Genomic DNA, 46,422 nt, shown 5'->3' on the forward strand with positions numbered 1-46,422 from the left:
ATTCCAATCCTTCTTTTACTCAACACCACTTCCTTACCTTTTTTACATATCAGCTGTTGCATTAGATTCTAGAATTTAGGTTATAAAAGGTATGAAAATTTTCTTAACTGAATTAGGGATAATAATTTCATGTAAATTACTATATCTCAAATCATTTTGATCACTACTTGAAACACAAATTTCCCTTACATTAGGAAATTTTTCTAAGCAATTTTTATTAAATCTTTCATATTCACGGGTACCATTTTTGTAGCTGAAGTCAATAGTAATTTTTGAAACATATTTTAGAAGCTGTAATTGACTAAGAAATATGGTAATATTTTTTAAATCATTACTTGATTTAATTCTTAATTTCCCATTAAACTTTTTCACCCAGCCTCTATTAAACCTATTAACAGATTTGAATTTGATCATATCTTCTAGGTTTAAATAAGATGATATTTCATTTAATGTTTCAGCAGGTAGGTCGGTAAATGTTTTATCTTGCATATAATCTAATTAATAATAATTTTGACCTATATGTAATCAAAAATTAATATATTATCAATAGGTTTTTAACCTTTAACAACAAGCAAAAAGCCAAGATACTGATTTATATAGAAATTTATTCTGGGAAGTTTAGCCCTTTAGGCGAACTTGTGAAAATCTCAAAACCATTACTGGTTACGGCAATTGTATGCTCAAACTGTGCAGAGAGTGATTTATCTCTGGTTCTTACAGTCCAGCCGTCCTTAGCATCCAGTAATGTCTCGTATTTACCAGCGTTAATCATTGGCTCTACTGTAAAAAACATACCTTCTTCCAGCACCAATCCCTGTCCAGGCTTACCATAATGCAGAATATTAGGGTCACCGTGGAAAATTTGCCCAATACCATGCCCGCAATAATCCCTAACTACCGAGAAATTGTGACTTTCGGCATAAGACTGTATAGCATGCCCAATATCACCAAGTGTAGCACCAGGTTTTACTTGTTCAATGCCCCTCATCATAGCATCATAGGTAACCTGAGTAAGCCTTTTAGGAAGCACTTTAGGTTTGCCCGCAAAGTACATGCGGCTAGTATCACCATACCAGCCATCTACTATTACGGTAACGTCGATGTTAAGAATGTCACCATCCTTTAGTTCTTTATCATCAGGAATACCATGGCAAACCACATGATTTACAGATGTACAAATAGATTTGGGGTATCCCCTGTAACCAAGAGGCGCAGGAATCGCGCCATTTTCAATTATCATTTTATGGCACAAATCGTTAAGATAATTTGTAGTCACGCCAACGTCCACATACTCGCCAATCATGTCTAAAACTTCGGCTGCCAACCTTCCAGCTTTTCTCATATTTTCAAAGTCTTGTGGCTTATGTATCGTGATACTCATAATTTCTCTTGTTTTTTCTAAAAAATTTACTACAATTCGCGGCGTAATACTTATTTTCTACATATAATATAAAATTTAAGGTATGTAAAATGCAAAAAACAGTAAGAGCAGCGATTGTTATTATTGGTAATGAGATCCTTTCTGGTAAAACTGCTGATAAAAACGTACAATTCCTTTCTACAGAACTTAATAATTTAGGTATCAGAGTAAGCGAAGTGAGAATGATTATGGATATTGAGTCTGAAATCATGGACACAGTGCTAGCTATGAGCAAAAAATATGACTATGTATTTACAACAGGTGGTATTGGCCCTACACATGATGACATTACATCTGCGTCAATTGCTAAAGCTTTTGGTCGTAAATTACTTTTAGATCAATGCGCTCTCGAGTGTTTAAGGCTGTTATATAAAGAAGAAGAAATTAACGAAGCTAGAATTAGAATGGCTTACATTCCTGAAAATTGTGAGCTTATCGAAAACCCGATGTCACATGCTCCTGGCTTTATTCTTGAAAACATCCACGTTATGGCTGGTGTTCCAAGAATTATGCAATCAATGTTCAGTACATTAAAAGGCAAGCTTAAGGGCGGTGAAGTAATGAAGTCACAGTCAGTTACTACTTTCCTTACCGAAGGTCTTTTTGCTCTTGATTTAGAAAACATTCAAGAGAATAATAAAGAAGTTGAAATCGGAAGCTATCCATTTGCTTTTGACGGTAAAAGAGGTACAACTCTTATTGTTAGCGGTTATTCTGATAATGAAATAACAAAAGCATACAATGATATCGTTGAAATGATTAAAAAACTTGGTGGCGAGTTAGTTAATGTGCCTGAGGAGGCTAAACAATAGTGAAAAAAAGGATTCTTTCTGGAATAAATACTAGTGGCGGACTACATATAGGGAACTATTTAGGCGCAATTAAAAACTGGGTATCTATTCAGGAAGAATCCGAAGAAATATATCTTTTCCTAGCTGATTTACATGCTATTACTGTAGATCAAGACCCTACCAAATTACGCCAGAATATTATAGATATCGCAATAAGCTACTTGGCTTCTGGAATAAATCCTGAAAAAACAACGATTTTTGCTCAGTCTCAAGTTTATACTCATGCAGAACTTGCATGGATTTTCTCATGCGTTGCTAGAATCGGCTGGCTTAACCGTATGACCCAGTTTAAGGATAAAACTGGTAAAAATAAGGATCAGGCTTATTTAGGATTATATAGTTATCCAGTACTTATGGCTGCTGATATTTTATTATATCGTCCTACTCATGTACCTGTGGGTGATGATCAGAAGCAGCATATTGAGCTTACACGTGATATCGCCCAAAGCTTTAATAGCAAATACTCTACAGATATATTCAATTTACCTGAGCCATTAATAATGGGGGCTGCTACCAGAGTTATGAGCCTTAGAGACGGCTCAAAAAAGATGAGTAAATCAGATATTTCTGAAGCATCAAGAATAAATTTAGATGATGATGCAGATACCATCCGCCAAAAAATTATGAGGGCAAAGTCTGATAGCGATGTAATATCATCTGAAAATCTTGAGTTAAGACCAGAGCTTAATAATATGCTTAATATTTATGCCGCGTTCGCTAACGAAGAAAAGCTTACAGTTGCTCAAAAGTTTGAGGGTCAGGGCTTTTCAAGTTTAAAAACAGCTTTATCTGAGATAATTATTGAACATATGAGTCCTATTAGGCAGAAAATGATTGATTACCGTAAAAATGAAGATTACATACTCTCTATTTTAGCTAAAGGGAAGAATAAGGCTTTATCAGATACCATTCCTTTTGTTAATGACGTTAAGAAAATTATGGGTTTTCTATAATAATCAACTAATTAGATTATTAATCGCCTGTTATACACGAAAAAAAAGATCTATACATACATCTCTGACTTGCATAGAAAAGTTAATTAATTTACAATTATTGAATAATATAAGTTAATTATAATCATCCATTAGGAGAAATGCATGGATAAGGAGAAATTTGTACTATCAAATTTTAAACCATGCAAAATGTTTGAGTGCAAATCACTCATACCAGCTTTAGCCTTTACTTTAATTTCAATGTTAGTCACCTATCTTATTTGGGAAAGGGCTAGTCATTCTATAAACGACAAAAATATTATACATTTTGAGGCTATGGTAAAAGAAAGCGAGGCAGCATTACTTTATCGTATTGATTCTTATGAAAAAGCTTTAATAAGTGGAGCAGCTCTGTTTCATACAAATAGAGAAGTTGATAGTGAAGAATGGCGAAAATTTGTAGCATCACTTGATGTCAGAAATGCTTACCCTGGTATCAACGGTATAGGTTATATTGCTGATATTCACATGAGAGATAAAGATGAATATTTGAAAGAAATGAAAAAGAGGAAGGATATTGAGTTCAAAATTCACCCTGAAACACCAAGACCCGAATTATTTGTTATAACTTATATTGAGCCGATTGAAATTAATAAACCAGCTGTTGGACTTAATGTTGCATTTGAAGAGCATAGAAGAGAAGCTGCATATTTATCTAGGAATTCAGGAGTAGCTGCTGTAACTCGAAAAGTTCTCTTGGTACAAGATCAAACAAAAAGCCCCGGTTTCTTACTATTCTTACCTATGTATAAATCAGGCGTATCCTTAAAAAACGAAGATGAAAGAGTGAATTCATTCAAGGGCTGGATATATGCTCCATTTGTTGGTAAAAACTTTATGAAAAGCCTTACATCAAATCAGGGCGAATATTTTGACTTCACTGTATACGATGGCGAAGAAATAAATAATGATAGTATAATTTATACATCTATGAATCAGGATAACAAATATGATTCCAAGCTTAAAATAACAAAAACAATTGAAGTTAAACAACGAAAATGGCATCTAGTCTGGCAAAGCACACCAAAATTTGACTCCCAAATAAGAAATTACGAAACAATTATTATTTTATCTGGTGGTATTATATTAAGCTTTTTAGGTGGTGTACTTATTTACATATTGCTATCCAAAAATATTAAAGTACAGAACCTGGTTAAAGAAAAAACTGACTCACTTAATGATAGTCTTACTCATACTAATGCAGTACTAACCACTGTTGTAGACGGTATTATTACTATTGATAGCAAAGGAATAGTAAAGACTTACAACCCAGCTGCAGAAAGAATATTTGGCTACACCGCTGATGAAGTAATAGGTCAGAATATTAAAATCCTAATGCCAGAGCCTTATAAAACTGAGCATGATCAGTATATAGAAAATTATATTACAACCAAAAAAGCTAAAATTATAGGAGTTGGCAGAGAAACTTCTGGCAGGCGAAAAAATGGTCAGATATTTCCTATGGAGCTTGGGGTAAATGATTTTGAAATACATGGCAATAAAATGTTTGTAAGTAGTATACGTGATATTACAGAACGTAAAAATGCTGAGCTAAAAGTTGTCAAAGCATCCAAAGCTTTAGAGATGAAAAATATAGAACTGGAGGCAGCAAGGGAGCTTGCAGAAAGAGCTAACATATTAAAATCTGAATTTGTAGCAACAGTGAGTCATGAAATTAGAACCCCTATGAATGGCATTATGGGAATGACTGAGTTGCTATCGGAAACAAAATTAGATCCTGTGCAAACAAGTTATCTTGATACTGTAAAAAAATCGTCTGAGGTTTTGCTTAATATAATTAATGATATACTTGATATTTCAAGAATTGAATCTGGTAAACTAAACTTAGAAAATATTTCATTTGATTTATATGAAATAATCAGTGACTTGGTTAATTTATTATCAGCTAAAGCAAGAGAGAAGAATATTGATATTAAAGTCAATTTTGATAACAGTTTGCCAAAATATTTTATAGGGGATCCACTGAGACTTAAGCAAATTATTAATAATCTAATGAATAACGCAATTAAATTTACGGATCAAGGCTATATTTCATTGATTATTAAAGAAGTCCCAGATGACAACAACCTGTTTAAAAAGTTACTTATAATAGTAGAAGATACAGGCGTTGGCATTCCTTTAAACTCTCAATCGAAGTTATTCCAAAAGTTTTCTCAGGCAGATAGCAGCACCACACGTAAATATGGCGGAGCTGGTCTTGGTCTTGCAATATGTAAGCAGCTTATAGAAATGATGGGCGGTAACATAGGACTTGAAAGCATAGAAGGCAAAGGGTCTAAATTTTGGATAAATTTAAAACTACCCGTAGACTTACAGGGCGGAATTAAGAAAAATACCGAAATTCAACAAAACGGTATATTTAAAGATAAAAAGTTATTAGTTGTTGAAGATAATCCAGTAAACCGAGATTTTATTCTAGCGGTACTTAAAAATACCGGAGCCGTTATAAGTACTGCCGAAAATGGCAAAATAGCAATAGATATGGTCAAAGAAAATATGTACGATCTTATACTTATGGATTGTCAAATGCCTGAAATGGATGGATATGCAGCAACCAAAGCTATAAGAAAAATGGAAGCAAGTAGTGAAATTAAAAAACGAAACATAATTATTGCCGTTACTGCTAATGCCATGAAAGGTGATAAAGAAAAATGTCTGGACGCTGGAATGGACGACTATACTTCAAAACCAGTTAAAAAACAGGTTCTGCTTGAAGTGATGAATAAGTATATAAAATAGATACTTCAATAGTTTTTTAGAAATCTACCTTATCAGCATTGTACCATCTGTATCATGCCATCCTAAGAAAATTTCATCGTCTATTTTAATATCCTGCTGGCGGGAACCTGCGGCTGTTGGCGTTGTAGCTGTTATAACTTTGCCATGTGCTGTCTCTGCCTGATATATCAGTTGATCACCTAAGAAACTTATATCCAGCACTTTTGCTTTAAAAAAATTCTCATCAGCTAATGCCTGATCTTTGGAAATTATAAACTCTTCAGGTCTGATACCGATATATACATTTGTTCCTGCCTGAAACCTGTTTTGAAGGCTAATTTTAACCCTTAAATCATTAAACTCAATAAGCCTTACAATCGAATAATCTTCATGGTCGTCAACTTCTTCAACAAAAGCCTCAAACATATTTATTGTCCCAATAAAGTCTGCAACAAATAAACTATTAGGATAATCATAAATTTCCTGAGGCGTACCAATTTGCAGGATTCTTCCCTTATCCATAATCGCCATACGGTTTGCCATAGCCATAGCTTCCTGCTGATTATGAGTCACCATAATAAATGTAATGCCAAGCATATGCTGAATATTCATCAGTTCAAACTGCGTATGCTCTTTTGTTTTAAGATCAAGCGCACCTAGTGGCTCATCTAGCATAATAATCTTAGGACGTTTTGCAATGCACCTAGCAAGCGCCACACGCTGCTGCTGACCACCTGATAAGTCTTCAATGCTACGTGACTTAAAATCCTTCATTTTAACTATTTCAAGAACGTTATCTACCCTTTCATCTATTGTCTTTTGGTCTAAACCTTCCTGCCTTAAACCAAATGCAATATTTTCAAAAACATTCATATGAGGAAATAGTGCATAAGACTGAAACATCATATTTACAGGTCTTTTACTAGCAGGGGAATTTGTGATGTCTTTATCGTCAATTCTAATAATGCCAACGTCGGGATTATCAAAACCGCCTATCATTCTCATAAGCGTTGTTTTACCACAGCCTGAAGGACCCAGTAATGCAAAGAATTCGCCTTCATATATTGTTAGATTGATATCATCTAATGTAGGCGTCACCTGACCATCAAAACGCTTTGATAATCTTGAAATTTCAAGTATTGGGTTATTATCGGTAAAATTCGACTTTTTATTTGCAAGCATCGACATTTTGAATGTTCCTAAAAGATTTTAGGTATAAAATAAGGTTTTTATGCTTAAATCTCAATATAATTTATAAATTATCAGGCAAAAACACTTCGCCTGTTGAAATTGAAATGTCTTCGCCCTCATCTGAAGTAATAATTAAAAGCCCGTCCTCATTCAAACCTTTTAAAATACCTGTAATAATATTATTCCTTGTGGAAACCTTAATTTTTTCATTCATCATAAATGCGTTATTTTGCCATTGTGATTGAATATATTCAAAGTTATTTTTAAACCACATATCATATATTTTCATAAAGTTAGACATAAACTTATCTATAAGTTCATTATTATCTATGAAAACCTCATTTTCAAAAAGAGATGTAGGAGCAAAATTAGCGTCACTATGCTGAGGACAAATTTTCGTATTAACGCCAATCCCTATAACTACAAAATCACAGTTGTTGTCAGTTGATGAAATTTGGCTTTCCAGCAAAATGCCTGCACATTTCTTATGATTTAAAATAATATCGTTAGGCCATTTTATATAAAACTTATTATGAGAATTATCAAAAAGCTTTTGTTTCATTTCATTAAGAGCATTTACAAGTGCAATTGACGCAACATAAACAAGCTGACTTGCTTTATATATTTGGTATTTTTGATTTAATAGAAGTGATATGTGCAAATTCCCAGGTTCTGAGTGCCAAACCCTGCCATACTTGCCCTTACCTGCTGTCTGTACGCCCCCCCAAATTAAAAAATTTCCCAGAGCGCCCCTTTTTGCTATACGTATTGCTTCTGCATTTGTACTATCAATTACGTCGTATAAAAGCGGTGTAAACTCATTCTGCCAGGTCATTAATATCTCCCAGGGGATAATCTTTTAAGGTTATTTCGATAAACTCAGTACATTTAAAGCTGAAAAATAGCTTATAGCACTACTATGAAATAGAATATAAACAATGTTATATATTCCAGCAAATGCAGCCACTATCATATTGTCCATACTCATGCGCAGTTGTAACATGCCTTTAACTTCATCAAAGTACATTACCTTTACGATATTTAAATAGTAATAAGCTGAAATTACCGAAGAAATTACAGCAAGTACTGCAATGATAATATGATTTGATGCAACTAATGACTCAAGTATTACAAATTTAGCAAAAAATCCTGCAAGTGGCGGGATTCCTGCGAGTGAAAACATCATAATAGCAATAATGAGGGCTGCATATGGTGATGTTTTTGAAAGACCTGATAAATCATCTATACTTTCAAAAGCGTAAAACTTCTCAATAGCAGTAAATACAGCAAATGCACCTATTACTGTTACACCATAAATTATAACATAAATCTCTGTAACAAGCTTCATAGTTGCAGGATTAGTAAGCGCCAGAATTAAAAAACCCATATTACTGATAGAGCTGTATGCCATAATTCTTTTGATTTTAGTTTGTTTAATAGCACCAAATGCCCCAACAAACATTGAAATTACAGCTACCAGAATGAATATGCCTTGCATGCTTGGTAACCATTTGATTAAATATGCATCAAATATTTTAACTAATAAGCCAATTGCCGCGATTTTAGGCACCGACGCAAAAAATGCAGTAAATATAGTTGGTGATCCTTCATATACATCTGGTGTCCACATGTGAAATGGAGCTAAAGATAATTTAAAGAAAAAACCTATTAATATCATAACAATCCCAACTGTAATAGCAGATGGTAAACTTGAAAGGTCAATATATTCATTGCCAATAGATGCCTTTAATGTTTCAAAACTAATAGTCCCTGTGAATGCATATACTAGAGACATTCCATATAGCATTAATCCTGATGCAATTGCACTAAGAACGAAGTATTTAAGACCTGCCTCAGATGATAACGCATTATCGCGGTTTGATGCAGCTAGAACATATAAACTTAATGCCTGAAGCTCTACTGCGACATATAAACTTATAAAAGTCGCAGATGAAAGCATCATCATAGCACCGAGTAATGAAAAGATAACTAGTGGAACCAGCTCAAATGTATAGTAAGATTTAGCATCTTTGTTAGATGCCATTAACACTAGAATCACCGCTGTAAACAATATCAAAATAGAGCGCATAACAGCAGTAAAATCAGTATATAATACCTGCATATCGAAATTATTTGATATATTAAGCAAAGGAATGATACCTACTAAAAAAGCTGCACTGCCTAAACATAATGGTTTAAAGGTTTTTTCACCCTTAAACACACCAATCATAAGTACTATAACTCCTAATAGTCCTACGTAAAAATCAGGGGCAATAGATGATGAAAATATATGTAATAAACCTGATGCTTCTAGCATTATAGACTACTCCGATAAAAACAATTTGGCATAATTTCCTATAGATTGCGTAATAAATCTATTCACAATGTCAGGATAAACACCAATTAATAAGGTAATAAACGCAAGCGGAATATAATATACTCTCTCTAAAACAGTTGCGTCTTTAAAATGCTCAATTTCAGGATTTGTAATTTTTCCAAACATTACTTTTGCATATAATACAAGCATGTATATTGCGCCTAAAACTACACCTAATGCAGTTAAAATGCCGAAAGTTTTATGAACTGAAATTACACCCAGCATTACCAAAAATTCACCAACAAATCCGCTAGTTCCTGGAAGTCCTACTGAGGAAAGCATAAATATCATAAAGAATGCACTTAAAACTGGCATTTTACTTGCAACGCCGCCATATGCAGCAATTTCTTTTGTATGAAGCCTGTCATATAAGCTGCCAACTATTAAGAAAAGTGCCGCAGATACAAAGCCATGGCTTATCATTTGGAATATTGATCCGTAATATCCAGCATAGTTAGTTGCTGCAATATTCATACCTTCAAAATTAACTATATTATGGGTTTTAGCACCATACTTTAATCCTATGAACATACCGATAGTAACATATCCCATATGAGCAATAGATGAATATGCTATCATTTTCTTCATATCTTTTTGGGCAAAAGCAACTATGGACGCATAAATAATGGCAATAATACTTAGCACTACTATAAAATCGGTAAAATATACTGACGCCTCAGGTAGCATTGGTATAGAGAACCTTAAAAAGCCGTAGCCACCTAGCTTAAGTAAAACACCCGCTAATATTACAGAACCTGCTGTAGGCGCTTGTACGTGCGCATCTGGCAGCCAAGTATGAAAAGGAAACATTGGGATTTTCACAGCAAATGATGCAAAGAGTGCTAGCCATAAATATTTCTGTATTGTTAGTGATAGGCTTGGCGTAAGCATCTGAAGTGATACTATATCGAATGTTGAAAATTGATTGTTTAAATATAAAATTGCTACTAATAATAAGACCGATCCCAAAAATGTATACAGGAAGAATTTCATCGCTGCGTAAATTCTGTTATCTCCCCCCCATATACCAATGATCATAAACATAGGTATTAGAGATGCTTCAAACATGATATAAAATAATATAGCATTCATTGAGGTAAATATACCTATAACAATCGCCTCTAAAAACAAAAAACTTGCCATATATAGCTTTAATCTTTGTTTTACTGCACCACTTGCCAGTATACAAATCGGCATTAGAGATGTAGTTAACATAATGAGAGACAATGCTAAGCCATCAACCCCAAGCACTGGCAGACCATAGCCATAATCTTCTACAAATGCAAAGCTTGAGTAATTTTCTAAGCTTGAAAATACAGCAGGGTTTACGAAAAAAGAATAGGAAATGATTAATGAAACTATGAATGTAGCAAGTGTTGAAATTAAACTAAAGTTTCTAATTTGCTTTTGGCTTTTTTCATCATTATTTTGAAACATTAATAATATTAGTAAACCTGCGATAAGCGGTATAAATATTAAAATACTTAAATATGGTAACTTTGTCATATTTCTACCAGAAAATATAATATGTTAATAAACCAAGCAAACCAATGAACATCACAAATGCATAGTGATATATGAGTCCAGTTTGAGCTTTTGAAACTTTATAAGCAATTTGCTTTGTAGCCGATGCAAAACCGTTAGGACCAAAGCCATCTACAATTTTAATATCAAATAACTGCCATATTTTTTGAGCAATTTTTGTAAACGGCTCAACAAACGCTTTATGGTAAATTTCATCAAAATAAAATTTATTAAATGAAAGCTTATAAACTGGCTTCAAATATTTTTTCATAGTGTCTTTCATATTTGGGATCAGTATATATACTGCAAAAGCTGAAATTATCGCAATAACACCAAGTATTAATGGTAAGATTTTGATTATTTGAGGAGTATGATGAATTTCACTTAGAATATTATGAGCTTCCTGAACTTTAATCGCACCATTCCAGAATGCTAAATTTTCATGAATAATTCCTAAAATTTCTGCACCATAGTATCCTGAAAACACCGCGCCAAATGCCAAGACAAATAAAGGCACAAGCATTACCAGAGGCGATTCATGAACATGCGATGCTACTTCATCATTGTAATTAGCCTTACCATGGAATACATTAAATAACAGCCTCCACGAATAGAATGTAGTTAGGAAAGCTGCAAATACAGTTGCAAAATAAGCAAATTTAGCAATATCACCATGGCTCATAAACGCAGATTCAATAATTGCATCTTTGGAATAGTAGCCTGCAAGTGGTGGGAATCCTGCGATAGCAATTGATCCAATCCAGAACATAGCATATGTTACAGGAATTTTTTTCCACAAATTACCCATGTTAAAGATATTTTGTTCATCACTCATTGCATGTATTACGCTACCTGCGCTTAAGAATAAAAGCGCCTTGAAGAATGCATGTGTTGCTAAATGAAAAATTGCCACAGGATATGCAGATAAACCACATGCTACAAACATATAACCTAACTGACTACAGGTAGAATATGCGATTATTTTCTTAATATCAGTTTGTGTCATTGCAACAATTGCGGCGAACATTGCTGTTAAACTTCCTATGATTACTATAAAGCTTCTAACATCTGCTGAATATTCAAACATCGGGGAGAATCTCGCAACTAAGAAAACACCGGCTGTTACCATTGTTGCAGCGTGAATAAGAGCAGAAACAGGTGTTGGTCCTTCCATTGCATCAGGGAGCCAAGTATGTAAACCCAATTGCGCTGATTTACCCATTGCCCCTAAGAAAAGCATTAAGCAAATAAAATCTATTGCATTAAATGCATATCCAAAGACCATAAAAGTAGAATCTAATTTATTTGGAATTTGAGTAAATATTTCGCTGAAATTAATAGAACCAAATAAGTAATAAATACATGAAATCCCGATGATAAATGCAAGATCACCGACTCTGTTAACTAAAAAAGCTTTAATTGCGGCTTTATAAGCAGACTCTTTATGATACCAAAATCCAATTAATAAATACGAGCAAACACCTACGCCTTCCCAGCCGAAAAATACCTGTAATAAGTTGTCAGCAGTAACTAACATAAGCATTGCAAATGTAAATAAAGATAAATACGCCATAAACCTTTGGATGTGTGGGTCGTGATGCATATACCCTACTGAATATAAATGCACTAAGAATGAAACTGATGTAACTACAATAAGCATTACAGCAGTTAAACTATCAATAGTTACTGTCCAGCTAACTTTAAACATTGGAATATTTATCCATGAAAAAAGTGTAGAAGTAAGAATTTGCTTATCTAAAATTACTGTTTTAAATGTAAGTAATGCACAAATTAATGCTACAAATATAGCGGCTGTTGTTATAGACTGCGCAAAATTACGCGATACATTCCTACAAAACAGTCCAGCTATTGCTGCTCCAAATAAAGGTAAAAGTACAATTGCTTCGATCATAAACTACCCCTTTAACTGATTTGCGCTATCTACCGTAATTGTATTTTTATTACGATAGTATATTACAAGTATAGCAAGCCCAATGGCAGCTTCAGCAGCCGCAACTGTTAAAATAAAGATTGCAAATATTTGACCCTCTAACTGGTCTCTCTGCATAGCTGAAGCTATAAAATTAATATTTACAGATAATAAAATAAGCTCGATGCAAAGCAATATTGCTATAAGATTCCTACGGTTTATAAAAATACCAGCAACGCCAATAGTAAATATTATCGCTGAGAGTATAAAGTAATCTATAATAGATACCGCAATTAAACTAGTTTCCAAAGTTTGCTCCCTGTCCTGTTTCCATTTTTACTATTTTTAAACCACCTTCTTTTGTACGAGATAATTGTTTATTAATATCTTGTTTTCTAACTTTTTCTCTGGTTCTTAAAGTAAGTAAAATTGATCCTATCATAGCTACTAACAAAATAATTCCTGATAATTGGAAAGGTATCGAATACTCTGTGTAGAGAACATCACCTATTTGTCTAATATTCGACTTTGAATTTGGTAAATGCGGCACATAAAATGAATTTGACGCCATAACTTTTGTATATGAATTATTGAACATTACAAATAAGTCTATAAATAATACACTTCCTACAAAAAGTGCAAAATATATATTTTTGTAAAAACCCTTTCTAATTTCAGCAATATTAATATCTAGCATCATTACAACGAATAAGAACAATACAGCTACAGCGCCCACATATACTATCACTACAGTCATAGCCAAAAATTCAGCTGATATTAATACAAATAACGCTGCTGCATTAAAAAACACCATTATTAATGAAAGAACTGAATGTACGGGATTACGAAGACTAATTACCATAAGTGAGAATATCACCATAAGGCTTGCGAAAAAATAAAAACTGAGACCTGCAATTAAATCTACCATAATCTACCTGTACTCTGCTTCTTTATTAATATTATCTGCAATTTGTTGTTCCCATATTGCACCATTTCTGAGCAGCTTTTCTTTATTATAAAACAGCTCTTCTCTGGTTTCAGTTGCAAATTCGTAATTTGGTCCTTCAACAATTGCATCAACTGGGCATGCTTCCTGACAAAATCCACAGTAAATACATTTTGTCATGTCTATATCATAACGAGTTGTTCTACGGCTTCCGTCTTCTCTTTGCTCTGCTTCAATTGTTATCGCCTGTGCTGGGCAAATTGCCTCGCATAACTTACATGCAATACATCTTTCTTCACCATTAGGATATCTGCGTAAAGCATGCTCACCCCTAAATCTTGGGCTTATTGGTGATTTTTCATACGGGTAATTAATTGTAACTTTTGGCTTGAACATATACTTTAAGGTTAGCGCCATTCCTGCCACAATCTCATAAAGTAAAAATGATTTTAGATACCTGTTAAACATTCCAAACCTTTTCTAAACATTATTTGTATATACCACAACGCTTGCAACAAGCACAACCCATATTAGGCTTAGCGGTAAGAAAACTTTCCAGCCTAGTCTCATAAGCTGATCATATCTGTAACGTGGAAGAGTTGCCCTTACCCATAAAAAGCAGAACAATACAAAAGCAATTTTTGATACAAACCAGATAAAACCTGGGATAAAGCTTAAAGCTTCAATATTAAATGGCGGAAGCCAGCCTCCCATAAATAGTATCACAAGCATAGCACTTGTTAGAATCATATTTGCATATTCCCCTAAAAAGAAAAGCGCAAATGGAATAGATGAATACTCTACGTTATAACCTGCAACAAGCTCTGCTTCTGCTTCTGGTAAATCAAATGGAAGTCTGTTTGTTTCAGCAAGAATTGATATAAAAAATACAACTGACATAGGAAGAAGTAACAACTCAAAATACCATGGCATATTCTTTTGAGCCAGTACTATTTCTGTAAGGTTTAGCGTGCCAGTACACAAAAGAACTGTAATAATTACAAGCCCCATTGATACTTCATAAGAAATCATCTGTGCAGATGATCTGATAGCACCTAAAAACGCATATTTAGAATTACTTGCCCACCCTGACATTATAATGCCGTATACACCAAGTGATGATACTGCCAATAAATATAGTACGCCCACGTTTATATTTGCTATAGCACCATTTTCGCTAAATGGCACAACTGCCCAGCCTATTAAAGCCAATACAAAGGTTACTATAGGCGCAATCATAAAGATCACTTTATTAGCCTGAGTTGGAAGTATAATCTCTTTAAGCATGAGCTTAAGACCATCAGCAAAAGCCTGTAATAATCCGAAAGGTCCTACAACGTTAGGTCCTTTGCGCATTTGCATAGACGCAATAACCTTTCGCTCGGCATATGTTAAGTATGCAACACACACAAGTAAAGGTACTATTACTAAAAGTATTTTTCCTATAATAAAAACTACAGGTAATATGATACTTTCTAACATTTATGCAGCCTCTTCGTCTTTGTTTTTAAACAGCTTTGCACATTCCGCCATAGTTCTTGATGACCTCGATATTGGATCTGTCATAAAGAAATTATCACAAATTGTATTTATGGTAGAATTATTTATATCACCTGCACTACCAAAAGCTACAAAATTTTCAGATAAAATTTCATCTATTTTTGCAAAATGTGGATGTTTTGCATAAATTTCACTACGTAACTCTTTTAAATTTTTTGGAGCCGTAATTCTGCCAATATTTTCAATGACTTCAGATAAAATCTGGTAATCAGGTTTTGCCATATTTAAAGGCGCTACAGCCATTTTTGTTTGCTGTACTCGTCCTTCCATATTTAAATATATTGCATTTTTCTCAGTATAAGCGCTTCCTGGTAACACTACATGGCTATGTTTAGCACCATTATCGCCATGGTGACCCTGATAAATAATTTTACATTTATCACTAATACCAGATAAAGCAAATTCATCTGCGCCTAATAGGTATAAAACTTTTATATCACCAGATTTTGCCGCTTCAATCATTTGGTATGCATTCATCCCGTTTTCAGGCACAAACCCAAGGTCAAGGCTAGCAACTCTGCTTGCAGCTTTATGAAGTACGTTATAACCTTTATGATCATCACGGTTTATGTTAAATTTCTCACAAATATCAGAAAGGACTTTTTGAACTGAATACGAATCTTCTCTTGCAAAAATAGCCTCACCAACAATAATTACAGGGTTTTTAGCGTTTTGTAATTTCTCAGCAAATTCGTGCTCACCTGCCAGAATATCCTTTAAAATATTTGCATTATCGCCTAAATGCTCAACTGGATATGTTTGATCGTCAATTTTACCAATACTTGCGAAATATGTATGATTTTTACGATATGTTTTGCGTAATCTTGCACCTACCATTGAAGCTTCATAACGTGGATTGCTTCCAACAAATAGAACAACATCAGCTTTTTCTAAGCCTTGTATTGTTGTGTTAAACAAATAAGAGAATCTATTATTAAATTTATATTTTAAGCCTTTTACACCGTCTATGTTTTTAATATTTAGATCATCTGCGATTCTTTTCATGAGATAAATTGACTCACCATCTGCAAGATCACCAGCAATAAAGCCAATTTCAGATGGCTTATGGGTATTAAGCAAATTCTTTACAGCAGCATATGCATCTTCCCATGAAGCTTCTTTAAACTTACTGTTTTCTTTAAGCATTGGTCTATCAAGTCTTTGATATTTTAAACCATCATAAGCAAATCTTGTTTTATCGCTTATCCATTCTTCGTTGATTTCTTCATTAATTCTTGGAAGAATACGCATTACTTCAAGACCTCTGTAATCTACCCTAATGTTGCTTCCAACAGCATCTAAAACATCAATAGATTCAACTTTGCGAAGTTCCCAGCTTCTTGCTTTGAATGCATAAGGCTTGGATGTAAGCGCTCCAACCGGACATAAATCAATTATATTGCCTGATATTTCAGATGAAACTGCTTTTTCAACATAAGTACCAACTTCCATATGTTCGCCTCTGCCTGTTGCACCAAGGTCTGGAACACCTGCAATCTGGTCAATAAACCTGATACATCTGGTACAGTGAATACATCTTGTCATATGGGTTTTAATCAGAGGACCCATATATTTATCTGTTACAGCACGTTTATTTTCGTGGAAACGGCTACCGCACTTACCATATGCCATAGCTTGATCTTGCAAATCACATTCACCACCTTGATCACATATAGGGCAGTCAAGCGGATGATTAATTAGTAAAAACTCCATTACACCTTCACGAGCTTTCTTAACTGTAGGCGTATCAGTTTTTATTACCATGCCATCATTTACAGGCATTGCGCAAGATGCAACTGGTTTTGGTGCTTTTTCCATTTCTACTAAGCACATACGGCAGTTACCAGCAATCGATAATTTATCATGGTAGCAGAATCTTGGTATTTCAATACCTGCAATTTCACAAGCCTGAATAACTGTAAGACCTGCTGCTACTTCAATCTCTTTGCCATCTATTGTAATTTTTGGCATAACTTTTAACCCTCTATGCTACTCTTTTTCTATATTCTTCAATTCTTTGCTCAATTACTGGTCTGAAGTGTCTTATAAGCCCCTGAATTGGCCATGCCGCTGCATCACCTAGCGCACAAATTGTATGACCTTCGATCTGTTTGGTTACATCAAGCAATTGATCAATTTCGTGTTTTTCTGCTCTGCCTTCTACTAAACGCATCATAACGCGCCACATCCAGCCCGTACCTTCACGGCATGGCGTACACTGACCACATGATTCATGCATATAAAATTTACTCAGTCTTGCAATTGCATAAATAATATCTGTCGATTTATCCATAACGATTACTGCCGCTGTGCCAAGTCCGCTTTGAACTGCCCTCAAACTATCGAAATCCATTAGCACTTCATCGCAAATTGATTTTGGAAGCATCGGAACAGATGATCCACCAGGAATAATTGCAAGCAAGTTATCCCAGCCGCCTCTAACGCCACCAGCATGTTTTTCAATAAGTTCTTTAAGCGGAATTCCCATAGCTTCTTCAACGTTACAAGGCTTGTTGACATGACCTGAAATTGAGAAGATTTTGGTACCAGTATTATTAGGTCTGCCAATACCTGCAAACCAGTCAGCACCACGTCTTAATATTGTTGGTGCTACTGCGATTGACTCAACGTTATTTACTGTCGTAGGGCAGCCGTAAAGTCCAACTCCCGCAGGAAATGGCGGCTTAAGCCTTGGTTGACCTTTATTTCCTTCTAAACTCTCGAGTAACGCAGTCTCTTCACCACAAATATAAGCACCAGCTCCTCTATGAACATATAGATCAAAATCCCAGCCTGAACCACAAGCATTTTTACCAATTAGACCTGCTTTATAAGCTTCGTCTATAGCATATTGTAATCTTTGTGCCTCATGGACATATTCACCACGAATATATATATAACAAGCATGCGCTCTGATTGCGAATGATGCAATTAAGCACCCTTCAATAAGCATATGCGGGTCTGAACGCATAATCTCACGATCTTTACATGTTCCAGGTTCACTTTCATCGGCATTAACTACTAAATATGAAGGCTTAGCATGAGTTTTTGGCATAAATGACCATTTCATACCAGTTGAGAACCCAGCCCCACCTCTACCGCGAAGTCCAGATTTTTTAACTTCTTCAATGATATTATCCTGACCGCGTTCAATTAAAGCTTTGGTATTATCCCAAATGCCACGTTTTTTTGCGCCATCCAACTTCCAATCATGCTCGCCATATAAGTTTTTAAAAATTCTGTCTTTATCATGCAACATAATTACACACCCTCTTTCAGAGTTGTTTTACCGCCCTCAGGCATTGAATTGAGGCGACCATTTTGTGGTCCTACTTTTACTTCTTTTCCTGCTGCTAAATCATCTAATAGTTTTGTGAAGTTTTCTTCATTTAAATCTTCAAAGTAGTCATCATTAATTTGCACCATTGGAGCATTGGAACACGCACCTAAACATTCAACTTCTAAAAGGCTAAACATTCCATCTTCTGAAGTTTCGCCAGATTCAATACCTAGCTTGTTTTTGCAAACTTTTTTAATGTCGTCAGCGCCTCTTAACCAACATGGGGTTGTTCCGCAAAGCTGTATAAAATACTTTCCAACAGGGGCAAGATTAAACATTGTATAAAATGTTGCAACTTCATATACTCTGATTTCTGGCATATTCAAAATTGAAGCAATTTTTGTCATTGCAGCACGCGGAATCCAGTTATCATTTTGTCTTTGCGCTAAATCAAGTAGTGGAAGCACAGCACTTTGCTGACGCCCTTCTGGATACTTAGCAATAATTGCTTTAATTTTTTCTTGATTTTCAGCATTAAACTCAAATGTTTTTGGTTGCTCAAAATGCTTACTTGGTTTTATGCCACTCATCTATCAATCTCTCCAAATACAATATCAAGGCTTCCTATAATTGTTACTACGTCTGCAAGTAAATGTCCTTTTGACATAAAATCTAATCCTTGCAAATGAGCAAAACCTGGCGCTCTTAATCTACATCTATATGGTTTATTTGTACCATCTGCAATCACATGCACACCAAACTCTCCTTTTGGAGCCTCTACCGCTGCATAATATTCACCCGCTGGCACATGATACCCTTCAGTATAAAGCTTAAAGTGATGAATTAATGCTTCCATAGATTTTTTCATTTCAGTTCTAGGAGGCGGTGCAATTTTCTTATCTAACGTTTTCACAGGACCTTTTGGCATTTGTTCCAAGCATTGCTTTATGATCTTAACTGACTGGTACATCTCTTCAACACGCACCAAATATCTGTCATAACAGTCACCGTTTTTACCAACTGGAATATCAAAATCCATTTTGCTATAAACATCATATGGCTGTGATTTTCTTAAGTCCCAGGCAATACCAGATCCTCTAACCATTGCACCTGAAAATCCCCAGTTCATTGCCTCTTCAGGCGATACAACACCAATATCAACTAAACGCTGCTTCCAAATTCTGTTATCTGTTAGTAAACTTTCAACATTCGCCAAGCATTCAATAAATTTATCATTAAAGTTTTTAATATCGCTTAATAAATCATCTGATATATCCTGAGCTACACCACCAGGTCTGAAGTATGCAGCATGCATACGCGAGCCGCTTGCTCTTTCGTAAAATTCCATAAGTTTTTCACGTTCTTCAAAAAGCCATAAAAGCGGAGTAGTTGCACCAACGTCAAGCGCTTGTGTTGTAATATTCATTATATGGTTTAAAAGTCTGCCAAGCTCAGCAAATAACACTCTAATATACTGCGCCCTAAGTGGCACATCACAACCAAGCAATTTCTCTACTGCTAAGCAATAAGCATGCTCCTGATTCATCGGAGCTACGTAATCAAGCCTGTCTAAATAAGGTAGTGCCTGCAAATAGGTTTTATGCTCCATAAGCTTTTCAGTACCTCGGTGAAGAAGACCTATGTGTGGGTCAGCTCTGTCAATAACTTCACCATCCATCTCTAAAACCAGCCTTAATACTCCGTGTGCCGCTGGATGCTGCGGACCAAAGTTAAGGGTCATATTTTTAATTTCAAACTGCTGCGACATAACTCACCTTTTATGCTTTTGCTTTTTCATCACCAGGAAGAACATAATGCGCACCTTCCCATGGGCTTAAAAAGTCAAAACTTCTATATTCTTGTGATAAATTTACTGGTTCATAAACAACTTTTTTGGTTTCCATATCATAGCGAACTTCAACATATCCTGTAAGTGGAAAGTCCTTACGAAGCGGATGACCCTGGAAGCCATAATCTGTAAGTATTCTTCTTAAATCTGGGTTGCCGTTAAACATAACGCCATACATATCCCAAACTTCACGTTCGTACCATATAGCACCACTAAATATGGATGATACCGAATCAAGTATTTCATCACTATCAGCTGATGTTTTAATATAAACCCTTTTATTATACTTCATACTTAGAAGCTGATATGTTACTTCAAATCTCTTTTCTTTGTATGGAAAATCAGAACAAAAAATATCAATCAATGTTTTGAACTGCATTTTTTCGTCATCTTTAAAAAAACAAATTGCATTCAAAATATTTTGACTGTCAACGCGGCAGTGAACCGAATTATCATGCGCAATATGCAAATCATTAAGGCATGTAATATTAGCATTTATATAAGTTATAAGCTCTTCGTTACTATGACTCATTTGCGTACCTCTTAAGCTTTAATGTGCCGGTACGTTTAATTTTTCTTTGTAGCTGAATAATCCCATATAGCAGAGCTTCTGCTGTTGGTGGGCATCCTGGCACATATACGTCAACAGGAACAATCCTGTCACATCCTCTAACAACTGAATATGAGTAATGGTAATATCCACCACCGTTTGCGCAGCTTCCCATAGATATAACCCAGCGAGGTTCAGGCATCTGGTCATAAACTTTACGCAGTGCCGGAGCCATCTTATTTGTAAGAGTACCTGCAACGATCATAACGTCTGATTGTCTTGGTGATGGTCTAAATACTAAACCAAATCTGTCAAGATCGTATCTACTTGCAGCTGTTTGCATCATCTCAACCGCGCAGCATGCTAACCCAAAAGTCATAGGCCAAAGTGACCCTGTTCTTGCCCAGTTTGCCAGATCATCGAGCTTTGCAAGTACAAAGCCACGGTTTTTAACTTCATCTGCCATTGCAGTAAGTATTGCATTTTGATCGCTTCCGCTAGGTATTGGGCTATTACTTTTATTAAACATATTTACTCCCACTCGAGTGCACCTTTTTTCCATTCATAAACAAAGCCTATTGTTAGTACCGCTAAGAACAGCATCATAGACCAAAATCCTGTAAGACCAATGTGTTTAAGACTTATAGACCAAGGAAACAAAAATGTAACCTCAAGATCAAAAATGATAAATAAAATTGCAACTAAATAGAATCTAATATCAAATTTACCTCTGGCATCGCCAAAAGCATCAAATCCGCATTCATATGCAGATGTTTTTTCAGGGTCAGGCTTAAATGTTGCAAGTATAAATGGAATAACCACCATGACTATTGAAAGCCCGATTGCAATAACTAAAAAGACCAAAAGCGGAAAATATTCCGTAAGTAACTTGGGGTCAAAAAACATGATAAATCTCTAAAAATTATATATTTTTGCCATATAATATATAATATCGAAATATTCAAATTTGCAAACTATTTCTTGAATATAATAAAATAATGCTACTCTTTACTTGAAAAAGTGGAAATCAGTAATTAACTTATTATCAAGATATTTTTAAATTAGGTAAAATAATGGCAATGGAATCAATGCACGGTACCACAATTTTATCTGTACGTAAGGGCGATCAGGTTGCTATCGCCGCTGACGGACAGGTATCGCTGGGTCCGACAATCATAAAAACAAATGCAAAAAAACTTCGTAATCTAGCAAACGGTAAGATTCAGGTTGGTTTTGCAGGTTCTACTGCCGATGCACTTACACTTTTTGAAAGACTAGAGGCAAAGCTTGATAAGCACCCAAATCAACTAATGAGAGCTTGCGTTGAGCTTGCTAAAGACTGGCGTACAGATAAATATTTACGACGTTTAGAAGCTATGATGATTGTTGTAGATTCTAAAGTCACCCTGGTTTTAACAGGTAATGGTGACGTGATAGAACCAGAAGACGGAGTTGTAGCAATCGGATCAGGCGGCAATTATGCACTTTCTGCAGCACGCGCACTTTATGACTTTGATTTAAAAGCAGAAGAAATTACAAAACGAGCTATGGAGATCGCAGCAGGCATATGTGTTTATAGCAATACCAATATAATTATGGAAGTTTTAGAAAATGAACGTAAATGAATCAACCATCACTCCTAGGCAAATTGTTAGCGAACTTGATAAATTTATTGTAGGACAAAGTGATGCCAAAAAAGCAGTAGCAATTGCTCTTAAAAACCGTATTCGTCGCAGAAATGTTGATGACAAGCAAATGAAGGAAGAAATTGTTCCTAAAAATATTCTTATGATCGGTCCTACTGGGGTTGGTAAAACTGAGATTGCAAGACGCCTTGCTAAAATAGTTGGTGCGCCATTTATCAAAACTGAGGCAACTAAGTTTACTGAAGTAGGATATGTTGGTAAGGACGTAGAGTCTATTATCCGTGATCTTTTTGAAAATGCCGTAAATATGGTACGCCAGAAGATGCGTAAAGAATACGAAGATTTAGCTCGTGAGTCTGCTGAAGATAAAGTATTAAATAGCTTAGTTGGCGAAAATGCAAGCCATGAGACTCGCGAAAAATTTAGACAAATGCTTCATGATGGCAAACTGGACTCTAAGGAAGTTGAAATTGAAGTTGTAGATAATCCAAGCCCAAATTCGGGTATGAATATGTTTGATATGCCAGGCGGTCAAATGGGCGTAGGCGTTGTTAGCATTAGTGATATTTTAGGCAAGGCTATTGGTATTGATAAGAAAACCAAAACCAAAAAAGTTACTGCTAAGGAGGCGATGGAAATTCTAATTAAAGAAGAATCTGATAGCCTAATTGATGATGAAAAAGTTATCAAAACTGCTTTAGATTTAACCCAGCAAGACGGTATTGTATTTATTGACGAAATAGACAAGGTTGTAGCACGAAACGATGGCAGAGGCGACGTAAGCCGCGAAGGTGTGCAGCGTGATTTACTTCCACTTATTGAAGGTACATTCATTAATACAAAATACGGCATTATTAAAACTGATCATATTTTGTTTATTGCATCGGGCGCTTTCCACTTAGCCAAGCCTTCTGATTTACTACCAGAGCTTCAAGGGAGACTTCCTGTACGAGTTGAGCTTAAGCCGCTATCTAAAGATGACATGATTAAAATCATGAAAGAGCCTGAAACAAGCCTGCTTAAACAATATCAGGCACTTATAAAAACAGAATCAATTGAGCTTAAATTTACCGACGAAGCTATTGAAAAAATTGCCGAAATCGCAATTCATATTAATAACGAAGTTGAAAATATTGGCGCAAGAAGGCTTCATACAATCTTAGAAAAGTTACTAAGCGAAGTAAGCTTTGATGCGGGCGATAAAATTACTGATAAAGACTTTGCTATCACCGCAGATTATGTTGAAAGCCAGCTTAAAGACATTTCTTATAATATTGATCTTAGCAAGTTTATATTATAGGAAGCTTAAGTGCAGTTTATTGATATTGGCGCAAAAGACTCTGTTTACCCTCGCTTTGAAAGTAAAATAGAGTCTTTTGAATATATACACCTATTTGAACCAAACCCTGTTTTTGCTGAAAAACTTCGTGCAAAATATAATAGTCTACCAAACATTTATGTTCATGAAATTGCTATTTCAAATGAAACAGGTCAGGCAAATTTCAATATCGCAAAATTAAATGCTGCATCATCCCTTCTTAAACCAAATGAAGATCTTATTACTGAATTAAACCTTAAGTCTTTCCGTTCCAAGGGACAAATAACCGTTAAAACAAGTACATTAGATGATTTGCATAAAAGCGGTGTTTTAAAATCAATGCCAACTATTCTCAAAATTGACGCCCAGGGAATGGAAGCGAAAATTATAGAAGCTGGTAGCAGGTTTATCACCTCTCACGTAGAACTCATTATCTGCGAGGCAGATTTTCATAAACGCTATGAAGGCGGTAGCAGTTTTGAGGAAGTAGACAGACTTATCAAGCTACTGGGGTTTGAATTTATTAAGTTTGTAGACGAAGTATACTTCCGCGAAAACCCCACCCAGATATTTTTCGCAGATGGGGTTTATGGAAGGAAGGGATCCGTTTATGATTTTAATCATATTTTAGACTTATTATACTAATTCCTAAAATTTATCAGCCACAACATATATTGATAAAGGTGACTAGAAATATCTTTGAAATTCGAAAAACGCCAAAGCGTTTCTTCACTTTACAACTCCCCCCACTCACCCATTTTTAATCTCATAAACTTTCCGCATAACTAATTTGCAACTGAGCTGGCTGCATTCCTTGAAATACATTATAAAAATACCCCTTCTATTTTTATATGGGAAGGGGGTATGATAAAAAAAGGTCGTAAAAGACAACTTCTCTTACGACCTTTAAAACTTTTTTGATATAAATCAACTAGTTATTAGACTTAATAAAGTTTTCAATAGAGTCCATATCAAGACTTTGGTTAAACACTTTTCCATTAATAATGATGAATGGAGTACCCTGAACTTTAAAGTCCATGCCCATTGATCTTGCTCTAGCTAAATATGTATCAGGATATGTAGATTTTAGAACTTCCTCTAACTGATCTTTATTTATTCCTAAGCCTACTGCAATATTTTTAGCAGACTCTACAGTTCTAACCCCTTCATCCATTAACTTAAAATAAAAGTCACTATAAACTTCAGGCTTTAATTTAAATACGCTGGCAGCAACTGCTCCGAGTGCAAGAGAACCATCGCCCATTACAGGAAAATCAATAAGTATCATTTTAGTATCTTTATGTTTTGCCATGTATGCTTTTAATGCAACGGCAGATTTTAAACAGAAACCACAATTATAATCAAAGAATTGCACTATAACGTTTTTAGCGTCTTTATTACCATAAAATGGGAAATTTTTTGGATCTTGCAATTCAGACATACGTTTTGCTATAGCCGTATTAGCTTCAGCCGATTGTTTATCCATTTCGTTTTCCTGATATCTTTTAATTGCATTAATCACAACTTCAGGATCTTCTTCAAAATATGTATTAATTTCAGATCTGATAATTTCACGAATTGCTTTTTCGTTAACTAAAGGCTCAGCATTTGCTACTTTATGCGAGGCACTTAAAATACTATCTTTGAATGCGTATGTAAGCCCCACTACTGTTAGCATTAATAAAACGAATTTTATTGGCGACTTACCTGGTTTATTGTATCTTGACATTTAAATTAGCCTCTTTTTTAAAAATTACTGGATAAAAGATAGTTACAAATTTTTTTACTTATTTCAATAGTTTATTTAAATCTTACTAAATATTTAGGAACAATATGTTCAAACTGCGCAGCAACAATACCTAAATCTTTTAAAGATTTATAGCTGTTATTTGCAATACAATCAAATTTTAGAGCCTCTACCTGATCTTCTGTAAGCATAGGGGCAGGAAGCACTGACATACATTTACCCATGAAAGATGCAACAGGAAAAGGAACTTTAGCGATATATCTTTTCTTGCCAATTGTTTTTAATATAAATTTCAGCAAGTCTTTGAATGTAACAATTTCATTACCATAAAGCTCATATATTCCAGCATCATATTTATCGTTATCAACAAGTATTGCAATAGATTTTGCCACATCACATACATATACTGGCTGGAATTTTGTATGTCCACCACCAATAGCTGGAAGCATAGGTGAAAAACACGCAAGTCTTGCAAACATATTGAAAAAATTATCTTCCTGACCAAACATAATATTAGGTCTTAGTATATAACTTTCCGGAAATGTACTTACAATACCCCTTTCTGCCATAAGTTTTGATCTTGCATACTTACTACTTGATGTATCAACGCCCATGGCTGAAATATGAATAAATTTACTTATATTCTTTTCTTTACAAATTTGCGCGAGTTTTTTCGGAAAATTAATATGAATATTTTCAAAGCTATTCTTTCCTTTTTGATAAAGCAAACCTATTAAATTAATAACTGCGTAGGAATTACCTATAGCTTTTAAAACTTGACCATCATCATGAATATTGCAATATGTTACACTGATTTGACCTACATGCCCTGCAGTCTTCAAATCTAAATGTAGTGATGGTGTACGTGTAATAACGTTGATTCTGTATCCGAGATTTGCAAGTTCTTTAACTACATATCTTCCTAAAAATCCGCCGCCACCAAATATAGTTACTAATTTGTTTTTCATATATACCTGATTTTTTATATTATTCTCTAATTATTAAAATAATCAGATTTCATTTGCAAATGTTTTCCTGAGTCTACTCTGATTATTTCGCCAGTGATAGCTTTATTATTAATTAAGAAATCTATTGTTGATATAACCTGAGCTACATCTATTATATTACCAAGCACATTATCTGTTGCTCTAAACATAAAATTATCAGGATCTTCTGAAGGATCACAAATAACTGGTGATAATGCAATAGCATTAACCCTTGTTTTTGGAGCCATACTAACTGCAAGAGACTTGGTAAGCTGCGTGAGCAAAGATTTAGCGATACCATATGACAAGAAATTTCTAGTAGGAATATTATCTGTAAAATAATCCAATATATTAATTACCAAACTGTCATGATTTAATTTTTCTGTAATATTAGATAATAAAAATAATGGCGTAATAGTATTTACATGCATGTTTTCAGTAAAGGTTTCGTAATGCATGTTACCAAGTTTATCATTGGTAAAGGTTGAAGCATTATTTATAATAATATCTGGGTAGCCATGTTTTTCAAATATATTGGTGAAATTTTGTATAGATTTTTCTAAAAAATTAAAGTCTGCTTCAATAAATATATTTTTTTTATCTGATAACCCTTGGATTTTATCAAAAGAATCCTTATAATGTAAGTAAGTGAAGTAATCTTGGCTTTGTAAATGTTTTGCAAAGGTTTTTCCTAATTTACTTGAAGCGCCGGTTATTAAAACTTTTTTTGATGACATAGGTTAACTTTGTTTAAATTTTTAAAGGTGGGTTATACCCCAAGAAGAATATACAATGTTTTAGAAATGTATTAAAGTTATATCGACCATGCCACACTTTGATTTTTTACCTATCCTTTATTTACTCGGTTCAGCCGTAATAATTGTAGCTATATTCAGACACCTTAAATTAAGCCCTGTACTTGGATATTTCGTTGCAGGCTCAATGCTAGGTCCTTCTGGATTCGGCGTTGTTGACCCCAAAGAAACTATGATCTTTGGTGAGATCGGCGTAGTATTCCTGTTATTCGCTATTGGTCTTGAACTTACATTTTCAAGGCTCAAGGCTATGCGTAATCACGTATTTGGCTTTGGTACGCTTCAGGTAACGCTAACTACTGCCATAATACTAGGGGTTTTATTACTTCTTAGCGTTAAGGGCGGGAAAGCATTTATTATTGGTGCTGCTTTAGCTTTATCCTCAACTGCAATCGTACTTCAGGTACTTGCTGAAAGCAGAACTCAGTCTACACAAGTAGGTAGGTTATCACTTGCAACACTCCTTATGCAGGATTTTGCCGTTGTACCGCTTTTAGTATTAGTTCCATTAATTGCTGAAGGCACAACAAATTTCACATCCTCTATTTTCCAGGCGTTTTCTAAAGCGATTATCGCCCTATTCTTTATTTTTGTTGGCGGAAGATTGTTATTAAGACCATTATTTAATGCAGTAACCACTAATAGCGCGGCTAAAAACAATGAGCTTTTTGTTGCAACCACAATATTAATATCTCTAGCTGCTGCATACATTACAGAACAACTTGGTCTTTCTCTTGCTTTAGGTGCATTCGCCGCAGGTCTGTTAGTTGCAGAGACTGAATTCCAACATCAGGCAGAAGAAAGTATTTTCCCATTTAAAGGCTTATTCCTTGGCTTATTCTTCATGACTGTGGGCATGAGCATGGATTTAAACTTTATGGCTAACAATTATGTTAAGATTATTCTTATATCTTTAGCTTTAATAGTGGTTAAAGCTACTGTTATAACTGCTTTATGTATGTTATTCCGCTTTAGCTTAGGTACTTCTATTCATGCGGGTCTTTTACTCAGTCAGGGCGGTGAGTTTGCATTCATTCTCTTTAAACTTGCACAAAGCAAGGGTATTTTAAATGCAGAGATATCACAGGTACTCTTAATGGTAGTAACCACAACAATGGCCTTAACACCTCTCCTTTCAGCCATAGGGACAAAAATAAATGAAAGGCTTGATCGTAAAGCCGATATGAAAGCAGAAGATATTATCATGGAAACCGATGACCTTGAAAATCACGTTATTATTGTGGGTTTTGGCAGAGTTGGCAAAATGGTTGCAAGGCTTTTAGAAGCTGAATCTGTTCATTACTTAGCAACTGATATTAATGAAGAATACGTAACAGCAGGCAGACAAGATGGTTTCCCCGTATATTTAGGCGACTCAAGCTCTATACGAATGCTAGAAACCTTAGGTATTGCAAGAGCGCAGTCGGTGATTATCACTATTAAAAATACCATCACTATCAATAAAACAATTCAGAATATTAGAGAAAAATATCAAAACATTCCTATTATTATGCGTTCAGAGGATTTATCAGAAGATGGAAAACTTTATGACATGGGCGCGTCAATTTTAGTACCTGAGACATACGAAACTGGCTTACAACTTGGCGGTGCTGTTCTTAAAGCTATTGGCTTTAGTGAATTTGAAATTAGCCGTATTAAAAATAAGTTCAGAGCTGGTAATTACGAATATGCTAAAGAAGCAGAAATCGAGTAACTAAAAATGGTTAAAGCTAATAAGAAAGAATTTGTATGCAGAGAATGCGGAGCAATTAGCTCTAAATGGTCTGGCAAGTGTGAAGACTGCGGCGCATGGAATACAATTGAGGAACATATCCCTGTAGCTACAAGCAATTTTACAAAGCTACCATCGAGCAATAACAACGCCAGAGTTTTAGAGTTTCAGTCACTTAAAGATAGCATTACAGATACATTTAGAATTTCTACCTCTATTGGTGAGCTTGATCAGGTTTTGGGTGGCGGTATAGTTCCAGGATCAGTTACATTAATCGGTGGCGACCCTGGTATCGGTAAATCTACTCTTATTCTACAGTTACTTAGCAACCTAACTAATACTGGTCTTGGCTGCGTATATGTTTCTGGGGAAGAATCGCTTTCACAAATTGCGTTAAGAGCAAAACGTCTAAAAGTTGAAGAAGCTGATATCAAAATGATAGCCGCAACGAACTTAGAGCCAATTATTGCAACTGTAAAAGCTGCTGAAAACATTCACTTTCTAGTTATTGACTCAATTCAAACCATGTATATGGAGCAGGTTCAATCTGCGCCAGGTACTGTATCACAAGTAAGAGCTTCTGCGCACGAGCTTATTCGCCTTGCAAAAGATAATAATATTGCGGTTGCAATTATTGGACACGTTACAAAAGAAGGGCAAATCGCGGGACCTAAAGTTTTAGAACATATGGTTGACACTGTGCTTTACTTTGAGGGTGAGCGAGGACAACATTTTAGAATATTAAGATCAGTCAAAAACCGTTTTGGTGGCATTAATGAAATTGGCGTATTTGAAATGGGCGATACCGGACTTAGAGAAGTGAGCAACCCTTCGGCATTATTTCTAGGTGAACGATCCCTAAATACAAACGGTGCTTGTATATTTGCTGGCATGGAAGGTACGCGCCCTATTCTTATTGAAGTTCAGGCACTTGTTGCTCCAACATTTATGGCAACTCCCCGCAGGGCTGTGATTGGTTGGGATAGTAACCGCTTAGCAATGGTAATTGCAGTACTTGCTACAAGATTTGGGCTTAACCTTACAGACAAAGAAGTTTACTTAAACATTGCAGGCGGACTTGAGATTGAGGAACCCGCAGCAGATTTAGCTGTTGCTGCAGCACTTATTTCTGCCGCAATTCAGGTTGATATTCCAAGCGACACAGCAGTTTTTGGCGAGATTGGACTTGGTGGCGAAATAAGAAGCATTTCGCAAGCAGACTCAAGGGTTAAAGAAGCCGCAAAACTTGGTTTTACACGCATAATATTACCTGACAATGGTAAACTTCAGGAACTTCAGGCTACAACTTCTGCCAAAATTATTGGACTCAAGCATATCAAAGAACTTAAGAAAATTTTATTTAGTTAAGAAACAATGTTAGAATTAGATCATTCCCATCAGGTGGCACTTTATGCTATTTCCTCAATTTTACCGTTTGATAATACAGAAAAACTTGCTATTGAAAGCTCACAAACATGGGTTAAAAGCGGCGTTCCAATTTTTAGGACACAAAGCCCTAACATACCGCCTAAACATTTAGTATCTTATTCAGTCGTGGTTGATACTACAAACCAGAAAATTTTGCTTGGTGATCATATAAAATCTAATCTATGGCTTCCGATGGGCGGTCATGTTGATACTGATGAAGACCCCAAACTTGCAGCACTTAGGGAATGTAAAGAGGAACTAGATTTTACAACATCATTGATTAATAATAATCCAGTATTTATTTCAGTCAGTGAAACTGTAAATATGATTCATAATCATGTTGACGTGAGTTTATGGTACATACTTAATGGCTCTATAACTAATCATTTTAAAATTGATTATAATGAATTTAAGGAAATTCGTTGGTTTCCTTTTGATCAAATCCCTTATAATAACACTGATAAAAATATGGAAAGATTTATAAGAAAATTAAAAACCTTTATTAAGTAGATTTGTGACTAACCATTCAAATTATTCTCTAAGATACTTGACAATGCTTCAAATGATTCATCTGGAGAGGATGGAATATCTTGATTTTGCTTAATAAATTCTTCTACCAAGCCATGAATAATTATTGAGTCATCAACTTCTTTGTTAGTACCTTTTCTGTAAGCACCAATACGTATAATTTCTTCCATATCTTCGTATATTGCCATGTATTTTTTAGCACGGTTTATTGTAAGGTTTTGGAAATCAGAGTGACATTTGGGCAAAGTTCTTGAAATACTTTTTAGAACGTTTATCGCAGGGTATCTTCCACGCTCTGCTATTTTCCTATCTAGTATAATGTGACCATCAATAATACCACGCACGGTATCGGCAATAGGTTCATTTGTATCATCACCTTCTACTAATACACTGAATATACCAGATATATTACCTTGGTGTTCCATACCAGGACCTGCACGCTCTAAAAGCTTTGGAAGCTCAGCAAATACAGTTGGAGTATAACCTTTAGTTGTTGGCGGCTCCCCTAAAGAGAGTCCTATTTCACGCTGTGCCATCGCAAAACGGGTCACACTATCCATAATACAAAGCACCTCTTTACCCTGATCTCTAAAATACTCAGATATCGCAAGTGTTATATATGCTGCCCTTTTACGAAGCACAGCAACTTCATCACTTGTTGCTACAACAATAATAGTGTTTTTAAGCCCTTCTTTTCCAATATAATCTTCAATAAACTCTTTTACTTCCCTGCCCCTTTCCCCAATGAGTCCAATAACCCTTACGTCTACATCAGAAAATTTGGTTACCATTGACAACAAAACAGATTTACCAACACCTGAACCTGCGAAAATCCCAACCCTTTGCCCATAGCAAAGAGGCACAAATGTATCAAGTACTTTTACACCTAAGCTTATTTTTCCTGAAACCCTGCGGCGCTTACTTGATATCGGAGGTGCTGCCTTGATGTTATACTCTTTATCTCCAGCAGGAAGGCTACCTAAATCATCTAATGGCTCTCCCTGTGAGCTTATAATTCTGCCAAGCCACTCTTCACAAGGTTTTATAGTATTGGCATGGGTAAGTACATTTACTTTGCTACCGATTGATATTGTACAGTTATCATTGAATAATATCATCTTAGCAACTGATGAATCAATGTAAACGCACTCTCCCTTGATTTTTCCTTCCAGGCTATCTACTTCTAAAATTGAGCCAACTGATACAAACCCATTTAAACCTATGAATTCAACAATAATCCCTTTTACAGCAGAGATTGATCCTGTAAGGTTATTAAAATTAGCCTGATTAATTGTATTTTTAAGATCTGCTAGTAAAGCCATGCTAACTACACTGCATTACCTGGTTTAATTATTTCAAAATCTATTTTATAAATATCAAACAGCCCAAAATAATATGCACCTATTGTTAAAATAACAAATAGTACTTTTAAAATTGATCCTGCTTTCATAAGCTCATAACCCGTAAGATGATGATTAATAAAGATCAATGAATTAGAAGGAGTTGCTACCGCTAAAATAAATGACGAGCTAATTAAAAATACTGTCATTAGCGATACTGCAAGAGGATTAAGACCAGTTGCAATACAAAGCGCTGCAACTAACGGAATCATCACAATAGCTAATGAAGTATTATTAATTGTCTCAGTTGCAAATATTGTAAAAATAATAATAATTCCTAATGCAATAGATTTAGATGTTACAGAGTGATCAGACACGTGAGCTGCTATAACATTAAATATTTCAAGCTCATTAATAGCATTAGATATTGCTATACCACTGCCAAATAATAATAAAATACCCCAGGGAATTCTGTGCGTATCATTCCAGTCTAATAGGAATTTGTTTTGTTTTAGACTAGTAGGGATAATAAACAATATTAACCCAAAAAATATAGCTATAAGTTCATCACTTATTTCAAAAGGAAGATAACTTTCGTAAAGCGGTCTTAGTGTCCATGATAAAATAGCCATTAAAAATATTATTCCAATGGTTTTTTGGTGACTATTTACATATGCGCCTTCAATTTGATCTTTTATCATTTCACTACTAATAGTAAGTCCATGATTAGATGGGAAAAGAATTTTTGTAAGCACTATCCATGTAGCAAAAGCCATTATTAATGATAACGGTAAACCAAAGTATAACCATCCCCAAAAATGTATATCAACTTCAAAAGTTTCCTGAAAAAAACTTTTTAGAATTAAGTTTGGTGGACTTCCAATTATAGTTGCAGTACCGCCAATAGTTGATGTAAACGCAGTCGCAATGAGTATCGAAATAATAAAATTACGCTTTGTTTTTTCATCTAAATCAACATCTAAATTGTTAATAATACTACTTACAATCGGCAGCATAATGATTGTTACAGCAGTATTGCTAATCCACATACTTAAAAAATATGTTGTAATAATTACTGCTAAGATAACTTTATCAGATGAATTCCCCACGCACCCAATAACTTTACTTGCTATTGCATAATGAAATTTGTGTTTTTCAAGTGCAAAGGCAATAAAAAATCCACCTAAAAACATAAATACGTATGAACTTCCAAATGACTTAAATGTAGTATATGAGTCTAAAATTCCAAGAACTGGAAAAAGTACAACAGGCAGTAATGCTGTAATTGCTGAATTTACAGGTTCAAAAAGCCACCATGTTAGCATCAGCCCCATAACTCCTACAAAATGCCATGCATTAAGTGTAAATATGTCAGGACACGGGGTAAGTAAAATTGTTAATAAAAATAATGGTCCTAAAAACAATGCTAAAATTTTACGTTTAATAGAATCAGCTTTTGCAGTACTGTGCATTTTTATCCCCTAGGATTTGACACTTTAACAACATTACAAGCTCTAAAGAGTTTGTTTTCTAGTATCCTATTACAATACACTCCTGCAAATTTTTCGCTATTAAAATATGATATTTTTATATATCTGGTATTATTTCTAACATTTTGCACTAGCTGATATTTTACTTTGTAATACTGTGTTTGACGTAATACCTTAGCTAGCAAATCACCAAAATCCTGATTTTTATCTTCAAAATACACATGTAATGCAATTTTGTAATTTCCGTTTGATGTCGGTAAATCAGGCTCTGTTACCTGCCATTTTTTTATAGGGTCAGACATTAACTTAGCCTTACCTACAGTAATTTTACGAGTTCTGGTTTTAATCACAGTTGTGCCAGCTGAAGACTCCAAATTAGATGGCATCTTAGGTACTTCTGCTGTTTGCATATCCATTTTATTAGTCATCTTATTTGCAACTTTTGATCTGGCATTTTTAGATCTTATTGTAATTTTACGTCCATTGGTTGATACCTGAGTATTGCTTGCACTAAGCCACGGCATATCTGTAATAGTATCTTCAGCAGCATTGTCTATGTCATGATTTTCTGTGTTAGTTACCTGAACATTTTTTGGTTTGATTTCACGAGCTGTTATTCTTGGCATAGCTGATTTTACAGGTACTTCAGCTTTTTCAATATCATCTGGCTCTGATACACTTTGTTTATCAAGCATTGACTTGATTTTTTCATTACGTGTTTTATTAGCCATTTTATTAGCACTATAACCAAACTTATCCTTACTTGCAGATGTAGCGCCATTTGCCAACAACAATTCTACAGTTGCAGTTTTATTAGCTGCAGTTGCTTTCATAAGTGGGGTCATATGATAACTATCTTGTGCGTTTATGTTTGCGCCGTTATCAAGTAAAAGTTTTACAATATTATTATCACCGTTTCTGGCAGCAATATGAAGAGGACTAACTCCAGCAATATCTGTAGCATTTACATCAGCAGAATATTTTAAAAGAGTTCTAACAGCTTCAATATTTTTACTTGAAACTGCAAACATAATTGGGGTAATGCCATACTCGCCTCTCATATCAGGATTTAGACCAGTTTCTAAATAATTAGAAAGATGTGCCATATTATTAGTCTGTATAGCGGTAATAAGCTGATTCGCTTTGTTTCCTGCATAACCATAGGTTGAAAAACAAAGTAAAAAAAACAGTTTCAAAAAATATTTCGCCATACATGCTCTCTGAATTGGAGGCCAGGGCCGGAATCGAACCGGCGCGTAGCGGATTTGCAGTCCGCGGCATTACCACTTTGCTACCTAGCCAATTACTCAATCAATATAATATGTTGAAATATTATTCATTTTCAAGTATTTTTTATATATAGGCATAAATGACGCGAACTAGATGTAGCATTATTTTGAAAATTGATCAACAAAAATTATATAAAATAAAATGAATAACGCTTTAATTTGCAATCAAAACATGATTACTGGCCAGGTTATGACATCTGGAATTACGGATAGAAAAATCCTTGAGGCTTTTTTTAACAATCCCAGGTCTTATTTTTTACCCAAGCGCTTCGGAAACGCTACCTATTTAGACAATCATCTTGAGATAGGAAAAAATATTTTTGCAATGGCTCCAGACATTTTTGCAACATGTTTAAAATATTTATCGATCAAGCCTGCAGAAAATGTAATTGAGATCGGAGCTTCAACTCTTCATCACGGAAATATAATAGCAGAGCTTTGTCACAACGTAGACATTATTCCAGTGAAAAACGCTTTTTTACAGTCCGAAATACCCTTAGCCCACAATCTAACTGTGATTAATGGCAAAACAAATAAAAAATATGACATTGCAATACTCAATGGCGCTGTAAAAAATTACAAGTCATTTTTAAAATATTTAGAAAAAAATGGCAAAATGTTTGTTTTTCATATAAATAAAGAAATCACTAATAATACTTACTTAACTGATCTTAAAGTAATTTATAAAGACGATGCCACTTTTACTGAAGTAAAGTATGGCACAGCAATCATGTACCATTTTGGAGAGTGCGATGAATAAAATATCAATATTGCTAGCTTTAAGCTTAATTAGCCTTGATGCAAATGCAGACATTAAAACATACTTAAAAAAAGCCCATGATATTTCAGCTGAAGTAAAAGCAAATCAGCAAGACTTAAAAAGCGCAAAAGTAAATTATGCTCAAACTTATGCACAAATGCTTCCAACTGTTACAGCTGGCGGAACAAGAAATAAGATTAACAGAAAAGATTCAGGCGTTGAAAATCATGATATGTATAACACAAAAAGCATTACCATTAGTCAAAATCTTTTTAGAGGCGGCGGAAATATTAGCAATATAATGCTTGGAAGACTCCAAAATGAAATTGCAAAACATACTTACCGCAATACCGATCAAAACTTTTTCTTAAATTCTGCAGCGACTTATTTAGGTTATATTTTAGCTCTTGAACAATATAAAGTAGCTGAAATAAGTGAACGAGCTTTAGCAAAATATTTGGAATCTACTGATTTAAGATTTAAATTAGGTGAGGTTACTAAAACTGACGTTGCTCAGGCGCAATCACGTTATTCAATGGCACAGTCTGAAAAAATAAAATACAAAGGCGCACTAGACACTGCAATGGCAAACTTTGCCAGAGTGTTTGGTGAAGAAGCTTCTAAGGAAGTTAAAATGCCAAGCTTTCCAAATAATATCCCCGCAGATTATGATGAAAGCCTACGAATAGCCAGACAAAACAATTTAGAAGTTCTTATTGCAGATCTTCAGGTTAAAGCAGCTAGCGAAGGAATTAAAATTAACTGGAGTAAAATTTTACCAAGCTTAGATTTTCAGGGAACAGTTGCAAAAACAGAAGGCTCAAGATATACAAATAACAGACTGGATAAATCTTTAGTCCTTTCCTTGAGCATACCACTGTTTCAAAATGGATCTGAGTATTTAAATATTTTAAACAGCCACTACACCAGAGATAAAGCAAGATTTTTGTATAATGAGACATTAAAACAACTAGCGACTAAAGTAAATTCTGCATGGGTAAATTTCACCACTTCAAAATCCACTGTAGAGTCTGCTAAAGCTACTGTTGAATCTGCAACAATGGCATATGACGGAGTTCAAGAAGAAGCAAAGATTGGTTTAAAAACTACATTGGATGTACTTAATGCAGAACAGGAATTATTTCAGGCAAGACTAGCGCTTTTAAACGCTGAATATCAGTCTATACTTGCCAGCTATCAATTACTTGTTATTGTAGGAACATTCAATTTAAGTGCAATCTAAAAAAAGATACTTGTAGTTTTGCAAATAATATTGTTAAATGTTAAATATATTTATAAAATAGCTGCGTTTATATGACCGATAACCCTAAAGATAATATGCAAGATATCTTATCAAATATCAGAGATGTGATATCTGGCAATAATGAAGAAGTTTTAGAACTAGTTGATGAAGTAGATCAAAATGGTAACCCTGTTGCCAAAACCGATGTACTGAAGCAAATTGATGAAACATTAGGAAAAACAGAAGCTGCACCTGCTGCGGATGCAAATACTCCTTCAGCTCAGGTAGAAAATACCGATATTGCAAAAGCTGAACAATTAGCTCAAACAGCTCAAAATTCGGCACCTAATATTGCTGCAGCTCCTGAAACTCCTGTTGCATCGGTAGCAGAACCTATAGCACCGGCGGATGCTGTTAAAACTGATACTGCCGCTGATGCTGCAAATACAATCGAGAACATAGCTAAAGCTACTCCCCAAATAGTCGCTGAAGCAGCAGCGCAGGCGATAGAAATGGAAGCAGAAGCCCAAAACAAAGAAACAACAAAAAGCTTATTAAGCGAGCAGGTTATTGAAGAGTCCTCTAAGCATTTTAAAGAATTATTAAAAGCTGTAGCAAGACCACATGACAATTTTGGATTGCGATCAGGTGTAACTGTTGAGGACTTAGTTGTAGAATCTTTAAAACCTCAGTTGAGTAGCTGGCTAGAGAAAAACCTTCCTGTTTTAGTGAGGGAATTGGTTGAGAAAGAAATTAAACGTTTAATTCCACATGATGAGTAAAAAGATATGCGTTTACTAACATTACTTTTATTATTTTCAGCAAATAATTCTTTTGCTGCAGATCCTGCACTTCCTACTATTCCCGATCCACTTGCTGTGCCTCTTGCGAATGATTCTGATAAAGAAAAAGGTTTAAATAATACATTAGCTCCTGCTATGCCTTCAATTCCTGCAATGCCATCTGTACCAGCTGTAATAGAGCCTTCTATGCCTAGCATACCTAGTGACAATCAGGTTCCTGTTGAACCTATTATACCAGCTATGCCAGGAAACAGTATATCAACAACAACAAATGTACCTGCTGAGCCAGAGGTTAAAGTACCTGATATAAATATTACAATACCAGGTGAGCAAACTACTCAGCCTGCAATGATTCCTGAAGCAAGCTTACCGAAAACAGAAGAGCCTAACCTTTCCTCTGATCCTTCGGCTTCTCAAATAGATTTAAGCAAACCTCAGTTAGAAATGCCAGCAATGCCGCTAGAGTCCAAGCCTTCAGCTCCGAAAATAGTTGAAACTAAACCTCTTGAAATGCCTAAATCTCCGCTTGCCGCTAAAAAAGCCAAAAAGAAACAGCAAAAGCAAGATTCTATTTTTCCTGGCGAACTTCCTAAGCCAGAAAATAAATCATCTGGATCAAATATTTCGCCAGAACAAAAATTAGATGTTGAACACGAAAAGCATATTCAAAGCTCGAATAATGCAGAAAAAATCTTTAACTTAAATTACAAAAATAAAACATTACCTAAAAAAATGTTTTATGATCCCAATAATCCACAGAACAAACATCTAGGCAAACCAGTTAGCACCAAAGATTATATCTATGCATCATTCATTGCAATTCAAAATGATGATATAGATGGTCTTAGAAACTATTCCCAGGATATCGGCAATATGAATTTTGTTGATGACGATGGCAATACTCCAATATTCTATGCAATTGTATATAACTCACTTAATACGTTTGACTGGATTATAGCTCAGAAAGACATCGATCTTAATGCTCAAAATATTTATGGCGCAACCCCTCTTCATGCAGCAGTGATTGCAGGCAATGAAGATTTTGCAAAAGCTTTAGTCAGACGAAATGTTAAAATGGACGTAGCTGACCAAAATGGTAAATATGCATCAGATTATTTAGATAGTCTTTCAACAGATAAAAAGAAGAAAATGTTAAATATTCTAAAAGTTCACCACAATTTCAGAAAAAAAGTTCACGGAAATTAATTCTGTAAAATCAATTATAAAAAAAGCTCATGTAAAGTTTTTTACATGAGCTTTTTTTATATAGTGAATTAAGTTGAGTTTTGCACAGAAATAATGAGCGATATATAGAAAAAACTACATAAGCGAAGCAATAACGCATACAAACCTTGGCTTAACAAACTATATAGTAAAACTAAACAAGACCCTATTTGGTTGCTCAGCATCATAATCAACCTTACATATTTCTTCTTTAAACTTATCTTTGGTTACAAACTTTATATTTTTACGCCAAAAATTTAATGCTAGTATATTTTCAGGAATCACTGTAACTTCCCATTTTCATGTAAAGTTTTTAAAAAATTCTTTTAAAGCTTGGGATGCAACACCTTTACCTTGATACCTTGATATTACAAAGAACTCACCCATATTACAGTTTGTATTAGGATTTAATGTAACCTTATTAAGTAAAATACCCCCACTATTTCTTTATTTATAGTCTTTTAATTTGTTTTAGGGGCAAGAAGCTACGAAAGAAGTGTAGTAAGTACTACATGAGTGAGGAAGCGACGCTGCACATAATTCAAATTATAAGACTATATATTTATAATGAATGCTTTTCTTGATAGATTTCAAAATATATTTTGAAATCTATTGATTCATATAAACCATCAATAGGCATCGCCCAGTCTTTAGACTTATGACCACATAACCTTGCCAAATCATAAACATAAAACCTAGCCATATTTAGGATTATTTCAAAATATGGCTAGGTTTTTCGTAATTATAGAAGTTCATAGTGTAAATAAAGAAAATTTCTGTACGTCACTCGCGAGTATTTTGTTGAAATACGCTGCAATCCAACTTTAGGCTTAAAAGTTTTAATTGGTTCCACAGTGGGCTTATTGCCTACTAGGAATGACAAAATAGACGCCAGGTGTATTTGTATTTTGTGGCAATCCCGTACATATAATGCATAAATTCTCATAAGTAACAACATTCCGTCTACCTAATTCAATGCAAATATTATGAATATGTATAACATCATTAGATATCTTAAAAATAAAAAAGCGCGAAAGAAGCAAATCCATCGCGCTTTTTACCGATATCGAATCTAGTAGCTAAATTAGCTTGAGTAATACTCGATTACTAAATGTGGTTCCATTTTACAAGCATATGGAATATCCTGGAATGTAGGAGCATACTTAAATGTAGCTTTCATTTCTTTAGGATCAAAATCGATATACTCAGGTACATCTCTTTCCATCTTTTGAACTGATTCCATTACTTTCACATTTTCTTTATAGCTTGAAGCAATTTCAATTACGTCACCAGCTTTAACTAAATAGCTTGGAACGTTCACTTTTTTACCATTCACTAAAATGTGCTTATGAGAAACTAATTGTCTAGCAGCGAAAATTGTAGAAGCAAGATTCATTCTGTAAACTACAGCATCTAATCTTCTTTCTAATAAACCTACTAAGTTATCAGCGCTATTACCTTTCATTTTAATAGCTTTTTTATAGTAGTTGCTGAACTGACGCTCATTAATTCTACCATAATAGCCTTTAAGCATTTGTTTTGCTTTAAGCTGATTACCGTAATCCGAATTTTTTTGCGGAAGCACCGGACCATGTTGACCAGGACGGTAGTTTTTTCTTAATACTGAACTTTTAGCAGAACCCCAAAGGTTTTGGCCATAACGTCTGCTAATTTTGTGTTTAGCTCTTACAATTTTAGTCACAAATCAAACCATTGTTTAATTAAATTAATATATCACAGCGTAATAAATAACATTTTCGAGTTAATGTCAAGCATTGATTATTTTTTAAATAAAAAACTATCAGCTACTATTTAATAAATTTATAAGTATCAGGCTTTTAAACTTAAGGATTTGACAACAATATATTTCAGCTACTATAAGATATATAAATTTTATTTAAATATTTGAAATGCTTAGAAAAATACTTCCTAACTCTGAAAAACAAGAAGCCACTGACCAGAATTTAGTCAATTGTCTGCGTATAATTAGGTCATCTAATATTGGGTCAGTAACATTTAAGAACCTTTTAAAAATGTTCGGCTCCTATACTGAGGTAATCAAACAAGCGCCTGAACTTGCTAAAAAAGCAGGTTCTAAAAAGCCTTTTATAATTGCCGAAGAAAGTCAAATTTTAGAGGAAATTGAAAATACCTATAAATATGGCGCTGAGTTTATAACAATAGATAACTCAAATTATCCTGATCTTTTAAAACAGATTCATGACGCACCTCCTGTTTTAATAGTGAAAGGTGATAAATCGCTGCTAAAGCAAGAATCACTAGGCATTGTAGGATCAAGAAATGCTTCTTTAAATGGCATTGCTATTACTAAAAAAATCGCTAAAGAAGTTGGTAGCAAAGGATATGTTATTACTTCTGGATTAGCAAGAGGCATTGACTCAAGTGCGCATGAAGGATCACTTGAAAGCGGAACAATTGCAGTTATTGCAGGTGGTATAAACCATATATATCCCCCTGAAAATGCTAAACTTTATGAAAAAATCAGCCAGGAAGGATTAGTAATAACCGAAGGTGCATTTAACTATTCACCGCTTGCTCGTAACTTTCCACAAAGAAACCGCATTATATCAGGTCTTTCTAAAGCTATCTTGGTTGTCGAGGCAAGTACTAAATCAGGATCTTTAATTACAGCAACCACTGCTATAGATCAGGGTCGTGAGGTTATGGCAATACCTGGCTTTCCTATGGATCCACGCTGCCAAGGGCCCAATAAGCTGATAAAAGAGGGGGCATATTTAGTTGAAAGCATTGAAGATCTTATTTCTTATCTTCAAAATTTACCATCTAAGTCATTGATTTTAAATGATAATGATCAAAAAGATTTCCTAAGACCAACAAATTTTAGTGACATTGACACAGAAGAAGTTAGAAGTATAGTACTGTCCAGTTTAAGTTTTACACCTATATTACTTGATGATATAGTAAAACAGTTTGATATTCCAATTTCATTGCTATATCTTGCTATTCTTGAACTTGAACTTTCAGGAAAGATTTTAAGATACGGCCCGGATAAATTTGTATTAAATATAGAAGCACATGAGTAAAGTATTAATTGTAGAGTCGCCAGCAAAGGCAAAAACCATAAATAAATATCTTCCAGACTTTGATGTTGTGGCAACATATGGTCATATCAGGGACTTACCCTCCAAAAATGGATCAGTTGTCCCAGGTGAAGACTTTAAAATGCTATATGAGATTAACTCTACATCTACAAGGCATGTGGATAATATAGTTAAGGTTTGTAAAAACGCTGATGAAATATATCTGGCAACGGATCCTGACCGCGAAGGTGAGTCTATATCATGGCACGTTGTCGAAATACTTAAAGAAAAAAAGGCGATTAAACCAAATGCTATCGTAAAACGCGTTGTTTTTAATGCTATTACTAAAGATTCAGTAAAAAATGCTGTTAAAAACCCCAGAGATATCGATGAGAACCTTGTAAACGCTCAGCAAGCAAGACGTGCGCTTGACTATTTAGTAGGCTTTGGTATTTCACCAATATTATGGCGTAAATTACCTGGAAGCAAATCAGCAGGACGTGTTCAGTCTGTAGCACTAAGGCTTATTTGTGAACGCGAACGTGAAATTGAAAAGTTTAAGACGCAAGAATACTATACAATTGAGGCTGATTTTAAACAAAAAACTAAGTTTCATGCTATTCTTCATCAAATTGATGGTAAAAAATTAGAGAAGTTTGATTTAACTAAAGATACAGCCGAAAATCATTTAAATGCAGCAAAATTACTCGAATATTTTGTAGCTAATGTTGAGAAAAAGAAACTCACCCGTAATCCTCAGCCGCCATTTACAACATCTACCCTTCAGCAGGAAGCTTCAAGAAAGCTTGGTTTTTCAACAAAAATGACCATGCAAATTGCTCAAAAGCTATATGAAGGTATTAAAATTGGCGATGAAATTATCGGTCTTATTACATATATGAGAACTGACGGTGTGCAAATAGCCCCTGAAGCCCTTAAAGATACAAGAACATTTATTGAGACTGCTTATGGAAGTGATTATCTTCCAAAAAGCCCAAGAATGTATCAGACTAAAGCAAAAAATGCACAAGAAGCGCACGAAGCTATCCGCCCTACAAGCTTAGGCTTACCACCTGAAAAAGTTAAGCGCTACCTTGATGACGTGCAGTTTAAGCTTTATGAACTAATCTGGAAACGCTTAGTTTCAAGCCAGATGGAATCTGCAATCTTAGACTCCGTTACTATTACATCAGAAGACAAAGGTGCTAAATATTCTTTCAAATCAACAGGCTCTACTATTAAATTTGATGGTTTTTATAGGGTTTATCGCGAAGGATATGATGACGTTACTTTAGATGACGAAACTGTATTGCCTAACTTAGAAATTGGATCTAAGCTTGATCTAGAAAAAATTGAATCAATTCAGCACTTTACCGAGCCACCTCCTCGCTTTACTGAAGCAAGTTTAGTTAAAAAACTTGAAGAACTTGGCATTGGAAGACCCTCAACATATTCTTCTATTATTTCAGTTATTCAGGATAGAAAATACGTAAAGCTTGATAAAAAAAGATTTATTCCTGAAGATAGGGGTATTATTGTTACCACTTTCCTTGAAAACTTCTTTTCAAATTATGTAGAGTATGGTTTTACAGCTGAGCTAGAAAATAAGCTTGATGATGTGTCTTGTGGTGAATTTAAATGGAAAGAATTACTTGGTAACTTCTGGGAAAACTTTGATTCTACTGTTAAAAACGCTTCTAATTTAAAGCTTGAATCTATTATTGAATTACTTAATGATTCTCTTGCTGAGCATTTCTTTGGCACAAGTGATTTAGATGCTAGAAAATGTCCAAGTGATGGCGGTGTTTTAGGCATTAGATTAAGTAAATTTGGTGCATTCATTGGATGCTCGAATTATCCTGATTGTGCCTATAAGCGTAATCTTGATCAGGAAGATGGATCAGAAGGTTCTCAGGATGGTGATGCAGAATCTGCAAGCTCAAAAGATCCATTTCCTATAAAAATTGGGGAGATTGATGGTGGTGAAGTCACCATTCGTAAGGGTCCTTACGGTATTTATGTTCAGCAGGATGTACCTGGCAGCAAAACACCAAAGCGTAGCTCCCTGCCAAAAAACCTTAATTATCAAGACGTTACTTTTGAAGATGCCAAAAAGCTCCTAAGTCTTCCTTTAGAAATTGGTAAACATCCAGAAACTGGTGAAGCAATTAAAATCGGAATAGGCAAATTTGGTCCTTATGTTTTATATAATGGGAAATACACATCTATCAAAAAAGCTGACTTTTTCAATTTAAGTATTCAGGAAGCTGTTGATTTAATTGGTAATTCTGAAAAAAAAGCTTCAACCAAAAAAGTTTCTGCCGCAAAAGTTATTGAAGGATATGAAATTTTTAGAGGTGGCTTTGGTATGCTTTACATGCTTAAGGATGGCAAAAGGCTTACATTCCCTAAGAAAACTAAAATTGATGATGTTGACTTAGACTTAATTAAGTCTGTACTTGGTGAATAAAATATTGAAAAATAAATAAAATTTTACTTGAAGTTATTTTTGTTGCCTCTATATTCATCTAATGATAGAATTAATTATCGGGTATTAAAATTTTAATACTTTCTTTTAAGGGAGGAAGCTATGAATAACGGATTTAATGATATGTTTCAGAATATGATGAATATGATGGGTAACATGCAAAACATGAATCAATTCCAAAATATGATGCAAAACATGGGTAACATGTGTGGCATGAATATGAATCAAAAAGGCATGGACGCTAGCATGATGAACAACATGCAAAAGAAAATGATGGATTGTGGATCAGAAATGAACCAAACAATGACATCAAGCTCGCAAGCTATGGCTAAACACATGAATGACATAATGCAAGGCAATGTTAGCATGATGATGAACATGGCTAAAGATATGTCTAATGGCAACATGAATGAACAATCTATGCAAAAACAAATGAAGCATATGTCAAAAATGATGCAGGAAAACATCGAAGGTTCTCAGGATATGGCTGAAATGATGTCTAGAACAGCATTAGAAGCTATGCAAATCATGGGCAAAATGATGATGAACTGCGCGCCAATGGAAATGGCTATGGCGACAGGTAAAAAGAAAGCTTCATAATTATTTAATTATCAACGCTTTAAAAGGTCTGGACAATAAATCCAGACCTTTTTTTATTGACTATAAATATGAATCTTGATAATTTGATCGAGAATTTTATTAAATTGAAACAATGAACCATTTTTTGACATCACTAGTAAACCACTTTCCTTGTTGCTAGTTTACTAGCATATTTAATTCTTCCTTTTTTATACCATTACATTAATATTTAAAATTTAACCTCATCTACTTTTAGAGTATTAAACTATGTGCGCTAATCACAAACTTAAAAAAAGCTATTTTACTTTTATAATTTACAGCCTAGCTATACTTCTTGGAATAGGGGCAGGACTATCAAACATTTTGATAATCCAGGATTTTGCACAAAGCATTTCGGATATTTTTATTAAAATATTTAAATGCGTAAGTGTTCCAATTATCGCCCTTTCTATTATCGTAACCTTATCACAGTATACTGCTGAGGGTGAGATGAAGAAAATATGGCAACAAACACTATTTTATACGATTTCAACAACCATTATTGCCGCTTCTGTAGCATTCATCTTATACATCATTATTAAACCAGGTAACGTAACTGGTGTTGGGATAACAACAAAAGCAGCAGACCTTCATAATAATTCCAGTTATTTTAGCTACTTAAGTAATATTATTCCTTGGTACATTCTAGATAGTAGTGCAACGATTTATTAATAAGTTAGGGATTAATTTTTGAGG

At 34.6% G+C, this 46,422-nt stretch carries 42 protein-coding genes and 1 tRNA gene; 17 read left to right on the forward strand and 26 right to left on the reverse strand.

Going from position 1 to position 46,422, the window contains the following annotated elements:
- Window positions 1-75 precede the first annotated feature (75 nt).
- Together BGO27_07080 and BGO27_07085 are read right to left on the reverse strand one after the other, a co-directional pair.
- Complete coding sequence (locus tag BGO27_07080; protein ID OJV12479.1) at window positions 76-489, reverse strand: hypothetical protein; 414 nt, start codon at window positions 487-489, stop codon at window positions 76-78.
- Window positions 490-604: 115 nt separating this feature from the next.
- Window positions 605-1,381, reverse strand: coding sequence for a type I methionyl aminopeptidase (locus BGO27_07085; GenBank protein OJV12480.1), 777 nt, complete (start codon window positions 1,379-1,381; stop codon window positions 605-607).
- An 89-nt stretch (window positions 1,382-1,470) separates the two neighbouring features.
- On the opposite strand from BGO27_07085, the gene BGO27_07090 reads away from it, so the two are divergent.
- The 3 genes from BGO27_07090 (at window position 1,471) to BGO27_07100 (ending at window position 6,023) form a co-directional block, all read left to right on the forward strand.
- Complete coding sequence (locus BGO27_07090) at window positions 1,471-2,232, forward strand: hypothetical protein (GenBank protein OJV12481.1); 762 nt, start codon at window positions 1,471-1,473, stop codon at window positions 2,230-2,232.
- Window positions 2,232-3,224 (forward strand): tryptophan--tRNA ligase, encoded by a 993-nt coding sequence (locus tag BGO27_07095; protein OJV12482.1) that lies wholly within the window; start codon window positions 2,232-2,234, stop codon window positions 3,222-3,224. The genes BGO27_07090 and BGO27_07095 overlap by 1 nt, the downstream gene beginning before the upstream one ends.
- Window positions 3,225-3,368: 144 nt before the next feature.
- The gene (locus tag BGO27_07100; GenBank protein ID OJV12483.1) at window positions 3,369-6,023 is read left to right on the forward strand and encodes a hypothetical protein; all 2,655 of its coding nucleotides are present in this window, start codon (window positions 3,369-3,371) and stop codon (window positions 6,021-6,023) included.
- A 24-nt stretch (window positions 6,024-6,047) separates the two neighbouring features.
- Here BGO27_07100 and BGO27_07105 read toward each other — a convergent pair whose 3' ends face one another.
- The 16 genes from BGO27_07105 to BGO27_07180 form a co-directional block, all read right to left on the reverse strand.
- On the reverse strand, window positions 6,048-7,190 hold the full coding sequence (locus BGO27_07105; GenBank protein ID OJV12484.1) for a hypothetical protein: 1,143 nt from the start codon (window positions 7,188-7,190) through the stop codon (window positions 6,048-6,050).
- Between the two features lie 64 nt (window positions 7,191-7,254).
- Window positions 7,255-8,028: a biotin--[acetyl-CoA-carboxylase] ligase gene (locus BGO27_07110; GenBank protein OJV12485.1), complete on the reverse strand. Its 774-nt coding sequence runs from the start codon at window positions 8,026-8,028 to the stop codon at window positions 7,255-7,257.
- A 30-nt stretch (window positions 8,029-8,058) separates the two neighbouring features.
- Entirely contained in the window at window positions 8,059-9,510 is a 1,452-nt protein-coding gene (locus BGO27_07115; protein OJV12486.1) for a hypothetical protein, read from the reverse strand.
- A gap of 6 nt (window positions 9,511-9,516) precedes the next feature.
- Window positions 9,517-11,076 (reverse strand): NADH-quinone oxidoreductase subunit M, encoded by a 1,560-nt coding sequence (locus tag BGO27_07120; protein OJV12487.1) that lies wholly within the window; start codon window positions 11,074-11,076, stop codon window positions 9,517-9,519.
- Window positions 11,077-11,080: 4 nt separating this feature from the next.
- Window positions 11,081-13,006 (reverse strand): NADH-quinone oxidoreductase subunit L, encoded by a 1,926-nt coding sequence (locus tag BGO27_07125; protein ID OJV12488.1) that lies wholly within the window; start codon window positions 13,004-13,006, stop codon window positions 11,081-11,083.
- A gap of 3 nt (window positions 13,007-13,009) precedes the next feature.
- A complete protein-coding gene (locus tag BGO27_07130; protein ID OJV12520.1) occupies window positions 13,010-13,318 on the reverse strand; it encodes an NADH-quinone oxidoreductase subunit K in 309 nt (102 codons plus the stop codon).
- Between the two features lie 4 nt (window positions 13,319-13,322).
- Window positions 13,323-13,952 carry a hypothetical protein gene (locus tag BGO27_07135; protein OJV12489.1) on the reverse strand — a complete coding sequence of 210 codons (630 nt, stop codon included), beginning with the start codon at window positions 13,950-13,952 and terminating at the stop codon, window positions 13,323-13,325.
- Window positions 13,953-13,955: 3 nt separating this feature from the next.
- Window positions 13,956-14,438 carry an NADH-quinone oxidoreductase subunit I gene (locus BGO27_07140; protein OJV12490.1) on the reverse strand — a complete coding sequence of 161 codons (483 nt, stop codon included), beginning with the start codon at window positions 14,436-14,438 and terminating at the stop codon, window positions 13,956-13,958.
- Window positions 14,439-14,450: 12 nt separating this feature from the next.
- Complete coding sequence (locus tag BGO27_07145; protein OJV12491.1) at window positions 14,451-15,452, reverse strand: NADH-quinone oxidoreductase subunit H; 1,002 nt, start codon at window positions 15,450-15,452, stop codon at window positions 14,451-14,453.
- Entirely contained in the window at window positions 15,453-17,501 is a 2,049-nt protein-coding gene (locus tag BGO27_07150; protein ID OJV12492.1) for an NADH-quinone oxidoreductase subunit G, read from the reverse strand. It lies immediately after the preceding gene.
- Window positions 17,502-17,514: 13 nt separating this feature from the next.
- Complete coding sequence (locus BGO27_07155; GenBank protein OJV12493.1) at window positions 17,515-18,789, reverse strand: NADH-quinone oxidoreductase subunit F; 1,275 nt, start codon at window positions 18,787-18,789, stop codon at window positions 17,515-17,517.
- A 2-nt stretch (window positions 18,790-18,791) separates the two neighbouring features.
- Window positions 18,792-19,400: an NADH-quinone oxidoreductase subunit E gene (locus tag BGO27_07160; GenBank protein ID OJV12494.1), complete on the reverse strand. Its 609-nt coding sequence runs from the start codon at window positions 19,398-19,400 to the stop codon at window positions 18,792-18,794.
- Window positions 19,397-20,578, reverse strand: coding sequence for an NADH dehydrogenase (locus tag BGO27_07165; GenBank protein ID OJV12495.1), 1,182 nt, complete (start codon window positions 20,576-20,578; stop codon window positions 19,397-19,399). The genes BGO27_07160 and BGO27_07165 overlap by 4 nt, the downstream gene beginning before the upstream one ends.
- Window positions 20,579-20,588: 10 nt before the next feature.
- Window positions 20,589-21,191: an NADH-quinone oxidoreductase subunit C gene (locus BGO27_07170; GenBank protein ID OJV12496.1), complete on the reverse strand. Its 603-nt coding sequence runs from the start codon at window positions 21,189-21,191 to the stop codon at window positions 20,589-20,591.
- A complete protein-coding gene (locus tag BGO27_07175) occupies window positions 21,181-21,771 on the reverse strand; it encodes an NADH dehydrogenase (GenBank protein ID OJV12497.1) in 591 nt (196 codons plus the stop codon). The genes BGO27_07170 and BGO27_07175 overlap by 11 nt, the downstream gene beginning before the upstream one ends.
- Window positions 21,741-22,115 carry an NADH-quinone oxidoreductase subunit A gene (locus BGO27_07180; GenBank protein OJV12498.1) on the reverse strand — a complete coding sequence of 125 codons (375 nt, stop codon included), beginning with the start codon at window positions 22,113-22,115 and terminating at the stop codon, window positions 21,741-21,743. The genes BGO27_07175 and BGO27_07180 overlap by 31 nt, the downstream gene beginning before the upstream one ends.
- Before the next feature lie 167 nt (window positions 22,116-22,282).
- Here BGO27_07180 and BGO27_07185 point away from each other — a divergent pair, with 167 nt between their 5' ends.
- Genes BGO27_07185 through BGO27_07195 form a run of 3 tightly spaced genes read left to right on the forward strand, consistent with a single transcriptional unit; the run spans window position 22,283 to window position 24,818 of the window.
- Window positions 22,283-22,834, forward strand: a complete 552-nt coding sequence (locus tag BGO27_07185; GenBank protein OJV12499.1) for an HslU--HslV peptidase proteolytic subunit — start codon at window positions 22,283-22,285, stop codon at window positions 22,832-22,834.
- On the forward strand, window positions 22,821-24,155 hold the full coding sequence (locus BGO27_07190; GenBank protein ID OJV12500.1) for an HslU--HslV peptidase ATPase subunit: 1,335 nt from the start codon (window positions 22,821-22,823) through the stop codon (window positions 24,153-24,155). Before BGO27_07185 ends, BGO27_07190 begins: the two co-directional genes overlap by 14 nt.
- Window positions 24,156-24,164: 9 nt before the next feature.
- The gene (locus tag BGO27_07195; GenBank protein OJV12501.1) at window positions 24,165-24,818 is read left to right on the forward strand and encodes a hypothetical protein; all 654 of its coding nucleotides are present in this window, start codon (window positions 24,165-24,167) and stop codon (window positions 24,816-24,818) included.
- A 286-nt stretch (window positions 24,819-25,104) separates the two neighbouring features.
- On the opposite strand, the gene BGO27_07200 is transcribed toward BGO27_07195, so the two are convergent.
- From BGO27_07200 to BGO27_07210, 3 genes are all read right to left on the reverse strand, one after another.
- The gene (locus BGO27_07200; protein OJV12502.1) at window positions 25,105-25,902 is read right to left on the reverse strand and encodes a hypothetical protein; all 798 of its coding nucleotides are present in this window, start codon (window positions 25,900-25,902) and stop codon (window positions 25,105-25,107) included.
- 71 nt (window positions 25,903-25,973) lie between these two features.
- The gene (locus BGO27_07205; protein ID OJV12503.1) at window positions 25,974-26,888 is read right to left on the reverse strand and encodes a hypothetical protein; all 915 of its coding nucleotides are present in this window, start codon (window positions 26,886-26,888) and stop codon (window positions 25,974-25,976) included.
- A gap of 26 nt (window positions 26,889-26,914) precedes the next feature.
- Window positions 26,915-27,643, reverse strand: a complete 729-nt coding sequence (locus tag BGO27_07210) for a hypothetical protein (protein ID OJV12504.1) — start codon at window positions 27,641-27,643, stop codon at window positions 26,915-26,917.
- Window positions 27,644-27,731: 88 nt separating this feature from the next.
- On the opposite strand from BGO27_07210, the gene BGO27_07215 reads away from it, so the two are divergent.
- From BGO27_07215 to BGO27_07225, 3 genes are read left to right on the forward strand one after another with little or no spacing between them, the layout of a single operon-like run.
- Window positions 27,732-29,435, forward strand: coding sequence for a potassium transporter (locus BGO27_07215; protein OJV12505.1), 1,704 nt, complete (start codon window positions 27,732-27,734; stop codon window positions 29,433-29,435).
- Window positions 29,436-29,441: 6 nt separating this feature from the next.
- Window positions 29,442-30,821, forward strand: coding sequence for a DNA repair protein RadA (locus BGO27_07220; GenBank protein ID OJV12506.1), 1,380 nt, complete (start codon window positions 29,442-29,444; stop codon window positions 30,819-30,821).
- A gap of 6 nt (window positions 30,822-30,827) precedes the next feature.
- On the forward strand, window positions 30,828-31,391 hold the full coding sequence (locus tag BGO27_07225) for a hypothetical protein (GenBank protein ID OJV12507.1): 564 nt from the start codon (window positions 30,828-30,830) through the stop codon (window positions 31,389-31,391).
- 8 nt (window positions 31,392-31,399) lie between these two features.
- Here BGO27_07225 and fliI read toward each other — a convergent pair whose 3' ends face one another.
- The 4 genes from fliI to BGO27_07245 form a co-directional block, all read right to left on the reverse strand.
- A complete protein-coding gene (gene fliI, locus BGO27_07230; GenBank protein OJV12508.1) occupies window positions 31,400-32,731 on the reverse strand; it encodes a flagellum-specific ATP synthase FliI in 1,332 nt (443 codons plus the stop codon).
- A 5-nt stretch (window positions 32,732-32,736) separates the two neighbouring features.
- Window positions 32,737-34,221, reverse strand: coding sequence for a hypothetical protein (locus BGO27_07235; protein ID OJV12509.1), 1,485 nt, complete (start codon window positions 34,219-34,221; stop codon window positions 32,737-32,739).
- A gap of 2 nt (window positions 34,222-34,223) precedes the next feature.
- On the reverse strand, window positions 34,224-35,450 hold the full coding sequence (locus tag BGO27_07240) for a hypothetical protein (GenBank protein ID OJV12510.1): 1,227 nt from the start codon (window positions 35,448-35,450) through the stop codon (window positions 34,224-34,226).
- Window positions 35,451-35,465: 15 nt separating this feature from the next.
- Window positions 35,466-35,540 (reverse strand) — tRNA-Cys (locus BGO27_07245).
- A gap of 160 nt (window positions 35,541-35,700) precedes the next feature.
- On the opposite strand from BGO27_07245, the gene BGO27_07250 reads away from it, so the two are divergent.
- The 4 genes from BGO27_07250 to BGO27_07265 all read left to right on the forward strand — a co-directional run bounded on the left by BGO27_07250 (window position 35,701) and on the right by BGO27_07265 (window position 39,540).
- Window positions 35,701-36,288 carry a hypothetical protein gene (locus BGO27_07250; protein OJV12511.1) on the forward strand — a complete coding sequence of 196 codons (588 nt, stop codon included), beginning with the start codon at window positions 35,701-35,703 and terminating at the stop codon, window positions 36,286-36,288.
- Window positions 36,281-37,531 (forward strand): hypothetical protein, encoded by a 1,251-nt coding sequence (locus BGO27_07255; GenBank protein ID OJV12512.1) that lies wholly within the window; start codon window positions 36,281-36,283, stop codon window positions 37,529-37,531. Before BGO27_07250 ends, BGO27_07255 begins: the two co-directional genes overlap by 8 nt.
- Window positions 37,532-37,602: 71 nt before the next feature.
- A complete protein-coding gene (locus BGO27_07260) occupies window positions 37,603-38,313 on the forward strand; it encodes a hypothetical protein (protein OJV12513.1) in 711 nt (236 codons plus the stop codon).
- A gap of 6 nt (window positions 38,314-38,319) precedes the next feature.
- Entirely contained in the window at window positions 38,320-39,540 is a 1,221-nt protein-coding gene (locus tag BGO27_07265; protein ID OJV12514.1) for a hypothetical protein, read from the forward strand.
- Between the two features lie 1,102 nt (window positions 39,541-40,642).
- Here the strand turns inward: BGO27_07265 and BGO27_07270 are convergent.
- The gene (locus tag BGO27_07270; protein OJV12515.1) at window positions 40,643-41,260 is read right to left on the reverse strand and encodes a 30S ribosomal protein S4; all 618 of its coding nucleotides are present in this window, start codon (window positions 41,258-41,260) and stop codon (window positions 40,643-40,645) included.
- A 208-nt stretch (window positions 41,261-41,468) separates the two neighbouring features.
- Here BGO27_07270 and BGO27_07275 point away from each other — a divergent pair, with 208 nt between their 5' ends.
- The 4 genes from BGO27_07275 to BGO27_07290 all read left to right on the forward strand — a co-directional run bounded on the left by BGO27_07275 (window position 41,469) and on the right by BGO27_07290 (window position 46,398).
- Window positions 41,469-42,623 (forward strand): DNA protecting protein DprA, encoded by a 1,155-nt coding sequence (locus BGO27_07275; GenBank protein OJV12516.1) that lies wholly within the window; start codon window positions 41,469-41,471, stop codon window positions 42,621-42,623.
- Window positions 42,616-45,090: a DNA topoisomerase I gene (locus tag BGO27_07280; protein OJV12517.1), complete on the forward strand. Its 2,475-nt coding sequence runs from the start codon at window positions 42,616-42,618 to the stop codon at window positions 45,088-45,090. Before BGO27_07275 ends, BGO27_07280 begins: the two co-directional genes overlap by 8 nt.
- A 120-nt stretch (window positions 45,091-45,210) precedes the next feature.
- Window positions 45,211-45,708 carry a hypothetical protein gene (locus tag BGO27_07285; GenBank protein ID OJV12518.1) on the forward strand — a complete coding sequence of 166 codons (498 nt, stop codon included), beginning with the start codon at window positions 45,211-45,213 and terminating at the stop codon, window positions 45,706-45,708.
- Between the two features lie 246 nt (window positions 45,709-45,954).
- The gene (locus BGO27_07290) at window positions 45,955-46,398 is read left to right on the forward strand and encodes a hypothetical protein (GenBank protein OJV12519.1); all 444 of its coding nucleotides are present in this window, start codon (window positions 45,955-45,957) and stop codon (window positions 46,396-46,398) included.
- Window positions 46,399-46,422: the final 24 nt, after the last annotated feature.

It is taken from the genome of Alphaproteobacteria bacterium 33-17 (genome assembly GCA_001897445.1).
GTDB lineage: Bacteria > Pseudomonadota > Alphaproteobacteria > Rickettsiales > 33-17 > 33-17.

Coding starts and splice junctions, on each gene's coding strand:
- BGO27_07135 (OJV12489.1), bottom strand. CDS start 13,952: ATGGTAGATTTAATTGCAGGTCTCAGTTTTTATTTTTTCGCAAGCCTT.
- BGO27_07155 (OJV12493.1), bottom strand. CDS start 18,789: ATGTTGCATGATAAAGACAGAATTTTTAAAAACTTATATGGCGAGCAT.
- BGO27_07200 (OJV12502.1), bottom strand. CDS start 25,902: ATGTCAAGATACAATAAACCAGGTAAGTCGCCAATAAAATTCGTTTTA.
- BGO27_07250 (OJV12511.1), top strand. CDS start 35,701: ATGATTACTGGCCAGGTTATGACATCTGGAATTACGGATAGAAAAATC.
- BGO27_07100 (OJV12483.1), top strand. CDS start 3,369: ATGGATAAGGAGAAATTTGTACTATCAAATTTTAAACCATGCAAAATG.
- BGO27_07175 (OJV12497.1), bottom strand. CDS start 21,771: ATGGAAAAAAGGTGCACTCGAGTGGGAGTAAATATGTTTAATAAAAGT.
- BGO27_07105 (OJV12484.1), bottom strand. CDS start 7,190: ATGTCGATGCTTGCAAATAAAAAGTCGAATTTTACCGATAATAACCCA.
- BGO27_07285 (OJV12518.1), top strand. CDS start 45,211: ATGAATAACGGATTTAATGATATGTTTCAGAATATGATGAATATGATG.
- BGO27_07145 (OJV12491.1), bottom strand. CDS start 15,452: ATGTTAGAAAGTATCATATTACCTGTAGTTTTTATTATAGGAAAAATA.
- BGO27_07265 (OJV12514.1), top strand. CDS start 38,320: ATGCGTTTACTAACATTACTTTTATTATTTTCAGCAAATAATTCTTTT.
- BGO27_07090 (OJV12481.1), top strand. CDS start 1,471: ATGCAAAAAACAGTAAGAGCAGCGATTGTTATTATTGGTAATGAGATC.
- BGO27_07220 (OJV12506.1), top strand. CDS start 29,442: ATGGTTAAAGCTAATAAGAAAGAATTTGTATGCAGAGAATGCGGAGCA.
- BGO27_07120 (OJV12487.1), bottom strand. CDS start 11,076: ATGACAAAGTTACCATATTTAAGTATTTTAATATTTATACCGCTTATC.
- BGO27_07260 (OJV12513.1), top strand. CDS start 37,603: ATGACCGATAACCCTAAAGATAATATGCAAGATATCTTATCAAATATC.
- BGO27_07235 (OJV12509.1), bottom strand. CDS start 34,221: ATGCACAGTACTGCAAAAGCTGATTCTATTAAACGTAAAATTTTAGCA.
- BGO27_07115 (OJV12486.1), bottom strand. CDS start 9,510: ATGCTAGAAGCATCAGGTTTATTACATATATTTTCATCATCTATTGCC.
- BGO27_07165 (OJV12495.1), bottom strand. CDS start 20,578: ATGTCGCAGCAGTTTGAAATTAAAAATATGACCCTTAACTTTGGTCCG.
- BGO27_07255 (OJV12512.1), top strand. CDS start 36,281: ATGAATAAAATATCAATATTGCTAGCTTTAAGCTTAATTAGCCTTGAT.
- BGO27_07150 (OJV12492.1), bottom strand. CDS start 17,501: ATGCCAAAAATTACAATAGATGGCAAAGAGATTGAAGTAGCAGCAGGT.
- BGO27_07125 (OJV12488.1), bottom strand. CDS start 13,006: ATGATCGAAGCAATTGTACTTTTACCTTTATTTGGAGCAGCAATAGCT.
- BGO27_07085 (OJV12480.1), bottom strand. CDS start 1,381: ATGAGTATCACGATACATAAGCCACAAGACTTTGAAAATATGAGAAAA.
- BGO27_07210 (OJV12504.1), bottom strand. CDS start 27,643: ATGTCATCAAAAAAAGTTTTAATAACCGGCGCTTCAAGTAAATTAGGA.
- BGO27_07240 (OJV12510.1), bottom strand. CDS start 35,450: ATGGCGAAATATTTTTTGAAACTGTTTTTTTTACTTTGTTTTTCAACC.
- BGO27_07160 (OJV12494.1), bottom strand. CDS start 19,400: ATGAGTGGCATAAAACCAAGTAAGCATTTTGAGCAACCAAAAACATTT.
- BGO27_07140 (OJV12490.1), bottom strand. CDS start 14,438: ATGTTTAACAGGTATCTAAAATCATTTTTACTTTATGAGATTGTGGCA.
- BGO27_07225 (OJV12507.1), top strand. CDS start 30,828: ATGTTAGAATTAGATCATTCCCATCAGGTGGCACTTTATGCTATTTCC.
- BGO27_07180 (OJV12498.1), bottom strand. CDS start 22,115: ATGTTTTTTGACCCCAAGTTACTTACGGAATATTTTCCGCTTTTGGTC.
- BGO27_07275 (OJV12516.1), top strand. CDS start 41,469: ATGCTTAGAAAAATACTTCCTAACTCTGAAAAACAAGAAGCCACTGAC.
- BGO27_07205 (OJV12503.1), bottom strand. CDS start 26,888: ATGAAAAACAAATTAGTAACTATATTTGGTGGCGGCGGATTTTTAGGA.
- BGO27_07170 (OJV12496.1), bottom strand. CDS start 21,191: ATGAGTCATAGTAACGAAGAGCTTATAACTTATATAAATGCTAATATT.
- BGO27_07080 (OJV12479.1), bottom strand. CDS start 489: ATGCAAGATAAAACATTTACCGACCTACCTGCTGAAACATTAAATGAA.
- fliI (OJV12508.1), bottom strand. CDS start 32,731: ATGGCTTTACTAGCAGATCTTAAAAATACAATTAATCAGGCTAATTTT.
- BGO27_07290 (OJV12519.1), top strand. CDS start 45,955: ATGTGCGCTAATCACAAACTTAAAAAAAGCTATTTTACTTTTATAATT.
- BGO27_07190 (OJV12500.1), top strand. CDS start 22,821: ATGAACGTAAATGAATCAACCATCACTCCTAGGCAAATTGTTAGCGAA.
- BGO27_07280 (OJV12517.1), top strand. CDS start 42,616: ATGAGTAAAGTATTAATTGTAGAGTCGCCAGCAAAGGCAAAAACCATA.
- BGO27_07185 (OJV12499.1), top strand. CDS start 22,283: ATGGCAATGGAATCAATGCACGGTACCACAATTTTATCTGTACGTAAG.
- BGO27_07215 (OJV12505.1), top strand. CDS start 27,732: ATGCCACACTTTGATTTTTTACCTATCCTTTATTTACTCGGTTCAGCC.
- BGO27_07110 (OJV12485.1), bottom strand. CDS start 8,028: ATGACCTGGCAGAATGAGTTTACACCGCTTTTATACGACGTAATTGAT.